This window comes from Devosia sp. XGJD_8, from assembly GCF_046614475.1.
In the GTDB taxonomy this organism is placed as follows: Bacteria; Pseudomonadota; Alphaproteobacteria; order Rhizobiales; family Devosiaceae; genus Devosia.
In genome coordinates this window covers 1-57,206 of the sequence record NZ_JBKJHF010000002.1, presented here as the reverse complement: position 1 = coordinate 57,206, position 57,206 = coordinate 1, and the positions used below count along the sequence as shown (strand labels likewise).

Annotated in this window: 51 protein-coding genes and 1 pseudogene (1 of these 52 running past the window's edge); 17 read left to right on the top strand and 35 right to left on the bottom strand. The window is 65.0% G+C overall.

The annotated features are described in order from the left end of the window. The 3 genes from ACLI1C_RS15735 to ACLI1C_RS15725 all read left to right on the top strand — a co-directional run. Window positions 1–454: the 3' portion of a class I SAM-dependent methyltransferase gene (locus tag ACLI1C_RS15735; protein ID WP_411398428.1), read on the top strand. Its footprint begins 278 nt before the window's first position; only the last 454 of its 732 coding nucleotides appear in the window; the start codon falls outside the window, past its left edge; the stop codon is at window positions 452–454. A gap of 70 nt (window positions 455–524) precedes the next feature. After that, the gene (hisC, locus tag ACLI1C_RS15730; RefSeq protein ID WP_411398427.1) at window positions 525–1,625 is read left to right on the top strand and encodes a histidinol-phosphate transaminase; all 1,101 of its coding nucleotides are present in this window, start codon (window positions 525–527) and stop codon (window positions 1,623–1,625) included. Beyond that, the gene (locus ACLI1C_RS15725; protein WP_411398426.1) at window positions 1,622–2,593 is read left to right on the top strand and encodes a prephenate/arogenate dehydrogenase family protein; all 972 of its coding nucleotides are present in this window, start codon (window positions 1,622–1,624) and stop codon (window positions 2,591–2,593) included. The genes hisC and ACLI1C_RS15725 overlap by 4 nt, the downstream gene beginning before the upstream one ends. Window positions 2,594–2,762: 169 nt before the next feature. Here ACLI1C_RS15725 and ACLI1C_RS15720 read toward each other — a convergent pair whose 3' ends face one another. Further along, window positions 2,763–3,734: a DUF2125 domain-containing protein gene (locus tag ACLI1C_RS15720; protein ID WP_411398425.1), complete on the bottom strand. Its 972-nt coding sequence runs from the start codon at window positions 3,732–3,734 to the stop codon at window positions 2,763–2,765. Window positions 3,735–3,920: 186 nt separating this feature from the next. On the opposite strand from ACLI1C_RS15720, the gene ACLI1C_RS15715 reads away from it, so the two are divergent. Then, window positions 3,921–4,454 (top strand): gamma-glutamylcyclotransferase, encoded by a 534-nt coding sequence (locus ACLI1C_RS15715; RefSeq protein WP_411398424.1) that lies wholly within the window; start codon window positions 3,921–3,923, stop codon window positions 4,452–4,454. On the opposite strand, the gene ACLI1C_RS15710 is transcribed toward ACLI1C_RS15715, so the two are convergent. Further along, window positions 4,451–5,167 carry a transglycosylase domain-containing protein gene (locus ACLI1C_RS15710; RefSeq protein WP_411398422.1) on the bottom strand — a complete coding sequence of 239 codons (717 nt, stop codon included), beginning with the start codon at window positions 5,165–5,167 and terminating at the stop codon, window positions 4,451–4,453. The two genes, ACLI1C_RS15715 and ACLI1C_RS15710, sit on opposite strands and share 4 nt — an antisense overlap. A gap of 79 nt (window positions 5,168–5,246) precedes the next feature. On the opposite strand from ACLI1C_RS15710, the gene ACLI1C_RS15705 reads away from it, so the two are divergent. The 5 genes from ACLI1C_RS15705 to ACLI1C_RS15685 are packed head-to-tail and all read left to right on the top strand — an operon-like array spanning window position 5,247 to window position 8,969. Beyond that, entirely contained in the window at window positions 5,247–6,149 is a 903-nt protein-coding gene (locus tag ACLI1C_RS15705; protein WP_411398420.1) for a polyprenyl synthetase family protein, read from the top strand. A gap of 3 nt (window positions 6,150–6,152) precedes the next feature. Next, on the top strand, window positions 6,153–6,788 hold the full coding sequence (locus ACLI1C_RS15700) for an MOSC domain-containing protein (RefSeq protein WP_411398418.1): 636 nt from the start codon (window positions 6,153–6,155) through the stop codon (window positions 6,786–6,788). Window positions 6,789–6,798: 10 nt separating this feature from the next. Then, a complete protein-coding gene (locus ACLI1C_RS15695) occupies window positions 6,799–7,299 on the top strand; it encodes a YbaK/EbsC family protein (protein WP_411398417.1) in 501 nt (166 codons plus the stop codon). A gap of 58 nt (window positions 7,300–7,357) precedes the next feature. Further along, window positions 7,358–8,536, top strand: coding sequence for a diguanylate cyclase domain-containing protein (locus ACLI1C_RS15690; RefSeq protein ID WP_411398415.1), 1,179 nt, complete (start codon window positions 7,358–7,360; stop codon window positions 8,534–8,536). 4 nt (window positions 8,537–8,540) lie between these two features. After that, window positions 8,541–8,969: an SAM-dependent methyltransferase gene (locus tag ACLI1C_RS15685; protein ID WP_411398413.1), complete on the top strand. Its 429-nt coding sequence runs from the start codon at window positions 8,541–8,543 to the stop codon at window positions 8,967–8,969. 9 nt (window positions 8,970–8,978) lie between these two features. Here ACLI1C_RS15685 and ispG read toward each other — a convergent pair whose 3' ends face one another. Continuing rightward, window positions 8,979–10,220: a flavodoxin-dependent (E)-4-hydroxy-3-methylbut-2-enyl-diphosphate synthase gene (ispG, locus tag ACLI1C_RS15680; RefSeq protein WP_411398412.1), complete on the bottom strand. Its 1,242-nt coding sequence runs from the start codon at window positions 10,218–10,220 to the stop codon at window positions 8,979–8,981. 122 nt (window positions 10,221–10,342) lie between these two features. Here ispG and ACLI1C_RS15675 point away from each other — a divergent pair, with 122 nt between their 5' ends. Together ACLI1C_RS15675 and ACLI1C_RS15670 are read left to right on the top strand one after the other, a co-directional pair. Further along, on the top strand, window positions 10,343–10,552 hold the full coding sequence (locus tag ACLI1C_RS15675) for a DUF4287 domain-containing protein (RefSeq protein WP_411398410.1): 210 nt from the start codon (window positions 10,343–10,345) through the stop codon (window positions 10,550–10,552). A 62-nt stretch (window positions 10,553–10,614) separates the two neighbouring features. Further along, window positions 10,615–10,917 (top strand): YkvA family protein, encoded by a 303-nt coding sequence (locus ACLI1C_RS15670; protein ID WP_411398408.1) that lies wholly within the window; start codon window positions 10,615–10,617, stop codon window positions 10,915–10,917. A gap of 84 nt (window positions 10,918–11,001) precedes the next feature. On the opposite strand, the gene pyc is transcribed toward ACLI1C_RS15670, so the two are convergent. The 7 genes from pyc to ACLI1C_RS15635 all read right to left on the bottom strand — a co-directional run bounded on the left by pyc (window position 11,002) and on the right by ACLI1C_RS15635 (window position 21,141). Continuing rightward, on the bottom strand, window positions 11,002–14,442 hold the full coding sequence (gene pyc / locus ACLI1C_RS15665; protein WP_411398406.1) for a pyruvate carboxylase: 3,441 nt from the start codon (window positions 14,440–14,442) through the stop codon (window positions 11,002–11,004). 100 nt (window positions 14,443–14,542) lie between these two features. After that, window positions 14,543–14,959 carry a TIGR01244 family sulfur transferase gene (locus ACLI1C_RS15660; protein ID WP_411398405.1) on the bottom strand — a complete coding sequence of 139 codons (417 nt, stop codon included), beginning with the start codon at window positions 14,957–14,959 and terminating at the stop codon, window positions 14,543–14,545. 109 nt (window positions 14,960–15,068) lie between these two features. Continuing rightward, a complete protein-coding gene (locus tag ACLI1C_RS15655) occupies window positions 15,069–16,577 on the bottom strand; it encodes a putative bifunctional diguanylate cyclase/phosphodiesterase (protein ID WP_411398403.1) in 1,509 nt (502 codons plus the stop codon). Window positions 16,578–16,779: 202 nt separating this feature from the next. Next, window positions 16,780–17,820 carry a quaternary amine ABC transporter ATP-binding protein gene (locus ACLI1C_RS15650; RefSeq protein WP_411398402.1) on the bottom strand — a complete coding sequence of 347 codons (1,041 nt, stop codon included), beginning with the start codon at window positions 17,818–17,820 and terminating at the stop codon, window positions 16,780–16,782. A gap of 1 nt (window position 17,821) precedes the next feature. Continuing rightward, entirely contained in the window at window positions 17,822–18,691 is an 870-nt protein-coding gene (locus ACLI1C_RS15645; protein ID WP_411398401.1) for an ABC transporter permease, read from the bottom strand. A gap of 125 nt (window positions 18,692–18,816) precedes the next feature. Beyond that, a complete protein-coding gene (locus tag ACLI1C_RS15640; RefSeq protein ID WP_411398400.1) occupies window positions 18,817–19,845 on the bottom strand; it encodes an ABC transporter substrate-binding protein in 1,029 nt (342 codons plus the stop codon). 258 nt (window positions 19,846–20,103) lie between these two features. Next, window positions 20,104–21,141 (bottom strand): glycine betaine ABC transporter substrate-binding protein, encoded by a 1,038-nt coding sequence (locus ACLI1C_RS15635; protein ID WP_411398398.1) that lies wholly within the window; start codon window positions 21,139–21,141, stop codon window positions 20,104–20,106. A 232-nt stretch (window positions 21,142–21,373) separates the two neighbouring features. Between ACLI1C_RS15635 and ACLI1C_RS15630 the strand changes: the two genes are divergently transcribed. The 4 genes from ACLI1C_RS15630 (at window position 21,374) to ACLI1C_RS15615 (ending at window position 24,969) form a co-directional block, all read left to right on the top strand. After that, window positions 21,374–22,579, top strand: coding sequence for an ABC transporter substrate-binding protein (locus ACLI1C_RS15630; RefSeq protein WP_411398396.1), 1,206 nt, complete (start codon window positions 21,374–21,376; stop codon window positions 22,577–22,579). Window positions 22,580–22,844: 265 nt separating this feature from the next. Further along, complete coding sequence (locus ACLI1C_RS15625; RefSeq protein WP_411398394.1) at window positions 22,845–23,318, top strand: class I SAM-dependent methyltransferase; 474 nt, start codon at window positions 22,845–22,847, stop codon at window positions 23,316–23,318. Window positions 23,319–23,376: 58 nt separating this feature from the next. After that, window positions 23,377–24,309 carry an SDR family oxidoreductase gene (locus ACLI1C_RS15620; RefSeq protein WP_411398393.1) on the top strand — a complete coding sequence of 311 codons (933 nt, stop codon included), beginning with the start codon at window positions 23,377–23,379 and terminating at the stop codon, window positions 24,307–24,309. A 9-nt stretch (window positions 24,310–24,318) separates the two neighbouring features. Further along, on the top strand, window positions 24,319–24,969 hold the full coding sequence (locus ACLI1C_RS15615) for a TetR family transcriptional regulator (protein WP_411398391.1): 651 nt from the start codon (window positions 24,319–24,321) through the stop codon (window positions 24,967–24,969). Here the strand turns inward: ACLI1C_RS15615 and ACLI1C_RS15610 are convergent. The 19 genes from ACLI1C_RS15610 to ACLI1C_RS15520 form a co-directional block, all read right to left on the bottom strand. Continuing rightward, on the bottom strand, window positions 24,966–25,664 hold the full coding sequence (locus ACLI1C_RS15610; RefSeq protein WP_411398389.1) for an RES family NAD+ phosphorylase: 699 nt from the start codon (window positions 25,662–25,664) through the stop codon (window positions 24,966–24,968). The two genes, ACLI1C_RS15615 and ACLI1C_RS15610, sit on opposite strands and share 4 nt — an antisense overlap. Further along, window positions 25,661–26,167 carry an MbcA/ParS/Xre antitoxin family protein gene (locus ACLI1C_RS15605; protein ID WP_411398388.1) on the bottom strand — a complete coding sequence of 169 codons (507 nt, stop codon included), beginning with the start codon at window positions 26,165–26,167 and terminating at the stop codon, window positions 25,661–25,663. The genes ACLI1C_RS15610 and ACLI1C_RS15605 overlap by 4 nt, the downstream gene beginning before the upstream one ends. 93 nt (window positions 26,168–26,260) lie before the next feature. Beyond that, window positions 26,261–27,544 (bottom strand): branched-chain amino acid ABC transporter permease, encoded by a 1,284-nt coding sequence (locus ACLI1C_RS15600; protein WP_411398386.1) that lies wholly within the window; start codon window positions 27,542–27,544, stop codon window positions 26,261–26,263. Beyond that, window positions 27,541–28,545, bottom strand: a complete 1,005-nt coding sequence (locus tag ACLI1C_RS15595) for a branched-chain amino acid ABC transporter permease (protein ID WP_411398385.1) — start codon at window positions 28,543–28,545, stop codon at window positions 27,541–27,543. The genes ACLI1C_RS15600 and ACLI1C_RS15595 overlap by 4 nt, the downstream gene beginning before the upstream one ends. Before the next feature lie 3 nt (window positions 28,546–28,548). Further along, on the bottom strand, window positions 28,549–29,253 hold the full coding sequence (locus ACLI1C_RS15590) for an ABC transporter ATP-binding protein (protein ID WP_411398383.1): 705 nt from the start codon (window positions 29,251–29,253) through the stop codon (window positions 28,549–28,551). After that, window positions 29,253–30,023 (bottom strand): ABC transporter ATP-binding protein, encoded by a 771-nt coding sequence (locus tag ACLI1C_RS15585; protein WP_411398381.1) that lies wholly within the window; start codon window positions 30,021–30,023, stop codon window positions 29,253–29,255. The genes ACLI1C_RS15590 and ACLI1C_RS15585 overlap by 1 nt, the downstream gene beginning before the upstream one ends. 99 nt (window positions 30,024–30,122) lie before the next feature. Beyond that, complete coding sequence (locus tag ACLI1C_RS15580; RefSeq protein ID WP_411398380.1) at window positions 30,123–30,515, bottom strand: methylglyoxal synthase; 393 nt, start codon at window positions 30,513–30,515, stop codon at window positions 30,123–30,125. A 25-nt stretch (window positions 30,516–30,540) separates the two neighbouring features. Then, window positions 30,541–30,921 carry a hypothetical protein gene (locus tag ACLI1C_RS15575; protein ID WP_411398378.1) on the bottom strand — a complete coding sequence of 127 codons (381 nt, stop codon included), beginning with the start codon at window positions 30,919–30,921 and terminating at the stop codon, window positions 30,541–30,543. A 72-nt stretch (window positions 30,922–30,993) separates the two neighbouring features. Beyond that, window positions 30,994–32,598 carry a methyl-accepting chemotaxis protein gene (locus ACLI1C_RS15570; protein WP_411398376.1) on the bottom strand — a complete coding sequence of 535 codons (1,605 nt, stop codon included), beginning with the start codon at window positions 32,596–32,598 and terminating at the stop codon, window positions 30,994–30,996. Window positions 32,599–32,742: 144 nt separating this feature from the next. Then, window positions 32,743–35,193 carry a methyl-accepting chemotaxis protein gene (locus ACLI1C_RS15565; protein WP_411398375.1) on the bottom strand — a complete coding sequence of 817 codons (2,451 nt, stop codon included), beginning with the start codon at window positions 35,191–35,193 and terminating at the stop codon, window positions 32,743–32,745. 110 nt (window positions 35,194–35,303) lie between these two features. Further along, window positions 35,304–37,400, bottom strand: a complete 2,097-nt coding sequence (locus ACLI1C_RS15560; protein WP_411398374.1) for a methyl-accepting chemotaxis protein — start codon at window positions 37,398–37,400, stop codon at window positions 35,304–35,306. A 126-nt stretch (window positions 37,401–37,526) separates the two neighbouring features. Further along, window positions 37,527–39,608: a methyl-accepting chemotaxis protein gene (locus ACLI1C_RS15555; protein WP_411398372.1), complete on the bottom strand. Its 2,082-nt coding sequence runs from the start codon at window positions 39,606–39,608 to the stop codon at window positions 37,527–37,529. A 207-nt stretch (window positions 39,609–39,815) separates the two neighbouring features. Further along, window positions 39,816–41,813 carry a methyl-accepting chemotaxis protein gene (locus tag ACLI1C_RS15550; RefSeq protein ID WP_411398371.1) on the bottom strand — a complete coding sequence of 666 codons (1,998 nt, stop codon included), beginning with the start codon at window positions 41,811–41,813 and terminating at the stop codon, window positions 39,816–39,818. Window positions 41,814–42,043: 230 nt separating this feature from the next. Continuing rightward, the gene (locus ACLI1C_RS15545; RefSeq protein ID WP_411398370.1) at window positions 42,044–44,587 is read right to left on the bottom strand and encodes a methyl-accepting chemotaxis protein; all 2,544 of its coding nucleotides are present in this window, start codon (window positions 44,585–44,587) and stop codon (window positions 42,044–42,046) included. Between the two features lie 259 nt (window positions 44,588–44,846). After that, window positions 44,847–45,236, bottom strand: coding sequence for a response regulator (locus ACLI1C_RS15540; protein WP_046140872.1), 390 nt, complete (start codon window positions 45,234–45,236; stop codon window positions 44,847–44,849). A 114-nt stretch (window positions 45,237–45,350) separates the two neighbouring features. Further along, window positions 45,351–46,400 (bottom strand): protein-glutamate methylesterase/protein-glutamine glutaminase, encoded by a 1,050-nt coding sequence (locus tag ACLI1C_RS15535; RefSeq protein WP_411398369.1) that lies wholly within the window; start codon window positions 46,398–46,400, stop codon window positions 45,351–45,353. Continuing rightward, window positions 46,397–47,245, bottom strand: coding sequence for a CheR family methyltransferase (locus ACLI1C_RS15530; protein ID WP_411398367.1), 849 nt, complete (start codon window positions 47,243–47,245; stop codon window positions 46,397–46,399). The genes ACLI1C_RS15535 and ACLI1C_RS15530 overlap by 4 nt, the downstream gene beginning before the upstream one ends. A gap of 41 nt (window positions 47,246–47,286) precedes the next feature. Next, window positions 47,287–48,807: a methyl-accepting chemotaxis protein gene (locus ACLI1C_RS15525; protein WP_411398366.1), complete on the bottom strand. Its 1,521-nt coding sequence runs from the start codon at window positions 48,805–48,807 to the stop codon at window positions 47,287–47,289. 174 nt (window positions 48,808–48,981) lie between these two features. Further along, window positions 48,982–49,572, bottom strand: a complete 591-nt coding sequence (locus ACLI1C_RS15520) for a chemotaxis protein CheD (RefSeq protein WP_411398364.1) — start codon at window positions 49,570–49,572, stop codon at window positions 48,982–48,984. A 271-nt stretch (window positions 49,573–49,843) separates the two neighbouring features. On the opposite strand from ACLI1C_RS15520, the gene ACLI1C_RS15515 reads away from it, so the two are divergent. Next, window positions 49,844–50,092 carry a hypothetical protein gene (locus tag ACLI1C_RS15515; RefSeq protein ID WP_411398363.1) on the top strand — a complete coding sequence of 83 codons (249 nt, stop codon included), beginning with the start codon at window positions 49,844–49,846 and terminating at the stop codon, window positions 50,090–50,092. 70 nt (window positions 50,093–50,162) lie between these two features. On the opposite strand, the gene ACLI1C_RS15510 is transcribed toward ACLI1C_RS15515, so the two are convergent. The 5 genes from ACLI1C_RS15510 to ACLI1C_RS15490 all read right to left on the bottom strand — a co-directional run bounded on the left by ACLI1C_RS15510 (window position 50,163) and on the right by ACLI1C_RS15490 (window position 54,986). Further along, a complete protein-coding gene (locus tag ACLI1C_RS15510; protein ID WP_411398361.1) occupies window positions 50,163–51,203 on the bottom strand; it encodes a L,D-transpeptidase family protein in 1,041 nt (346 codons plus the stop codon). Window positions 51,204–51,395: 192 nt separating this feature from the next. After that, window positions 51,396–51,884 carry a chemotaxis protein CheW gene (locus tag ACLI1C_RS15505; protein WP_411398360.1) on the bottom strand — a complete coding sequence of 163 codons (489 nt, stop codon included), beginning with the start codon at window positions 51,882–51,884 and terminating at the stop codon, window positions 51,396–51,398. Window positions 51,885–51,939: 55 nt separating this feature from the next. After that, a complete protein-coding gene (locus tag ACLI1C_RS15500) occupies window positions 51,940–54,297 on the bottom strand; it encodes a chemotaxis protein CheA (RefSeq protein ID WP_411398358.1) in 2,358 nt (785 codons plus the stop codon). Between the two features lie 33 nt (window positions 54,298–54,330). Beyond that, entirely contained in the window at window positions 54,331–54,699 is a 369-nt protein-coding gene (locus ACLI1C_RS15495; RefSeq protein ID WP_201659489.1) for a response regulator, read from the bottom strand. Continuing rightward, window positions 54,696–54,986, bottom strand: coding sequence for an STAS domain-containing protein (locus ACLI1C_RS15490; protein WP_411398356.1), 291 nt, complete (start codon window positions 54,984–54,986; stop codon window positions 54,696–54,698). The genes ACLI1C_RS15495 and ACLI1C_RS15490 overlap by 4 nt, the downstream gene beginning before the upstream one ends. 223 nt (window positions 54,987–55,209) lie before the next feature. Here ACLI1C_RS15490 and ACLI1C_RS15485 point away from each other — a divergent pair, with 223 nt between their 5' ends. Continuing rightward, window positions 55,210–56,526 carry an NAD(P)H-dependent oxidoreductase gene (locus ACLI1C_RS15485; RefSeq protein ID WP_411398355.1) on the top strand — a complete coding sequence of 439 codons (1,317 nt, stop codon included), beginning with the start codon at window positions 55,210–55,212 and terminating at the stop codon, window positions 56,524–56,526. Here ACLI1C_RS15485 and ACLI1C_RS15480 read toward each other — a convergent pair. Further along, window positions 56,517–56,916, bottom strand: a pseudogene (locus ACLI1C_RS15480) (HPP family protein). The gene ACLI1C_RS15485 and the pseudogene ACLI1C_RS15480 overlap by 10 nt on opposite strands. Window positions 56,917–57,206 lie beyond the last annotated feature (290 nt).

The window sequence follows — 57,206 nt, the reverse complement described above, 5'->3', positions numbered from 1 at the left end:
TGCGGCCGTCGATCTCACCATCGCCATCCATGCCCTCGAACACGTCGCCGATGCGGAGGAGCTGATGCGTGAGCTCTGGCGCATCACCGCGCCCAATGGTCATCTGATCATGGTCGTGCCGCGCCGCCGCGGCATCTGGGCGCAGCGCGACAATACCCCCTTCGGCTCGGGCAACCCCTATTCGGGTGGCCAGCTCGACAAGCTCCTGCGCGACCACAGCTTCGTCCCGGAAGCCTGGCGCGATGGCCTCTTCGTGCCGCCCTTCCAGTCTTCGCTGGTGCTCAAGTCCACCCGCCTCTTCGAGCGGGCCGGCCGGCTGCTCGGCCCGGCCATGAGCGGCGTCATCTGCGTGCGCGCCCGCAAGGAGGCCTTCCCCGCCGTCCCCCGCCGCAAGCGCGAAGAGCGCTTCGTCCGCGTCCCGGGCATGAACACCGCCACGGCACGCCAGGGATAGCGCATTCCGCTTTGCCTTCCGCCCGCGCTTTGACTATGGTCCGCGCGGTTTTTCCGCCCAGATTGGCATCATGTCCGACGACACTATCCGCCCCGTTCCGCAGCCCGGCATTCTCGACATTGCCCCCTACCTGCCCGGCAAGTCCGGCGCGCCGGGCAGCAATGCCGTCAAGCTGTCGGCCAATGAAAGCCCGCTGGGCGCCAGCCCCAGGGCGATGGAGGCCTTCCGCGCGGCCGCCGATCACCTCGACATCTATCCCGAGGGTTCGTCGCGCCTTCTTCGCACCGCTCTGGGCGAAGTGCATGGCATCGATCCCGAGCTGATCGTCTGCGGCAACGGCTCGGACGATCTGCTGCACCTCCTGGCGCAGTGCTATCTGGGTGAGGGCGACGAGGCGGTCATGAGCCGCTACGGCTTTTCGGTCTATCCCATCATCACCCGGGCAACCGGCGCGGCCATCGTCATGGTCGACGAGGATGACTATACCGCCGATGTCGATGCCCTGCTGGCCGCCGTGAGGCCGAAGACCAAGGTCGTCTGGCTGGCCAACCCCAACAACCCCACCGGCACCTACCTGCCCGACGCCGAGATCCGCCGGCTGCATGCCGGCCTGCGCCCCGACATTCTCCTCGTCATCGACAATGCCTATGCCGAATATGTCACGGCCGAGGATTTCACCGTGGCCACCGCCCTGGTGCGCGAGGCGCAGAACGTCGTCATGGTCCGCACCTTCTCCAAGATGGGCCTGGCCGCCGCCCGCATCGGCTGGATGTTTGGCCCGGCACCCATCGTCGACGCCATCCACCGCATTCGCGGCCCCTTCAACGTCAACCTGCCGGCCCAGCTGGCCGGCGCGGCGGCGGCGCGCGATGTCGAATTCACCGCCCGGCTCAAGGCGCATAATGCGCAGTGGCGCGACTGGATCACGGCTGAACTGAACCAGTCCAACCACTTCCGCGTCGTGCCCAGCCAGGCCAATTTCGTCATGGTCATGTTCCCTGACGCCGATCACGCGGCTTTGGCCTTCCAGACCCTGCTGGAGCGCGGCCTCATCGTGCGCGAAATCGGCGCCTCCTACGGCATCCCGGACGGGCTGCGCATTTCCATCGGCTCCGAACAGGCGATGCGCGGCGTCGTCGGCATTCTCAAGGCATTGGTCAAGATCGCATGACTGTTCACTTCCGCAAGCTGGCCCTGATCGGTATCGGGCTTATCGGTTCCTCCATCGCGCTGGCCGCCCGGCGCCAGGGGCTGGTCGAGGTCATCTCCATTGCCACCCGCAAGCAGGAGACGCTGGATGAGGCCCGCGAGCTCGGCCTGGGCGACATCTATACCCTCGACGCCGCCGAGGCGGTGCGCGGCGCCGATCTGGTGATCCTCTGCACGCCCGTGGGTGCCTATGACAGCGTGATCCAGGCCATCGCCCCGGCGCTCGAACCCGGCGCCATCATCTCCGACGTGGGCTCGGTCAAGGGCCATGTGGTCAAGGCACTGGAGCCGCACATCCCCGCCGGCGTCAGCCTGATCCCCGGCCATCCCATTGCCGGAACCGAGCATTCCGGCCCCTCGGCCGGCTTTGCGGAACTGTTTTCCGGCCGCTGGTGCGTGCTGACGCCCGGCCCCGAGGTCGATCCCGCCAACACCGAAAAACTCGCCGGCTTCTGGCGCGCCATGGGCAGCCAGGTCGAGACCATGGATGCCGCCCACCATGACATGGTGCTGGCCATCACCAGCCACATTCCGCATCTTATCGCCTACAATATCGTGGGCACCGTGGCCGATCTCGAGGCCGCCACCCAGTCCGAGGTCATCAAGTTCTCGGCCTCCGGCTTCCGCGACTTCACCCGCATCGCCGCCTCCGACCCTGTGATGTGGCGTGACGTGTTCCTGACCAACCGCGATGCCGTGCTCGAAATGCTGGGCCGCTTTTCCGAGGATCTCAGCGTGCTGCAGCGCTCGGTCCGCCTGGGCGATGGCCCGGCACTCGAAGCCATGTTCACCCGCACCCGCGCCATCCGCCGCTCGATCATCTCGGCCGGGCAGGAAACTGCCGCTCCCGATTTCGGCCGCCCGCACGAGGCCACGCCCGTGCCGGACGTGCCCTTCGTCCGCGAACATGGCGGCGGCGACGACGCTTGAGCGCGACCCGGAGGGGAAAATCGCTCCAGTGGAGCGATTTTAGTGCTCAAGGCCATGAGGGCTGCGCCCGAATGGCCCGAAGGCGCATCGCGCTCTTCGCCGTCTCACCAGCAACTTCAGTAGACCTCATACTGGGCCTGCTGAAGGACGAGGTCGTGGCACCGCACGATCAATAAAGCGGCGGCACCGCTGCGATCGGCACCAGCCCCGAATAGATCCCGCCGGCCCGAAAATTGAGCTGGTTGGTGTGCGAGCCATCGGCTGCCGGCGTGCCCAACACGAGTGTGCGCCAGGGCTCCTCGATCAGCGGCCCGATCCGTTCGGCAACGCCCGTCGAGGTCACCGCGATCTGCCCCTCTGGCGCGCCCTGTGCATCGAGCCGCAGTGCGCCGCTGGCATCGAGCACCGAGCTGGCATCGGTGCCATGGATGGAAACCACCTTGAGTTCGGCCCCCGCCTGCTGCATCGCCGGCAGCAGCATTGGATCGCCCCAGGCGCGCACATCGTCGGGCAGGCCCGACAGTTCGAGTTCGATTTCCGCATTGGTGTCGGCCAGCGTCAGCCCCGGCCAGGCCAGGGCCTGCGCCCGCCCATAGAGCGCCAGCGCTGCCAGCCGCCGCTCGGCATCATGCTGCTCGGGAATGTCGAACAGGTGCAGCTCGACCGCCGGGCTCTGCGCGATTACCGCATCGCCGAACAGGCTGTCGGACCACACCATATCCTTGCCCGACACCGAAGCGCGCGCGATGCGCCAGTTGTCGAGCCGCACGCTGGCCTCCAGCACCGACCAGGCCACCGCGTTGCGCGTACCGGTAAAGCTGTCGGTCAGCTGCAGCGGGCCCAGCGCCGAGGCCAGCATATGAGTGGGCGCATAGACTCGCACGCTGGCGCGGATGCCCGGCACCGCCACGGCGACATCGCCGCTGACAATATTTGCATTGCTGCAATCGACATCGAAGCGGAACGGAAAGCCGCCGATATCGAGCGCCTCGCAGGAAAGGCTCGGCGTCGTGACCCCGTCGGCAGCGGCCAGCGCCTCGATATTCTGCCGCACCATCCCGGCCAGTACCAGCCAGGCGGCGCTCCACAGGACAACCACGGCGACGACGACGCTGCCAACAATGATGATTCGCTTTTTCATGGCGGGCAGTCTTACCTTCCCCGGCTGGCGGACTAAAGTGTCATCGCCGCGGCACGCATTCATTGCCGGTAAATCCGGGTCGTCTTAGGATCGCATGGCTTCTATCCAGAGCCTGCAATTGCCTCGCGCGGCAAGCTTGCCTAGGTTTCTGTTCAGGTTATGGCGATGCAAAGCTCAGATACAACAGTGACCCATTGGGTCTTCGGCTACGGTTCCCTCATCTGGAATCCCGGCTTCGCCCATGTCTCGGCGCAGCAGGGCCTGCTGCGCGGCGCCCATCGCAGCCTCTCCATCGTCTCCCACCATCATCGCGGCACCGTCGAGCAACCCGGCCTGGTCTTCGGGCTCACCCGGGGCGGCTCCTGCCGCGGCATGGTTTTCGAGGTGGCCGACAGCGACTGGCCGGAGGTGCGCGCCTATCTGCAGGCGCGCGAACAGGTCACCGCTGTCTATCGCGACGTGATGCGCCCGGTGCATCTGGCCGATGGCCGCACCGCCAGCGCCCTGGCCTTCCTCGTCGACGAGCGGCACGAGCAGTTTGCCGGCCATCTCAGCATCGAGCAGCAGCTGGCCATGGTCCGTGCCGGCGTCGGCCTGTCCGGCCGCAATGTCGATTATGTGCTCAATACCGCCCGGCATCTCAATGAACTGGGCATCCGCGACCGCCAGCTGATGGCCCTGGCCGAACTGCTGCTGCGCGACGAGGCGGCGGCCGCCTAGAGCGCCAGCCGGCCACCCTCGCCCACGCAATTGGCCCGCGCCCCGAATTCGGCCACCCGCGCCTCGATGATCCCGGCAATGCGCAGCATGCCGGCCGAAGGCCGCCCCGGCTGCCGCAGCATGGGGTTAGGCAGAGCCGTCACCAGCAGGGTCGCCCGCCGCCAGTCGAGATTTTGCGGCTCGACGCCAAAGGCCCGCTGCGCCCCGGCCGCCACGCCGAACTGTCCCTCGGGGCCCCATTCGGCAATATTGAGGTAGATTTCCATGATCCGCCGCTTGGGCAGGACCAGGTCGATATAGATCGCCAGCGGCACTTCGAGCGCCTTGCGCACCACGCTCTGCCCGTTCCAGAGGAAGAGGTTCCGCGCCACCTGCATGGTGATGGTCGAGGCGCCGCGCGCCTCCTCTCCGGCCATGTAGTTCTCGACCTCGTCGCGCAGCGCGCCCAGGTCGACGCCCCAGTGGCGGCAGAACTGCCCATCTTCGGACAGGATCACCGATGCCTTGAGCCGGTCGGAAATCTCGCCCAGGTCGCGCCAGTCGCGCACCACCGGCCGCCCCGTCACATAGCGCTCCAGCATGGGCACCGAAACCGGATCGACAAAGAGATAGAGCGGCGTCAGCAGCGCCGGAATCGCCGCGAGAAGAACGACGACCACCGCAATGGGGCGGAGTATCCGCCAGAAGCCCTTGGGTTTGCTGCGTCGTGCCATAGCGGCTCAATAGCCGACGCGACCGGCACATTCCAGTGCCACCTTGCCCCCGCACGGATGACCGGCTAGCTACAGACCCATGTATGATTTCGCTGCCGACATGACCGATTGCGCCAATGCCGTGGAGACGGCACTGGACCATCGGCTTGCCGTGGCGCGCCTTTCCGGCCCGGGTCCGGCCGCCGAACGGCTTGTCGCCGCCATGCGCCATGGCAGCCTCGCGGGCGGCAAGCGGCTGCGCCCCCTGCTGCTGCGCCAGGCGGCTGCGCTCTTTGCCATTCCGCCGGCCCAGTCACTCGCCGCCGGCCTCGCGGTGGAAATGGTGCACTGCTATTCGCTGATCCACGACGACCTGCCTGCCATGGACGATGACGACCTGCGCCGCGGCCGGCCCACCGTGCACAAGGCCTATGACGACGCCACCGCGATCCTGGCCGGCGACGCCCTGCTCACCCATGCCTTCGGCCTGCTCGCCGATCCGCAATGCCATCCCGATCCCGCTGTGCGCATCGCTCTGGTGGCAGAACTCGTCGCCGGTTCGGGCGCCGGCGGCATGGTGGGTGGCCAGATGCGCGATATCGAGGGCGAGCAGGGCGGCTTTTCGGGCGATGACATCTCGACCATGCAGGCGATGAAGACCGGCGCCCTGATCCGCGCCAGCGTGCGCGTGGGTGCCATTCTCGGCGGCGCCGACGCGCGCGCCCTCTCGGTCCTCACCGCCTATGCCGAGGCGGCCGGTCGCGCCTTCCAGCTCGCCGATGATCTTCTCGACGTCACCGCCACGTCCCAGGCCATGGGCAAGGCCACCGGAAAGGATGCCGGCATGGGCAAGCAGACCCTGGTGGCCCAGCTCGGCGTCGATGCCGCCCGGGAGCGGCTGAACCAGATCGTCGGCGAAGCGTTGTCGGCCCTGCGCACCTTCGGCCCCAGGGCGGATGGCCTGCGCAGCACAGTCCGCTATTTTGCCGCCCGGGAGCACTGACACATGGCCATTCTTCTGAGCGTCAACCGCGGCAAGCCCGAACCCATCCCCGCCAAGTCGGCCGTGACCGGCATCTTCAAGCGGCCCGTCGAGGGCCCGGTTGAGATCGATGCCCAGGGCCTCAAGGACGATGCCATCATCGATCGCCGCCACCATGGTGGGGTCGACCAGGCCGTCTATCTCTATTTTGGCGATGACTATGAGTGGTGGTCGGGCGAGCTGGGCGAAACCATCGCCCCCGGCACCTTCGGGGAAAACCTCACCATTGGCGGCGTCGCCGGGCGCCAGGTCTCGGTAGGCGATCGCTTCACCATCGGCAACGTGGTGCTGGAAGTCACCTCCCACCGCACGCCCTGCATGGTCTTTGCCGCGCGCATGGGCGATCCGGGCTGGGTCAGGCGCTTCCACCGCGCCGGCCGTCCCGGCGCCTATTGCCGGGTGATCGAGCCCGGCAGCGTCGAAGCCGGCAAGCCGGTCAAGTACCAGCTCTTTGAAGGCGAACGCACCAGCGTCGCCGAGCTCATGGCGCAGGACGGGGTGCGCGAGATCGACCCCGAATTCATGCGCCGTGCCCTCACCGCCCCGGTGCATTACAAGATGCGCGCCGATTACCAAAACCGCCTCGCCCGCCTGTTCTGAAAGCGTCCCGATGAGCCTCCAGTCCGTCCAGGCCGACCTCGCCGCCCGTGCCCCCGATCTTGTCGTCGAGGTCACCGCCGATTCCACCGCCACCGTGCAGACCGCCGCTCTGGTACATGGCTGCGAGCCCGGCCAGATCGCCAAGACCCTGTGCATCCGCGTCAATGGCGATGTGCTGCTGCTGGTGACCCGCGGCGATGCCCGGCTCGACAATGCCAAGTCCAAATCCGCCTTTGGCGGCCGTCCGCGCATGCTGGGCGCCGAGGAAGTGGCCGAGCTGACCAGCCACCAGGTCGGCGGCGTCTGCCCCTTCGGCCTGCCCCGCCCGCTGCCGATCTATCTCGATAGCTCGCTCAAGGTCTATGACGAGGTCATCCCCGCCGGCGGGGACACCCATGCATCGGTGCGCCTGAGCGTGGCGCGGCTCGCCGAACTCTGCGGCAATAAATGGGTTGATGCCTGCCAGCCGCCGCAGATTGCCGAACAGTCCTTTACTGCTTTGCAATCGTAAGCAACTAGCTTGGCCGGGCAAGGGCCGCTTTCGGCCGTTGCGCGGAGAAGCATCAACAGTGCTGCACGTAGTGAACAGCGCGATCGATGGCCAGCCACGGCCCCTGGACGAGCCCTATGCCCGCCAGCTGGCGCGGGGCTATCGCGGCTTGCAGTTCGAGCAACCGCTTGAGGCCGAATACCGCGCATTGGTCGATGAAGAGCAGCGCCGCCCAGCCCTGGTCTGCGCCTGGGCCGGCCTGATCATCTGGTCCGGCTTTGCCGCCTTCGACATTTTCCGGCTCAACCTGGCCGGGCGGGAGACCATAGCGCCGGACATCTGGGTGCTGCTGGGCGCGCGCTGGAGCGTGCTGCTCATTCTCGCCGGCTACATATTTCTGCCCCTGCGCAACCGCATCCGGGTCGGCACGGCCGGCTTCCTCATCTATGTCGCCATTGGCCTGGTCGTCGCAATCACCACCGTCATCTTCAAGACCAATGGCCTGCTGGCCGCCGATACGGCGCAGATCGTCGTGGTCATGGCAGCCTTCCTGCCCATTGGCATGACCTTCTATGTCGCCCTGATCGCGTCCCTGTCCCTGGTCCTGGCCACTGCTGTCGCGGGGCTCATCTACCTGCCCGGGCCGCAGTTGGCGGGTCACCTGGGCCTTACCTTGGTCATGGCGATGGCCGTGCCCGTCGCCGCTGTCGGCGGCTATCTGCGCGAGCATGCCCATCGCCGCCAGTTCCTGCTCGGCGCCCTCCTGGCGCGGCAGGCCCAGTTCGATCCACTGACCGACCTGGCCAATCGGCGGCTGTTCCAGCGCCACGCCACCGCCACCATCGCCCATGCCCACCGTGTCGACGAGCCGCTGATGCTGGCCATCCTCGATCTCGACCACTTCAAGCAGGTCAACGACCGGCATGGCCACATGGCCGGCGACCAGGCCCTGCAGCAGGTGGCCGAGGCCATCCGCGACGCTGCGCGCGGACCCATGGACATGGCGGCGCGGCTGGGCGGGGAGGAATTCGCGCTGCTGATCTATGGCTGCGACAGAGAACGGGCCCGCCCCATCCTGGACGCCCTGCGCCAGCGCATTGCCGATCTGCCCATCCTGCCGGGCGGGGAGGCCCTCTCGATCAGCATCGGCGCCAGCATGCTCGGCCCGGACGAAGACCTTACAACCCTTTTCGCCCGCGCCGACCGCCTGCTCTATGCCAGCAAGTCCGACGGCCGCAACCGGCTGAGCCTGGACTAGCAGCGTGGCCCTCTCGCCCCGCCTTGCCGACATTCTCGCCGCCCTGCCCCTCATGCCGGGCATGCGCGTGCTCGAAGTCGGTTGCGGCCCGGGCGCGCTGGCCCGCGCCATGGTTCCGCTGATTGGCAACGGCTTCGTGCTGGGGCTCGATCGATCGGCCACCGCCATCGCCCAGGCCCGCGCCGGTTCACCCGATGAACTGGCCTCCGCCCGGCTGCAATTCCGCGTCGGCGCCATCGAGGATTTCAGCCTCGCTGCCGGAGAAACGCCCTTCGACCTGATCGTGGCCATTCGTGTCGGCGCCCTGGATGGTCGCCATCCCGCAGCCGGCGCCCGCGCCATCCCGCGCCTGCGCGCCGCCTTGCGACCGGGTGGCACGGTGCTGATCGACGGCGGCAACCCGCTGCAGGTCCTGCCGCTGGACCAGGGCTGAGCCCGGCGCCTATTCCGCCGCGGACTTCTGCCCGGCGCCGAACTTGCGCTCGATATAGTCGGCGACCATCACCTTGAACTGGTCCGCCACATCGGCGCCGCGCAAGGTCGCGACCTTCTCCCCATCGACAAAGACCGGCGCCGCGGGAGTCTCGCCCGTGCCGGGCAGCGAAATGCCGATATTGGCATGCTTGCTCTCGCCAGGCCCGTTGACGATGCAGCCCATCACCGCCACGGACAGCGTCTCGACGCCCGGATAGCGCTCGCGCCATTCCGGCATCGAGGCGGAAAGGTGATCCTGGATATCCTTGGCCAGGTGCTGGAACGTGTTGGACGTCGTACGCCCGCAGCCGGGGCACGCCGCCACCACCGGCAGGAACTGGCGGAAGCCCATGGTCTGCAGCAATTCCTGCGCCACCTTGACCTCGGTGGTGCGATCCCCGCCCGGCTCGGGCGTCAGCGAAATGCGGATCGTGTCGCCGATCCCCTGCTGCAAGAGGATGCCCATGGCGGCCGATGAGGCCACCACGCCCTTGGTGCCCATGCCCGCCTCGGTCAGCCCCAGATGCAGCGCATAGTCGCAGCGCGCCGCCAGGTCCTGATAGACTGCGATCAGGTGCTGCACGTCGGAAACCTTGGTGGACAGGATGATCCTGTCGCGCCCCATGCCCAGCTCTTCGGCGCGTCTGGCCGACAGCAGCGCTGACTGGATGATCGCTTCGCGCTGCACCGCAGCGGCCGAAATCGGCGCTGCCGAGGCGGCATTCTCGTCCATCAGCCGGGTGAGCAATTCCTCGTCCAGCGAACCCCAGTTCACCCCGATGCGCACCGGCTTGTTGTAGCGGTTGGCGATCTCGATCAGCGTCGAAAACTGCGTATCGCGCTTGGCCTTGAAGCCCACATTGCCCGGATTGATGCGATATTTTGCTAGCGCCTCGGCACAGGCCGGGTGGTCGGTCAGAAGCTTGTGGCCGATATAGTGGAAATCCCCCACCAGCGGCACGTCATAGCCCATGAAGGCCAGCCGGTCGCGGATGATCGGCACCGCGGCCGCGCTCTCGTCGCGGTCGACGGTGATGCGCACGATCTCCGAGCCGGCGCGCGCCAGCTGCATCACCTGCTTGACCGTCGCATCGATATCGGCGGTATCGGTATTGGTCATCGACTGCACGACGACCGGCGCCCCGCCGCCGACCAGCACGCCGCCGACATCCACACCCACCGATTGCCTGCGCATTGCCGGGCCAGCCATCAAACACCTCTGAACTTCTGAGGGAGAAATAAGCCCGCTAGCCTAGAGACGCAATGTTTCTCCATTGTGTCGAAGCGACGCTGGCCGGATCGTCGACAGAATGACCATGCAAGGAGACCGTCATGAGCTTCCAGGCCTATCTCGACAATATCGAAAAGCAGACCGGCGTCACGCCTGATGAGTTTATCCGGCTGGCGACCGCCAGGGGCTTCACCCGGCCCGGAACCAAGGCCACGCCCATCACCGATTGGCTCAAAGCCGACTATGGCCTCGGCCACGGCCATGCCATGGCTATCGTCAAGCTGCTGCGCGAACGGGGTGGCCTGAGCTGATTGTTGCGATGATGTGATCGCGCCCACCTTGAACCATTGCCGCGCAGGACCATTTAAGGTCCATGTTCAAGATGTTCCTCCCCCGCCTCGTCCTCTTTCGCAAGGAAGTCGTCCAGCTCTGGAAGGCCTTCTTCGCGCCCGAAACCCCGCTCTTTCTGAAGGCGGCAACCCTGTTCGTTGCCTTCTACCTGGTCAATCCGATCGACATCATCCCCGACTTCATCCCGGTTGCGGGCTGGATCGATGATATCGTGCTGGTGCCCATGATGGTGAGCTGGATCGTCAGCCGCCTGCCCATCAAGGTCCGCGCCGACCACCGCGAGCGCAACGGCCAGACCATCGACGGCCGCGCCCGCCGGGTCTAGGCGCCCAGTGATGCCACGACCGCGTCCTGCAATAGGCGTGGCACGATGACCAACAAAAAGGCCCGGATCGCTCCGGGCCTTTTGCTATTCCAGCCGGACCAGCAGGTCCTTGGCGTCGATCTGGTCGCCCGGCTTGATCAGCAGCTCGGCGATCACCCCGTCCACTTCGGCATGGATGGCCGTTTCCATCTTCATGGCCTCGATCGAGCAGATCACGTCGCCGGCGGTGACCGACTGGCCCTGCTTGACCGCCAGCGTCGAGATGACGCCCGGCATGGGCGCACCCACCTGCTTGGCATCGCCCGGCGCGGCCTTGGCCCGCACCTTGATCTCGCCCGCCTTGAGGCGATCGGGCACCACGATGGTACGCGGCTGCCCGTTGAGGTCGAAGAACACCCGCACTTCGCCCTTTTCATTGGTCGGGGCCCGGCCGAGATAGGTCACGACCAGCGTCTTGCCCTTCTCGATATCAACCAGCAGTTCGTCGCCTTCTTCCAGGCCATAGAAATAGACTGGCGTCGGCAGCACTTCGGTCGGCCCATAGCGCTCCTGGGTCTTTTCGAAGTCCGAATAGACCTTGGGATACATCAGGTATGAGGCCAGCCGGAAATCGTCGATCGGATGCCCGACCTCCTCGGCAATCTTCTTGCGCTCGGCTTCGAGATCGACCGGCTTGAGATAGGAGCCCGGCCGCTCGGTCAGCGGCTGCTTGCCCTTGAGCACCTTCTTCTGCAGCGCCTCGGGGAAGCCGCCCGGCGGCTGGCCAAGGTCGCCGGCAAAAAAGCCCACCACTGAATCGGGGAAGGCGATGTCGCGCTTGGGGTCTTCCACATCGGCGCGGGTCAGCCCGGCCGAAACCATGGCCAGTGCCATGTCGCCGACCACCTTGGAGCTCGGCGTCACCTTGACGATATCGCCGAACATCTGGTTGACGTCGGCATAGGTCTGGGCGACCTCGTGCCAGCGCGTTTCCAGCCCCAGCGAGCGTGCCTGCTCCTTGAGATTGGTGAACTGGCCGCCCGGCATTTCATGCAGATAGACTTCCGAGGCCCCGCCCTTGAGATCGCTCTCGAAGGCCCGATACTGCGTGCGCACGGCTTCCCAGTAGAATGAGATCTGCCTGATCGCCTTGGCATCGAGCCCGGGGTCGCGCTCGCCGCCGGCAATGGCTGCGACCAGCGAGCCCAGCGTCGGCTGGCTCGTCGTGCCGCTCAGCGCATCCATGGCCGCATCTACCGCATCGACGCCCGCATCCACCGCCGCCAGCACCGTGGCCGAGGCCGCGCCCGACGTGTCGTGGGTATGGAGGTGTATCGGCAGGTCGGTCTCGTTGCGCAGCGTCGCGATCAGCTTCTTGGCGGCGGCCGGCTTGAGCAGCCCTGCCATGTCCTTGAGCCCGAGCACATGCGCCCCGGCTTTTTCCAGCTCCTGCGCCAGACCGACATAGTATTTGAGGTCATATTTGGCGCGGTCGGGGTCGAACAGGTCGCCGGTATAGCAGATGACGCCCTCGGCCACCTTGCCCTCCTCGATGACCGCATCGAGCGAGACGCGCATGTTCTCGACCCAGTTGAGGCAATCGAATACGCGGAACACGTCGACCCCGCCCTTGGCGGCTTCGCGCACGAAGAACTTGACGACATTGTCGGCATAATTGGTGTAGCCGACGCCATTGCTGCCGCGCAGCAGCATCTGCGTCAGGATATTGGGCGCGCCCTCGCGCACCTTGGCCAGCCGCTCCCACGGATCCTCGTTGAGGAAGCGCATGGCGACGTCGAAGGTCGCCCCGCCCCAGCATTCGAGGCTGAACAGGTTCGGCAGGCCCCGGCTATAGGCCTGGGCAATGCGGGTAATGTCGAAGCTGCGCATGCGCGTCGCGAGCAGGCTCTGATGCGCATCGCGCATGGTGGTGTCCGTGAACAGCACCCGGCTCTGCTTCTTCATCCACTTGGCAAGGCCCGCCGCCCCATCGCGGTCCAGGATCTGCCGGCTGCCCTCGATCACGCTCAGCGCCGGAAATTCCGGCACCACGGGCGCAGCGGCTTCCGCCGGCGGCCGCGGCCGGTCGCGCACTTCGGGATGCCCGTTGACGGTCACATCGGCGATATAGCTCAGGAGCTTGGTCGCGCGGTCCTTGCGCGGCTTGAAGTTGAACAGCTCCGGCGTCGTGTCGATGAAGCGCGTCGTATAGCGGTTCTCGACAAAGTCCGGATGGGTGATGATGTTCTCAAGGAATGCCAGGTTGGTCGCCACGCCGCGAATGCGGAATTCGCGCAGCGCGCGATGCATGCGGGCAATCGCCTCCTCGGCGCTCGGCGCCCAGCAGGTGACCTTTTCCAGCAACGGATCGTAGAACCGCGTGATGACCGCTCCCGCATAGGCCGTGCCGCCATCGAGCCGCACGCCAAAGCCGGTGGCGCCGCGATAGGCGGTGATGCGCCCATAGTCGGGAATGAAATTCTGCTCAGGGTCTTCCGTCGTCACCCGGCACTGGATGGCATTGCCGTTGAGGTGGATATCCTCCTGCAGCGGCACACCCGATTCCGGCGTACCGATCACCGCGCCATCCAGCAGGTGGATCTGCGCCTTGACGATGTCGATGCCGGTCACTTCCTCGGTGACCGTATGCTCCACCTGGATGCGCGGATTGACCTCGATGAAGTAGAACTTGTCGGTATCGGCATCCATCAGGAATTCGACCGTGCCGGCGCCGCGATAATTGGCGGCATTGCCCAGCCGCACGGCAGCGTCGGTCAGTTCCTTGCGCACCGCTTCCGACAGATATGGCGCGGGGGCCCGCTCCACCACCTTCTGGTTGCGCCGCTGGACCGAGCAATCGCGCTCGAACAGATGCACCAGATTGCCGTGGTCGTCACCGATCAGCTGCACCTCGACATGGCGCGCCCGCTCGATCAGCTTTTCGAGATACATCTCGTCCTTGCCGAAGGCCGCCTTGGCTTCGCGCTTGCCCTCGCTGACTTCGTTCAGCAGCGACTTTTCATCCATGATGCGGCGCATGCCGCGCCCGCCGCCGCCCCAGCTGGCCTTGAGCATCAGCGGATAGCCGATCTCGGCCGCCAGCTTCTTGATGGTTTCCGGATCATCCGGCAGCGCCTCGGTGGCCGGCACCACCGGCACATTGGACGCGATCGCCATGTTGCGCGCGGCGACCTTGTTGCCCAGGTCGCGCATGGTCTGCGCCCGCGGCCCGATGAAGATGATGCCGGCATCCTCGCAGGCATCGACGAATTCCGGGCTCTCCGAGAGCAGCCCATAGCCGGGATGGATCGCATCGGCGCCCGAAATGCGGGCAATGCGGATATACTCGTCGATCTGCAGATACGCCTCGACCGGGCCCTTGCCCTTGCCGATCAGATAGGCCTCGTCGGCCTTGAAGCGGTGCAGCGCCAGCTTGTCCTCTTCGGCAAAGGCGGCGACCGTCTTGAGCCCCAGCTCATTGGCGGCGCGGAACACGCGAATGGCGATTTCGCTGCGGTTGGCGACGAGGATTTTCTTGATGGGCATCGATTGCATATCCGAGCAGGAGGGGTTTGGGACCTTGCGGTCCGGCTCAGGTCGTCACGGCGGGATGGGACGGTCGTCCCTCCAACCGTCAGTCTCAAAACTAGTCGCGGCCCAGATGGCCCGCCAGGTGGCTCATGTCGTAGCCGGCTTCCGCCGCCTGCGCGATGATCTCCCCCGCATCCATTTCTCCGGCCTGGCTCAGCGCCCATAGCGTGGTCGAGCGCGTCCCCGAACGGCAGAAGCAGAAGACCGGACCCGCGCTCCCCTCGAGCACGGATTTGGTCTTGGCGACCATGTCGGGGGATACCCCTTCACGGCCCAGGGGAATGGCATGATAGGCAAGCCCGGCCGCCTTGGCCGCGGCCTCGATTTCGGCGCCGGCCGGCTGGTCCGGTGATTCGCCGTCAGGGCGGTTGTTGACGATGGCAACAAAACCGGCGGCTTTGAGCGATGCGACGTCCTCGGGCCTGATCTGACCGGCTACACTGACGTGATCGTTGATCCGCTTCAAATCCAAGTCACTACTCCCGCTGCCACAGTCGGCTTCCCCGGCCCCTTATATCTGCGGGGTCGCTGCCGACGCAACTGCGACGGAAGACTAGCTGTCATGAAGCTGTCATCGCCGCTCAGGCAGCCGCCGCGGCCCGGTGCTTCTGCAGCGGCTGCGGCCGGCCCAGCAGGAAACCCTGGAAACCGGTGCAGCCCGCCAGCCGGAGCTGACGCAGCTGCTCCTCGGTTTCGACGCCCTCGGCCACCACGTCGACCGGCAGCGAGCGGGCGATATCGCAGATCGCCGCGATGATCATGGCGTCGATCCGGTTGGCGCCCAGATTGGCCACATAACTACGGTCGATCTTGATGATGTCGAAGGCAAAGCCGCGCAGATATTGCAGGCTCGCATGGCCCGCGCCGAAGTCGTCGATCGCGATCCGCACGCCGCGCGCCCGCAACGCGGCCAGCGTCGCCAGCTCGATTTTGCCGGCATCGAGCGGCACCGTCTCGGTGATCTCGACGATGAGCAGGTCGGGCCGCGTACCGGTCTGGGCCAGCACCGCCTCGAAGCGGCTGGCAAACTCGGAATCGCGCAATTGCGCCGGTGACACATTGACCGCTACCGGCATGCCCAGCACCGGCAGGTCGGCGCAGACCCGCCGCAGCACCCAGTCGCCCAGCTTTTCGATCAGGTCGCTTTCCTCGGCGATCGGGATGAACTGGGCCGGCGAGATCATGCCGCGCACTGTATGGCGCCAGCGCACCAGCGCCTCGTAGGAGCGGATCGTCATGTCGGCGGCAAAGATCGGCTGGTAGTGCAGCTCCAGCTCGTTCATCATCAGGGCGGCGCGCAATTCACGCTCGATGAAGCGGCGCTGGCGTTCGTCGCCCAGCATGTCCGGGTCGAAGGCGACGACGGCGCGACGGCCGCCCTTCTTGGCCTTGTAGAGCGCCAGGTCGGCCATCGAGATCAATTCGGCCGGGTCGGTGGCGTCCTGCGGCGACAGGGCCACCCCGATGGAGGCCGAGACCCGCACCGGCCGGCCGCCGATCGGCACCGGCCGCTCCAGCTGCCGCAGCAATTCCTCGCCCAGCCGGCGCAAAGCCGGCTTGTTGTCGTGGCCGGGGATCATGATGCCGAATTCGTCCCCACCCAGCCGGCCGACCACGGCGCCGGGAATGACGGACTGGATGACGCGGCTGAGATGGACCAGCGCCGCATCGCCCGCCGCATGCCCCGCGCTGTCATTGAGCTGCTTGAGATTGTCCATGTCGAGCTGCAGGTAGCCCACCGGACGCTCGGAATTGTGAAAGACGTCGGCGCTCAGCTTTTCGAGGAAATAGGCGCGGGTAAAGACGCCGGTCAGCGCGTCCCTGTTGGCGCTGGCGCGCGCTTCGCTCCAGACCCTGGCCAGCACCGTCAGCCGCCGCGACATCCACCGATGCCCGAAGGCCAGGATGGCCAGCAGGACCATGCCGACCAGCAGCGAGCCGGCGGGCAGCGCCTGGACGACCTCTGGCCCGGCAAAGCCAAAAAACACCACGAACCGGACCAGCACCACGCCCATCACCCCGATGGCGATGGCCAGGGCAATTCTGCGATAGCCTACAATGATGTCGCTAAAGTCGGGGTCAGGTCGCATCGTCCGCCGGTCCGCTCAGATTGTTCCATTTAGGGCGCAAGGTCTGAACGAGCCGTAAACGGCACGAAAAGTTGTTTGTTATACAAAAGCTTAGGGCATTTTCGAGGGGGCTGCGCAGGCTAGCTCTGCCATGTGACAGCTCTGCGAACATCCCCCTCTCGCCTGCCTGTCCGGTTAACCGGACGCTAACGGCGTCCCGGGCTTACGACGGCGTATAGCGTGCCAGCGCCCGGATCACCTGCTTGGCCGTCACCCGGCCGATCTGTTGGCCGGCCTCGTCCACCACACCTACCCACTGGTTCTCGGCGAACAGCGGCAGCACGTCCTCGCAGCGCGCATCCTTTGACACGGCCTGTGCACAAATTTCGTGCTCACCCCGCTCCATGATCGAGCGGACGTGAATGGCCCGCGCCTTGTTCACGTCGCGCACGAATTCCTCGATATGCGGCGTGGCCGGGCGAAGCACGATATCCTCGGGCTTGCCCTCCTGCTGCACCGCGCCATCCTTGAGCACGGCGATGCGGTCGCCGATCTTGAGCGCCTCGTCGAAATCGTGGGTGATGAACAGGATGGTCTTGCCCAGCGACTTCTGCAGCTCGATCAGCTGGTCCTGCATGCCCGAGCGGATCAGCGGATCGAGCGCCGAAAAGGCCTCGTCCATCAGGATGATGTCGGTATCCATCGCCAGCGCCCGAGCCAGGCCCACGCGCTGCTGCTGGCCGCCCGAAAGCTGGCGCGGCTGGCTCTGCTCATAGCCGGAAAGGCCGACGATCTCGATCCACTTGGCGGCCTCCTTCAGCCGCTCGTCCTTGCCCACGCCCCGCACTTCGAGGCCATAGGCCACGTTGTCGATCACCGAGCGATGCGGCAGCAGGCCAAACTTCTGGAACACCATGGCGATCTGGGTGCGCCGATAGGTGCGCAACTCATCCAGGCTCATCTTGAGCACATCGGTGCCATTGACCACGATCTCACCGGCCGTCGGCTCGATGAGCCGGTTGACGTGGCGGATCAGCGTCGACTTGCCCGAGCCCGAAAGCCCCATCACCACGAAGATCTGTCCCTTGGCGATGTCGAGCGAGACATTGTCGAGCCCGACCACATGGTTGGTTTCGGCCTGCACATCCGCCTTGGACTTGCCCGACTGCAGCAGCGCCAGCGCGCCCGGTGCATCTTCGCCGAAAATCTTGGTGACGCCCCGCATGGCGATGGCGAGGTCTTGCCGTGTATCGATCGCGTTCATGTCAGCGCGCCTCCGCCAGGCCGATGCGGCCCTGCAATTGTTTGCCAAAGGATTGGGTCACGCGATCGAAGATGATCGCCAGGGCGACAATGCCCAGCCCTGCGAAGAGCCCGCGGCTGACTTCGAGCCGCCCGATGCCCTGCAGCACCTGGTAGCCCAGCCCACCGGCCCCGATCATCGAGGCGATCACCACCATGGACAGCGCCATCATCGTGGTCTGGTTGACGCCGGCCAGGATGGTCGGCAGCGCCAGGGGGATTTGTACCCCCAGCAGGCGCTGATGCGGATTGGTGCCAAAGGCGCGGCTGGCTTCCATCACCGCCGGATCGACCGAGCGCAGGCCCAGATCGGTCAGCCGCACCAAGGGCGGGGAGGCATAGACGATGGTGGCGATCAGCGCCGGGATCTTGCCCGGCCCGAAGATCATCACCGTGGGTATGAGATAGACGAAGCTGGGCAGCGTCTGCATCAGGTCGAGCAGCGGGGTGATGGCTTTGCGCACATTGAGCGAGCGGCTCATCCACACGCCGACCGGAATGGCGATGATGATGGCGGTCAGCGTTGCCGCGATCATCAGCGCCATGGTGGTCATCGCGTCTTCCCACAGGTCCATGACCCCCAGGAACAGCAGCGAGGCCAGCACGATCACCGGCAGCTTCCAGCTGCGGGTCGCCAGCCAGGCGATCGTCACCAGCACGGCCATGATCAGCCACCAGGGCGTGGCAATCAGCAGGTCCTCGATGGCCTTGAGCAGCATCAGCAGCGGATAGGCTGCGGCTTCGAATTCGCCGCCCCAGTTGCGCACGACCCAGTTGAGGCCATCGTCGACGGCGCGGCGCAGCGGGCGGGTATCAATCAGTTCTGGAAACACGCTTTTTCTCTCTCGGAGCTTGGGCGCGCGATGCCGGAAAGCGTTCCTCTGCGCCTTCGGGCATCACGCGGAAAACGGCCGGGTCGCAACCCGGCCGTCCTGATTTGCCACTGTGAGGCAGCACGTTAGCTAAGGCTTGCCTTGACCTTTTCGGCCACCTCGGGCGACACCCAGCCGCTCCACAGGTCTTCCTTGGTCAGAAGGAAGTTTTCGGCCGTGGCTTCGGCATCGGCCTGGTTCTCGTCGCCATAGACCAGCAGTTCACTGATCTCGGCATTGGTCAGGCCGACCTTGGTGAAATACTCGGCGACGGCGGGAGCCTCTTCCTGCAGCCAGGCGGCAGCGCCAACCACGGCGGGCGAACTCGGATAGGCCGTCTTGCCGGCCGGCTCGTCGCAATCGGGATCGGTATTGCAGGCATAGACGGCCTGGTCGGGCTCACCCATGTCGAGCTGCACCGCGTCATACTTGCCCAGGATGGCCGTCGGCCCCCAGTAGTAGAACAGGATCGGCTCTTCGCGCGTGAAGGCGCGGGCGATCGAGGCATCAAGCGCGCCGCCCGAACCTGGCGAGAACAGGTTCCAGGTCTCTTCCATGTCATAGGCTTCGAACAGCGCCGAAGTGGACAATTCGCAGGCCCAGCCCGGCGGGCAGGAGTAGATGCGGCCCTGATCGGCGTCCTCGGGATCGGCAAACAGGTCCGGACGGGCGATGACGGCTTCCGCCGTCGTCAGCTCGGGATTGGCTTCCTGCACATAGCGGGGGATGAACCAGCCTTCCACCGTGCCATCGGTGATGGCGTCGGAGAGCTGGACGACCTCACCGGCCTCGATGCCTTCGGCCCAGGGCTCTTCGATGGCGCTGGTCCACAGCTCCGGCGCCACGGCCGGCGTGCCGCGTGTCAGCATGGACGATGAGGTGGGAACGGTATCGCCGGTCACGATCTCGACGTCGCAGCCAAAGCCGGCTTCGAGAATGGTGGCGTGAATATGGGCCAAGGCGGCCGCGGAGGGCCAGGTCATCTCGGCAATGTCGATGGTGCGGTCGGTGCCGCAGGCAGCGGCGTCGGTGTCCTGGGCCATTGCGGGAAGGCTGTTCGCAGACAAAAGCGCAACGGCCATCGCGGCGGCAATGCCACCGGATTTCAATATCATCAGGTCGTCTCCTGGATTTATGGGATGCCGGACCATAACGGTCACAATGCATCCATGTCAAATCGCCAGATACTTGCTGAATAACTGTTTTCGACATCAATCAAGACTTGATAAATCAAGTCGATATGACTGTTTAGTGATTTGAATGGCTGAAAACTTGCTGTCCCAAATTTCCGCAAGTCGCAATGAAATCAAAGCCGAAGTGAAAAATAATTGACAGCCGTCTTTTTGCCGCAAAAATGCCTGTTTTTCTGCCGCTTAGGGCAAGACGGCATTGACCCAGCCCGCCCACAGATCGCGCCGCTCAGTGACGAAACGCTCCGCCACACCCTCGACCGTCGCGCCCGGCTCGCTGAGCTGGGCCAGCAGGGTGTTCATTTCCGCCAGTGGCAGGCCGGCACGCTGGAAATAGGCCGCAATGGTTGGAATGTCGGTGAATACCCACTCGGCCAGCGCCACCACCACGGTCTCGCTGGCAAAGGCGCTCGCCACCGGTTCGGGACAGGCCAGCTGCGCCAGGCATTTGGCCGCCTCCGCCTCATAGGGCCCCATCTCCAGCGCCACGAAATCGAACTGCGCCAACACCGCATTGGGCTGCCAGTAATAGAACAGCACCGGCTCGCGCCGGCTCACCGCCTCGGCAATCAGCGTATCCATCTCGAACCGGTTGGCCGGCTCGACCAGCTCCACCGCAGCCCCGATGCCCAGCGCCCGGACCAGGTTGCGGTTGATCACCGCACAGGCCCAGTCCACCGGGCAGGAGATGAACCGCACCTTACCCCCCTCGTTGAGCGTCGGCAGGGCCGCCGCCAGCCCGGCAATGCCGGTCAGTTCGGGATGCGCTGTCGCCAGCTGCCCGGGCATGAACCAGCCCTCGAACTGGCTCTCGGCATAGGTGGTGGCTGCCGGGCGCAGCATCTGCGCCTCGATCCCGGCATTCCACACTTCGGCAATGCGTGTGACCCACATTTCCGGCGCCACGGCCGGCTGCCCGGTCGATCCCATTGATGAGGCAGTGGCGGCAAGGTCACCGGGGGTCACGCGTGTTTCGCAGCCATATTCCCGCGCCAGGATCCGCGCATGGATCTCCGCCAGCAGCTCCGCCGAGGGCCAGCTCATGCGCGCAATGCTCAGCGGCTGCAGTCCGCAGGGCGGCGGCGGGGCATCCGGCTCGGCTGCCGGGTCGGCGCCGGCTCCATCCTGGGCCTGGTCGAGCACGGTGATCTGCGCCTGGGCCGGCGTCACCGCCAGCAACGCGGCCAGCAGCAGCATCGCCTGCAATAGCCTTGCTGTCATGACCACTCCATCCCCCGAAAAACTACATTACTCTACGCGAAAACCACCCCCGTTAAGCAACAGCAGCAGTGGCTTGATTTGCCAATCAATACCCGGTGACTCGGGCTTATCAAATGTGCAACAGTCCCTGCCAGCGGGGCGCGGGTTGCGCCCCCTTTATCGCGTCGTTCCGATACGCAAGACTGGCTCACGCAAGAGCCTCTCGGCGGAGCGACCCAGCAGAGGGACGTACATGCTCAATCTCAAGACCAGCCTGACCCTGGCCGTTGCCGCCACGACGCTCGCCGTCGCCGCGCCAGCCATCGCCCAGGATACCGGCGCCACCATCGGCTTCATCGGTGGTTTCACCGGCCCCATCGAATCCCTGACCCCGCCCATCTTTGCCGGCGCCGAGCTGGTGGTGAAGCAGGTCAACGAGCAGGGCGGCATTCTGGGTGGCGAACTGACTCTCATCTCCGCCGACGGCGCCTGCGACGCGACCGCAGCGGCCGCTGCCGCCGACAAGGTGATCAATACCGACAACGTCACGGCCGTGGTCGGCGCGCTCTGCACCGGTGAAACCATCGGCGCCTTCAACGGCTCGGGCCTCAGCGGCAACGTGGTCTTCATCTCCCCCGCCTCTTCGGCCCCGGCTCTGACGACGCTCGAAGACAACGACCTCGTCTACCGCACCACCCCGTCCGACGCACTGCAGGGCGTCAAGCTCGCCGAGCTGCTGCTCGCCAAGGGCGTGCAGGACATTGCCATCACCTATGTCAACAATGACTACGGCAAGGGTTTCGCCGACGCGCTGTCGGCTGCCTACACCGCCGGCGGCGGCACCGTGGCTGCCAATATCGCCCATGAAGAAGGCAAGGCCGACTACCGCGCCGAGCTGGGCAACCTGGTCGCATCGCAGAACCTGGTCATCCTGGCCTATGCCAATGCCTCGGGTAACACCATCCTGCGCCAGGCCGTCGAATCCGGCAACTTCACCCTCTATGTGGGCGGTGACGGCATGGTCGGCGACGACCTGCTCACCGGCATCGACGCAGCCGCTGTCGAAGGTCTGATCGCCACCCGCGCCGGCGCTCCGGAAGGCGAAGCCACCACCACCTATGTGGACCTGGCCACCGCTGCCGGCATCGAAGCCAACGCCACCTATGCACCCCAGGCCTATGACGCCGCTTTCCTCCTGGCTCTCGCCATCGAGAAGAACGGCTCGGCTTCCCGTGACGGCCTCTCGGCCGCCCTGCGCGAAGTGGCCTCCGCTCCCGGCGAGAAGATCCTCCCGGGCGAATGGACCAAGGCTGTCGAGCTGATCAAGGCCGGCACCGACATCGACTATGAAGGCGCCGGCGGCGCGCTCGACTTCGACGAAGTCGGCGACGTGGACGGCATCATCGTCGAGCTCGCCGTCGAAGGCGGCGCCTTCGTCGAAAAGGGCCTGATCCAGTAAGCTTGGCTCTGTCCGGCTCTTGCCGGCAAAACCCTCCAGTGGAGGGTTTTGAGGAGACGAGGCCCGAAGAGCTATGCTCGAAGGGCGGTCGACCCGCATGAATTGGGGCCCGGGATCACTCCCGGGCCTTTTTGTTTGGAGCCACCATGCCCGATCCGGAAACGCTGAAATTCTACGCCGACAACGCTGCCGACTATGTGCAGCATGCCAGCCGGCCCGCGCCCCAGCTCCTCGACTTCATGGCAAGCTGCCCCCTGGCGCCTCCGTGCTCGAACTGGGCACCGGCAATGGTCGTGATGCCGCCGCCATGCTCGCCGCCGGCCTTGCCGTCACCCCGTCCGATGCCTCACCCGAGCTCGCCGCCGAAGCCCAGGTCCGGCTCGGCTGTCCCGTCCGCATCATGGCCTTCCACGAACTCGACGATGTCGCGGCCTATGACGGCGTCTGGGCCAATGCCTGCCTGCTGCATGCGCCCCGCGCCGAGCTGACTGGCGACCTCGCCTTGATCCACCGCGCCCTGCGCCCGGGCGGCCTGCTCACCGCCAGCTTCAAGGCCGGGGGCGGCGAAGGGCGCGACCAGTTCGGCCGCTACTACAATTACCCCGATGCCGCCGGGCTGCACGCCCATCTGCTCGCCGCGGCGCAATGGGCCGATATCGACATCAGCGAGCATGACGGCTCGGGCTATGACAATCGCCCAACCCGCTGGCTCTGGGCATCCGTCCGCAAGGCGCCTTGACAGAAGACCGTCGTTCTCTTAATTAGAGACCAATGGTTTCTTATGAGGACGCGACGTCATGAGCTTTTCCGAACGCGATATCCCCGACCTGGCCGGCAAGACCGCCATCGTCACCGGCGCCACCGGCGGCCTGGGCTATGAGACGGCCCGCATGCTGGCCGAGCATGGCGCCCGCGTCATCCTGGCCGGCCGCAATCAGGCCAAGGGCAGCGAGGCCCTTGCCAATATCCGCGCCACCGCGCCCCATGCCGATAGCGCCTTCGACATGCTCGATCTGGCCAGCCTCGCCTCTGTCGCCGCCTTCGTCGCGCGGCAACAGGCCAGGGCCACGCCTATCGACATCCTGATCAACAATGCCGGCGTGATGACCCCGCCCACCCGCCAGACCACGCTCGACGGCTTCGAGCTGCAGTTTGCCACCAACTATCTCTCCCATTTTGCGCTGACCATGGGGCTGCTGCCGCTGCTGCGGGCGGCGCCTGCCCCGCGTGTCGTTTCGCTGTCCAGCGTCGCGGCGCGGCAGGGACAGATCGACTTTGCCAACCTGCAGTCGGAAAACGGCTACAAGCCGATGGTCGCCTATAGCCAGAGCAAGCTGGCCTGCCTGATGTTCGCCTTCGAGCTGCAGCGCCGCAGCGATGCCCAGGGTTGGGGCCTGACCAGCATCGCCGCCCATCCGGGCATCGCCCGGACCGACCTCATCGTCAATGGCATGGGCGATGCGAGCCCCGCAGCCTTCATCCGGCGCCACCTGACCTTTCTGTTCCAGCCGGTGCCGCAGGCGGCCTTGCCCAGCCTGTTTGCCGCAACCGCATCCGAGGCGACGCCGGGTGGCTATTATGGCCCCAGATGGCTGATGGAAATTCGCGGCCCTGTTGGCGTGGCGGTCACGCCAGGCGCCGCGCTGGACGCCGGCGTCGCCAGCCGCCTGTGGGACAAGTCCGCCGAACTGGCGCGCCTGCCCTTCCCTGACATGGCCGGCGCGGCTTAGAATGGACGCATGAGCGTTGCCACATCATTCCAGCGTGCCCGCAAGCCCGAAGAGATCAGCCAGCGCCGCGAGACCCTGCTCGCGGCCGCGGCGGAGCTTTTCGATGCCGAGGGTCCGGCCGGCGCCGGGCTCAATGCCATCGCGGCCAAGGCCGGCTTCACCAAGTCCAATGTCTATCGCTATTTCGAAAGCCGCGAACAGGTCCTGCTGGAGCTATTCCGCGATGAGTTCGGCAAGCTGGTCGACGCCCTCGAACCCGCCATTGCCGCGCAATCGCCGGGCGATGTCCCCGGCCTCGCCGAGGCGATCACCGGCACCTTCCTGGCCCGTCCGCGCTGCTGCGAACTGATCTCGATCCTGTCGAGCACGCTGGAGCAGAATGTCTCCGAGGAGACAATCGCCAGCACCAAGACCTTCATGACCAGCCAGACCGCTCGCGTCATCGCCGCGCTGGCGGCGCGCCTGCCCGGCGCCTCTGCGGCTGATTGTGGCTGGGCCATTGCCATGATCGGCTCGCTGCTGGCGGGCATGTGGCCCGGCGCCAATCCACCGCCGGCCGCCCGGGCCGTTCTGGCGCGCCCCGAATTCGAGCATCTGCGCATGGTGCCGGCGCGCGACCTCAAGCGCGCATCCATGGCCCTGCTCGCCAGTATCGCCTAGGGACCGACCTGACGCTGCGACGGCGATGGCTCCACGCCCAGCCGCGTCACCGTGATTGTCGCGCTGTCCACCAGCACCGCGATGTCGAAATGTTCCGCCTGCACCACATCGAGCACCTTGCTGGGCCGGTAGGCACAGATGGCCACCCCGTTCTGGTGGCGCAGGCTGTCATAGATCACGCCGTCCTCGCCTGCCGCGCGCAGGGCCTCCCCGAAGGCCTGGCTGGCACCATAGTCGGTCCCATCGTAGAGCCTGGGCTCGTCCAGCCCCCTTATATCGCGATAGCGTCCCAATAGGCGGCAGCCATAGGCCCGGTAGCGCCGCCTGGCCCCAGGCAGCCGGCGGGCAAAGGCCTCGCGCCGCAGGTGATGCGCCACCTCGGCAATCGCCGTCTCGATCCGGTCCGCCGCATACCAGGCGCCCAGGTCAGGGCCGGAAAAGCGCGCGCCATTGACCGGAGCATGCAGGAAGGCCGCCATGACGATGGAGGCATTGGGCCGCCCGAACACCCATTCGGCGCGCGGCAGGCGGGCAAGTCGCTCGGCCACCAGCCGGTCATTGGTCCAGCCCGCCAGCTCCATCACCGCCTCGAGGTCGGCGGCGCGGGCCACCGTGTCGAACAGTCCGATGGGCGGAAATTGGGAGGGGATGAGCCGATGCGCCGGCACCGGCGCTTCGGCATGGACGATGCTCACTGAAAGATAATGTCCCTGTCCGTGCTGGGCGCCAGCCCCGCATCGAGCCCGTTGGGCGCCATATAGAGCCCACCCCGCGCCGCATCGAGAAAGCGCCGCACCTGCAGCAACCCGTCCAGCGTCCCCGCCGTCACCAGCGCCATGGGCGGCTGGCCGCCAAACAGCGGCGCATCATGCGGCTCGGTGAGCCACGCCACGCCTTCCCCCTGCGTCTCGAACAGCACGCCCAGCGCCTGATGAATGCCCAGCAGCGCCGATAGCCGCGTCAGGCTGTCGACGTCGAGCGTGACATCGGCCTGCTCGCGGGCCAGTCGCATCCAGTTGTGATAGGTCGAGCGCGACGGATAGCCCAGCACCAGCCGCCGCTGCTGCTCGTTGAGGCCCCATAGATCGGCAATGGCCGCAAAGCTGCGCAAGGCCGGCCCGCTCAGCCGCCGCCGGTTGGCCGGCTCGAACCGATCCACCCCCAGCGCCTGGCCCGGAGCGAACGATATCTGCGGCATTTCTGCAAATCCCGTCCGCACCATCTGCGCCTCCTCAAAAGCTCAGATCGATACATAGTCCATATCTGGACATACCACAAGGGGAGAGGTGGCCTACCCCTCTCGCCGCACCGCTTCCGGAATCAATCCCTTGGGCGCATAGCGCAGCGCGATGGTGATCACCAGACCCAGCACGAAGACGCGCATCTGCGCCGAGCGCGACTCGATCTCGGGGATAGCCCCCCAGCCCGCATTGCTGGACCAGAAGCTGACATAGTCGAAGATCACCTTGGCCAGGGGCTCCGACACCACCCAGACCAGCCAGATCAGCACCGCCCCGAACACCGCGCCCCAGTTATTGCCGGCGCCGCCCACGATGATCATCACCCAGATCAGGAAGGTGTGGTTGATCGGCTGGTAGCTCGACGGATCGAAGATCTGCGTGAAGCTGACCAGCATGGCGCCGCCAATGCCCATCAGCACAGAGCCGAAGACGAAGATTTCCAGCTGCCGCGCGGTGACATTCTTGCCCATCGAGGCCGCCGCGATGTGGTTGTCGCGGATGGCCCGCATCATGCGGCCCCAGGGGCCGGCATAGGCCCGCGAAATCAGCCACATGGCCGCGCCCAGCACCAGCAGCGCCAGCAGCAGGAAGCCGCCGCGCGCCAGCAGCAGCGAGGAGAACATGTCCGATCCGGTTGCCTGGTAATCCTGCGGCAGCGGCGTCGGCCACGGAATGGGCGACACGGTCAGCGTGCCGCGCGTCAGCCAGTCCATGTTCTTGATCAGCGCGCGGATGATCTCGGAAATGCCGATCGTGGCAATGGCCAGGTAATCCGTGCGCAGCCCCAGGGCAATCTTGCCCACGATGAAGGCAATGCCCGCCGCCAATACGCCGCCGAACAGCCAACCCAGCACCGGATGGGCGCCGAGGCCGCCGACAAAGCCGGCATTGGCCTCGATATAGGCCGCGGCCGGGTCGATCTGGCTGCGATAGACGCAATAGGCCACGAACCACGCCAGCACGGTGACAAAGCCCTTCCACTTGCCGCGAATGCCAATGCGCTCGCTCTTGCGCGCCCCGATCACCAGCAGCGCGCCGGCGGCAAAGGCGATCAGCGCCCGCCCCAGCATCCACGGCCCGTCCGAGCCCCAGAATTGCGGATTGATCGGATAGGATATGAAGGTCACGGCAAAGCCGCCCAGCATCAGGAAACCCATGATGCCGAAGTTGAACAGCCCGCCATAGCCCCACTGGATATTGAGCCCCAGCGCGATCAGGCTATAGGCCGCCGCTTCCACCAGCCGGCTCGAGGTGAAGGGCAGGCCCATGAGCCAGCCGACGACCAGGATCAGCACGAACAGCCCGGCAAACAGGGTAAGCGAACGCTGGATCATGACGAAGCCCCCTTGAAGATACCGGTCGGCCGCACCAGCAGCACGACCACGAGGATGACGAAGGCCACGGTCAGCTTGTATTCTGTCGGCACCAGCGCCAGCGTGGCTGGCAACTGCAGCCATTCGGGCAGCACCGCATTGAGCGGCCGCAGCACCATGGTCCAGTTGAACACGGCCAGCGACTCGGCAAAGCCGATCAGCAGGCCACCGGCAATGGCGCCATAGGCCTGGCCCAGCCCGCCCACGATGGCCGCGGCAAAGATCGGGATGATGATGTTGAAGGCGAGATCCGGCTTGAGCGTCACGTCCAGCGCCAGCATGGTGCCGGCCATGCAGGCCAGCGCCCCGGCCACGATCCAGGTCACCCGCACCACCAGCGCCGTATTGATGCCCGAGACCTGCGCCAGGTCGGCATTGTCCGCCATGGCGCGCATCGCCTTGCCCAGCCGCGACCGGGTCAGGAAGAAATGCAGCGCCAGCACCGAGACCAGCGTCACCACGATCATCAGCAGTTGTGGCTCGGTGATCACCAGCGGCCGGGTCGAGCCGAGAAAGCTCGTATCGATGCGGAACACGTCCTTGGTTTCGGTCTCGAAGAACGAATAGCTGCCGGCGCCGAAGAACAGCCGGATCAGCCCCTGCACCATGAGCGTAACGCCAATCGAGGCGATCAGCAGCACGACCGGCCTGGCGCCCCGCTGGCGCAGCGGCGCATAAAAGCCCTTGTCGATACCCAGCGCGAAAATGGCCGAAAGCACCATGGCCAGCGGCAGCACCACAAAACCCAGCGGGATCGGCGTCACCACGCCCCAGCTGGCAAACAGCGCGGCCAGCAGGAAGGCGAAAAACGCGCCCGAGGTCATCAGCTCGGAATGGGCGAAATGGGCAAAGCGCAATATGCCGAAGATCAGCGTGATGCCGACCGCGCCCAGCGCATAGATGCAGCCCAGCACCGCGCCGGAAATCACCACCTGGTTGATGAAGAAGACGAATTCGGTCACGGCTCAGCCCCCGAGGAAACTTTTGGCGACTTCGGGATCGGCGATGAGCTCGGCGCCCGTGCCGGTGAAACGGTTCTGCCCCTGCGCGAGCACGAAGCCCTTGGAGGCGAAGGCCAGCGCCTGGCGCGCATTCTGCTCGACCATGAGAATGCCCACGCCCTCCTTGTTGACGCGCACGATGGTCTCGAAGATCTCGATCACATAGCGCGGCGACAGGCCCGCCGAGGGCTCGTCGAGCATCAGCAGCTTTGGCTTGCTCATCAGCGCCCGGCCCATGGCTACCATCTGCCGCTGCCCGCCCGACAGTTCACCGGCCGGCTGGCGCCGTTTTTCCGCCAGCACCGGGAACATGGCGTAGACCCAGGCCATGGTTTCGGAAAAATCGTCGCGCCGGGTAAAGGCGCCCATTTCGAGATTTTCCTCGACCGTCATCGAGGTGAAGACGTTCTTTTCCTGCGGCACGAAGCTGAGCCCCTTGGGCACCAGCGTGTCGGGCAGCGAATTGACGACATTCTCGCCCAAAAATTCGATCGTGCCGCCGGTGACCTTGAGCAGGCCGAATATGGCCTTGAGCGTGGTGGACTTGCCCGCCCCGTTCGGTCCGACAATGACGCCGATATCGCTCTGCTCTATGGCCATGTTGACGCCATTGAGGATCGGTGCGCCGCCATAGCCGCCCACCACATGTTTCAGTTCGATCAGAGCCATTACGCCACCTCGACGGGGGTGCCGAAATAGGCTTCGACGATCTGGGGATTGGCGCGGATGTCCGCCATCGGGCCCTCGGCGATCTTTTCGCCCTGCGCCATCACGATGACCGGGTCGCAGAGCCGGCCGATCAGATCCATGTCGTGCTCGATGACGAAGAATGTATAGCCCAGTTCCTTGTTCATGCGCTCGATATTGGCGGCCAGGTCATTGAGCAGCGTCTTGTTGACGCCAGCGGCCACCTCGTCGAGCAGCACCACCTTGGCATCGACCATCATGGTGCGGCCCAGTTCGAGCAGCTTCTTCTGCCCGCCGCTGAGATTGCCCGCCAGTTCGTTGCGCACATGGCCCAGCTTGAGGAAGTCGATGACGTCCAGCGCCTTCTTGCGCACCTCGGTCTCGCGCGACCTGGAAATGCCCGGACGGAACCAGGCATTGCCCAGATGCTCGCCCGGCTGGTCGCCCGGCACCATCATCAGGTTTTCCAGCGCCGTCATGTTGGAGAATTCATGCGCAATCTGGAACGTGCGCAGCATGCCGGTGCGGAACAGCTGATGCGGTTTGAAGCCGGTCACGTCGACGCCGTCGAAGATCACCCGGCCTTCATCGGGCACGATATTGCCCGCCACGATATTGAACAGCGTGGATTTGCCCGCCCCGTTCGGTCCGATCAGCCCGGTAACCGAGCCGCGTCGTACCGACAGCGAGCAGTTGTTCACGGCGGTGAGGCCGCCAAAGCGTTTGCTGACGTTGCGAACGTCAATAACCAAGTCAGAGGACACCCGAACCGTCCCGTTCCCAAAAGCCAGTCATACCCCGTTCATACTCGGGGCTATTTTGGGGCATCTGCTCATAAGGTGACCCAAGGGTCAACCGTGTGGGATCGAACCGAGATAGGCCAACACCGCGTCAGCTGTGGATTTGTTATTGGCGCAGGGCACATCATAGAGCGTGGCCAGCCGCGTCAGCGCCTTCACATCCACGTCATGGGGCTGCGCCGACAGCGGATCGATGAAGAAAATCAGCATGTCCAGCCGGCCTTCGGCGATCATCGCGCCCAACTGCTGGTCCCCCCCCAGCGGGCCGCTCTTGAGCAGGCTGACACTGAGCCCCGTCGCCGCCATCACCCGCCCGCCCGTGGTCCCGGTGCCCCACAGTTCGTGCTGGCCCAGCTTGTGCCGGTGCTGGGCGGCCCAGGCACACAGCTCATCCTTCTTGTCGTCATGCGCCACGAGGCCGATGCGTGCCATGCTGCCCTCCAAAATGCAGGCAACTTACAAGCATGCTTCAGGCAAACAGGGCAATGGCTTCGCTGAGCAGGATGCCGATACGATCCACCGGAATGTCATCGCCCGGAACCAGGCGCAGGTAGCGTCCTTTCTTGAGCCCGTCGCCGGCCAGTAGCCCCTCGCCGTTTTCGAGCAGGCGCCCATGCTCGAAATAGAGCGAGACCCGGTCCGCCTGCGGGAAGACCGAGCAGACATGCCCGGCCGCGCCGTGGCGGAAATTGACCGATTTCCAGCCCGTCATCACCTTGCCCGAAAGGCCGGGATGCGCGGCAACGAGGGCCACCAGCCGCGCCGTCAGCTCCGCAGTGGCGGGCGGCAGCGGCGCCACGAGCTCGGCAAAGGCCCGTGAATAGACAGGATCGACAACGGATGTGAGCATGGCAGGATCCGGCTTTTGACGCCGCACGATCCTGTCATTGCCCCCTGACAGACTCTGTCAGCACCCTTCTGGCTAGAACTCGTTCCAGTCCCGCGCAATGGCCGCATTGCCAACCGAGCGCGGCGCCGGCGCCGCCTTTGGCATCTGCCGCACGGCACGCACCGGCGCCCGCGCCGGGCCCTCGATCGTGAACACGTCGACAATGCCGTCGAGCTCGCTGGCCTGCGCCTCGGTCTGCTCGATCGCGGCATTGGTCTGTTCCACCAGCGCCGCATTGTGCTGGGTCATTTCATCCATGAGCCGCACGGCGACAGCCACCTCTTCGAGCGAAGAGGCCTGCTCCTTGTTGGCCTGGGCAATGGTGTCGATCAGCTTTGCGCTCTCCTGGGCGCCGGCCAGGATATCGAGCAGCGTCTCGGCCGCCTGCCCGACCAGGCCCGTACCGGTCTGCACTTCGCTGGCGCTTGCCTCGACCAGCGCCTTGACCTCGGCTGAGGCATTGGCTGCCGACTGCGCCAGGCGCCGCACTTCCACCGCCACAACGGCAAAGCCCTTGCCCGCATCGCCGGCACGCGCCGCCTCGACCGAGGCATTCAGCGCCAGCAGATTGGTCTGGAAGGCGATGTCGTCGATCAGCCCAATAATGTTGGAAATCTTGGCGGAACTGGTCTGGATGGCCGACATAGCCTCATTGGCCTGCTTCATCACCGCACCGCCCTGCGTTGCGCTCTGCGCCACGACCTGCGCCTTGCCGCTGGCCGTCGCCGTGCGCCGGGCATTTTCTGCCACGGCCAGCGACAGCTGCTCCACCGAGGCCGAGGTTTCCTCGATCGCGGCGGCCTGCTTGGTGGTGCGGTCGGCCAGGTCGTTGGCGCCGGAGAGGATTTCGCTCGTGGCGGTCTTGAGCGACCGCGATGTCTGCCGCAACTGCCCCACAATGCCGGTCAGCCGATCGGCCACCGCATTGGTATCGCTCTTGATCTGCTCGAAGGCCGGCTCGAACTCGGCGGTGATCCGGCGGGTCAGGTTGCCTTCAGCCATGTCCTTGAGCACATCGCCGGTCAGCGACACGGTGCGGGTGATCTTGGCCTGGGCGGCCTCGTCGGCAGCCCGGGTGTCTTCGGTGATCTTGTCGAAATAGGCCGACACGCCGATGTCGATATCAAGCAGCGTCGACTTGATCAGGCTGCCCAGCACGAGCGCCATGTCGTCCGCCGCCGCCATGATCTCGTCGGGCGATGCGGCCTTCTTGCCGAACCGGCCGGGCTTGGGCTGCAGCGCTTCGGTCATCAGGTCATGCACGAGGCCAACGACCAGCGTTTCGATGATCAGGCCATAGCCGCCGATATGCCAGCGCGGCTCGAGCCCGATCTTGGCATGGCGCAACCCGACCTTGCTGCTGGCCTCGAAATAGGCGTCGTCGAAATGCCCCGCCGCAATCGCCTTCCAGTGCCCGACCTGCTTGGACTGGGCGCGGTCCATATGCGGCTTGCCCTCAAAGAAGCGCGCCACGGCAGGCACGGTGGCGAGCTTGGCGTAGAACTTGTCCAGTGCCAGCGACAGATGCTTGTCGATATGGGGCTGAACCTTTGCCTGGCGCTGCCGCGCCGTGTCGTCAAGGCCGATGAAATCGAGACGGGTTTGCAGGTTGTCTTGGGCAGAACTGGGCGACGACATGGGAGTGACACTCGGGAATGGACACGTTGGTATTGACCATGCGCGATTCCCAAACCGTGACCTGGATCAAACTGTGTCGAGCCTATGCCGACATGGTGAACCAGCGGTTAATCGGGCGCTTTGCCTGCCCGCTTTTGTCCCAGATCAGCTCGCCTGCCCCCGCCTGAACGTGGCGCCAACCGCCGACCTCAGACCATCCACGAGGCCGCGCGCGCCCGCCTCGCGCTCGGGCGCCGTGCTGCCAAGGGTGAAGGCGCCGATGACCCGGTCGAGCTCGTTGGCCTGTGCCTCGGTCTGTTCGATGGCGGCATTGGTCTGCTCCACCAGCGCTGCATTGTGCTGGGTCATTTCATCCAGCTGGCGTACCGCGACATTGACCTCGTCGATCGAGGAGGCCTGCTCGCGGCTGGCCCGGGCAATGCTGTCGAGCATGGTCGCATTGCTGCGGATGGCATCCTGCACGCCCACCAGCCGCTCCGCTGCGCTGGCGACGAGACGCGTACCGCCCTGCACCTCATTGGCACTCTGTTCGATCAGCGCCTTGACGTCGGCCGAGGCACTGGCTGCCGATTGGGCCAGCCGGCGCACTTCCACGGCCACCACCGCAAAACCCTTGCCCGCATCGCCCGCGCGGGCGGCTTCGACCGAAGCGTTCAAGGCCAGGAGATTGGTCTGGAAGGCGATATCGTCGATGAGGCCGATAATATTGGAAATCTTGCCGGACGACTGGGTGATCCGATCCATGGCCTCGGTCGCTTCGCCCATCACCGCGCCGCTTGCCTCCGCCTCGGCCGAAACCGACCGCGCCCGCTGGCTGGCATCTTCCGCGTGGGCGGCATTGTCCACCACCGTGCGGCTGAGCTGTTCGATCGCGGCACTGGTCTGCTCGATCGTCGCAGCCTGCCGCGTCGTGCGCTCGGACAGGTCGTTGGCGCCCGAGAGGATTTCCCCGGTCGCCGTCTTGAGGGCACCTGACGTGCCCCGCAATTGCGTGATGATCTGGCCCAGCTGTTCGGCGACACCATTGGTGTCGGTCTTGAGGCGGGCGAAGGCGCCCTTGTAGTCGCCATTCATGCGCTGGCTGAGATCGGCCCGCGCCAGCGCGGCCAGCACGCTGCCCGTTTCCGTCAGCCCGCGATCGACAGTCTCTACCAGGTCGTTGACGCCCTCGGCCAGCCGCCGCAATTCGGGATCGGCCAGTCCGGTGCCGACGCGAAGCGTGAAGTCGCCATCGATGGCGGCGCCCACCACCCTGCCGATATCCTGCTGCAAGCCCTGGATGACGCTGACCTGCTGGCTGCGCTCCTCGGTCATGTCGAGTTCGGCGGCGCGCAGGTCGCGCATCCTCAGCCCATTGCCGCGGAACACTTCCACGGCCTCGGCCATGTAGCCCAGCTCGTCGGCCCGCTCGAGGCCGGGCACGGCGATCTCCAGCCGGTCGGCAGCGATCTCGGCCATGGCATCGGTGAGGCGCGACACCGGCCGGGTGATGGTGCGCGCCACCAGCACGCTCACCACGCTCGCCAGCGCCAGCAGCACCAGCCCGATCATCACCATCGTATTGCGCAGGCCCGTTGCCGGCGCGGTGATGTCGGCCTGGCTTTCGAGCGCCACCACCGCCCAGTTTACGCCGCCAAAGCTCAGCGGCTCTGCCGCCGCGACATAGGCTTCACCACCGTGATGATCGAGCGTTCCCAGCGCCTCAGTGCCACCCAGCGCCGCGTCGATGGCCGCGCCCTGGATCGAGAGCGTCATGGCATCGTCGTCTGCGGTCACGGGCGAATTGTTGCGCGCCAGTCCATCCTGGCCGACGAGGAAGACTTCCCCGCTCGCCCCCAGGCCCTCGGTGCGGTCCAGCACGTCGCTGATGCGGCCGGTCGGCAGCTGGAAGGCAATGACGCCGATCAGGAAGCCCTGGTCATGCACGGGCGCGGCAATGAAGCTGGCCGCAGCCCCGGCACTGGGGCCATAGGGTGCGAAGTCCGAGAGGAACACCTGTCCCTCCTCGGCCGCCATGGCGGCGCGCACCACCTTGCCCAGGTCGCTGTCGGCCCAGGGCCCGCCGCCCTCGGCAAAATTGGTGGCAAAGTCGGCTTCCTTGAACACCGTATAGACATTGTTGAAATCGGTATCGAACAGGAAGATGTCGTAATAGCCCCGCCGCTGCAGCAGGTCGCGGAAATCAGCATGCAGGTTGCGGTGGTGCAGGTCATAGACCGGCAGCTTGTCCGACGTGTCGAGCAGCAGGCGCTCGCCCGCCCCGTGCGGATTTTGCGTGATATAGGCATCCTGCAGCAATTCCGCCGGATCGCCCTGACCCGACAGCGAGCGCATGGCGCCCGAAAACGCGTCGATGGCGGCGGAGATTTCCGACCGGCCCGCGAATACGGCGAGATCCACCGCCACTTCATCGAGATAGGCCGCGATGGCCGAATGCGCGTTGGCGGCGGTGGCGCTGAGACGCTGCTCGGCCTGGCTGCTCACGATGGCATTGCTGGCAATATAGGCCGCGACCGCCAGGCTCGCACCGGTGACCAGCGCAACGGCCACCACCATGGCCGGCAGCTTGAAGGCAAGTTTGAGCTGGGTCTTCATCGGGATTCTTCCGCGGCCATGACGCTTCGAAACCATAGGAAGAATATGGTTAAGGAAGCACTTCCAGGCACTTATCGGCCAGGCACCCGCTTGAAGAGGCCTGCTATTGCCTAGAACTCGCTCCAGTCAGCCGACACCGCCGCATTGCCATGGCTCAGATAGGTCTGGGCCGCCGAGCGCACCTTCTGCACCACATTGCGGACCGGAGCCGGTGCGCGCTGCGGCGGCGCCGAAACCGGCGCGGCATCGAGCTTAAACACCTCAACCACCCGATCCAGCTCGCTGGCCTGCGCCTCGGTCTGCTCGATCGCGGCATTGGTCTGTTCCACCAGCGCCGCATTGTGCTGGGTCATTTCGTCCAGCGTCCGCACCGCCACCGAAACTTCATCGATCGCCGCCGCCTGTTCGCGGCTGGCCTTGGCGATGGACTGCATCAGGCTGGCATTCTGGTTGACCTCGTCCAGCATGGCCGCCAGTTGCTCGGCGGCATTGGAGACGAGCCGCGAGCCGCCCTTGACCTCCGAAGCGCTCTGCTCGATCAGCGCCTTGACGTCCGACGATGCGCTGGCTGCCGACTGCGCCAGCCGCCGCACTTCCACCGCCACCACCGCAAAGCCCTTGCCGGCGTCGCCCGCCCGCGCCGCTTCCACCGACGCGTTCAGCGCCAGGAGGTTGGTCTGGAAGGCGATGTCGTCGATCATGCCGATAATGTTGGAAATCTTGGCCGAACTGGAGGTGATGCGCTCCATGGCCTGGTTGGCCTCGGTCATGGTGACCCCGCTCTGTGCCGCGCTCTGCGACACCGACTGGGCCTTGCCATTGGCATCCTCGGCCATCCGCGCATTGTCCGCCACGGTGGAGGCCAGCTGCTCCATCGCCGCCGAGGTCTCCTCGATCGTGGCCGCCTGCTTGGTGGTCCGTTCGCTGAGGTCGTTCATGCCGCTGAGGATTTCGCCGGTCGCCTGCTTGAGCGAACCTGAAATCTGCTTGGCGCCACCCACGATCTCGGTGAGCTTCTCGCTCACCAGATTGGTATCTTCCTTGAGGCGGGCAAAGGCGCCCTGATAGTCGCCATGCATGCGCTGCGTCAGGTCGGTATCGGCCAGCGCGCCCAGCACCTTGCCGGTTTCGCCAATGCCACGATCCACCGTTTCCACGAGGTTGTTGACGCTTTCCGCCAGCGAGTTGAGCTCGGGATCGGGGAACTGCGCATGCACCCGCTTGGAAAAATCGCCAGCAATGGCGGCATCCACCACCTCGCCGAACGCCGCCTGCAGCGCCACCATCATGTCGGTGCGCTCGATGCGGCGGCGCTGCGAGGCGGCGCGCTCCTCCTCGGTCATTGCGGTCACCTTGAGGCCATTCTCCCGGAAGACTTCGACCGCCCGGGCCATTTCACCCACTTCATTGCCGCGCTCGACAAACGGCACCACCGCCTCATAGTCACCCTCGGCAACCGTCTTCATTGTCTGCGCCAGGCGCGGCACCGGCCCCATCATGACGCGCGACAGCACATAGCCAATGGTGCCAAGCACGCCCAGCGTCACGAGGCCGACGATCAGCAGCAGCTTGAGCGTGTCATAGATCACCGCGTCAACGGCCGACCGGTCGATGCCGACAAACAGGATGCCGACAGCCTTGTCGGTCTGGTCAACGATGGGCTGATAGGCCGTGTAGTAGGGCTTGCCGACGATATTGGCTTCCCCGAAATAGGTCTTGCCTTCCATCACCGTGGCATAGGCCGCGCTGGTCTGGCCCAGCGGCGTGCCCACGATGCGCGCCCCATCGGCCCCGACAATGGTCGTGGTCATGCGCACGAAATCCTGGCTTTCCTCGTCCCAGCCAAAAATGGTCGCGGCTTCGCCGGTGATGCGCGCGATGGAATCGACCAGCTCGTCGTTCAGGAACTGCCGCGGCATGGCCCAGGTCTGGACCTTTTCGATATCGTTGGTCTCCGACCAGATCACCTCCGCTCCCGGCAGGCTGCCCTGCACCACGGTCGCCGCGGTCTTGAGATTGGTAATCTGCTGGGCGAGTGCCACATCGCGCGTCGATGCGCTCAGATTGATATAGATGGCCGCCGTTACCACCGTGACGGCAACAATGATCGCGGAGATCACCAGGCTGGCAATCATCGTGGTCAGTTTGATATTGCCGAAGAATTGGCCGACGCGGTTGAACATGAACAAGCCCCAGAAATCGCGCACGGCAGCAAGTCCGCCCGCGCCCATTATCCGGAAAAATACCAGTCCAGGCTTAATCGAGTGTTTATCATGAAAAACCCCGCATCGCCGGAGCGCTGCGGGGTTCCATTGTCGTACGGACGAAGAAAACTAGAACTCGCTCCAGTCCTGCGCCAGCGCCGCATTCCCATGCGTCTTGAGGTTGGACGACACTGCCGCCAGGCGCTGTTGCAGGCCACGCGCGCCGCCGCTGGGCTCGGCCTCGCGTTCGCTGCGCATCGGCGGCGCTTCCTGCTGCCGGGTGATGCGGAACACCTCTACGATCCGGTCGAGCTCGGTGGCCTGTGCCTCGGTCTGTTCGATGGCGGCGTTGGTTTCCTCGACCAGCGCCGCATTGTGCTGGGTCATCTCGTCCATCGTCCGCACGGCGGTGGTGACTTCCTCGATCGCCGAAGCCTGATCACGACTGTCATTGGCGATCGATTCCAGTAGCCCGTTATTGCCACGCGCCGCTTCCAGCATCGCCTTGAGCTTGCCTGCGGCATCGCCCACCAGCTTGGAGCCGGTATTCACTTCCCCGGCCGATTGCTCGATCAGCACTTTGACTTCGCTCGAAGCCTGCGCCGCCGACTGTGCCAGGCGCCGCACTTCCACGGCCACCACGGCAAAGCCCTTGCCGGCATCGCCCGCCCGCGCCGCTTCCACCGAGGCATTGAGCGCCAGGAGGTTAGTCTGGAAGGCGATGTCGTCGATCATGCCGATGATATTGGAAATCTTGGCCGACGACTGAGTGATGCGCTCCATCGCCGACGTCGCCGCATCCATCACCTGGCCGCCCTCTTCGGCGGTCCGGGTGACCTGCGCGGCATTGGCGCTGGCATCCTTGGCACGCTGCGCATTCTGCAGCACGGTCGAGGCCAGCTGCTCCATCGCCGCCGAGGTCTCCTCGATGGTTGCAGCCTGCTTGGTGGTGCGCTCGGACAGATCGTTCGCGCCGCTGAGGATTTCCCCGGTCGCCGTCTTGAGCGAGCCGGAGGTATGGCGCAGCTGCCCGATTACTTCGGTCAGCTTGTCGGCCACCGCATTGATGTCGGACTTGAGCGTGGCAAAGGCGCCGTCATAGTCGCCTTCCATCCGCTCGGTCAGGTCGGTATTGGCCATGGCCCCAAGCACATGGCCGATCTCGGTCACGCCGCGATTGAAGGTCGAGACCAGGTTGTTGATGCCGCCCGCCAGCGTATTGAGCTCGGGGTCGGGGAATTCTGCCGTCACCTGACGCGAGAAGTCGCCGGCCACCGCAGCGTCCACCACCTCGCCGAAGGCCGACTGCAGCTCGCTCATCATCTTCTGCCGGTTTTCCTGATCGGCAATGATGCGTGCGGCCTCGGCTTCCGTCATCTGGCTCACGCGCAAGCCGTTCTGGCGGAACACCTCGACGGCGCGCGCCATGCCGCCCACTTCATTGCCCAGACCGGTATAGGGCACCTCGGATTCGAAATTGCCTTCGGCAATGGTTTCCATGGCGCCGGCAAGGCGCGGGATCGGTTTGGTGATGAGCCGCGACAGCACAAAGCCCGCCAGGCCGAGCGCTACAACCACCGCGCCGCCCACGACGAGAATCAGGCCGAGAACGCCATTGGCCGCTGCTTCCACCTCGGCCATGGGCGTACCGACGAAAATGGCGCCCATGATTTCTCCGCTCATCTTCTCGATGGGCTGGAAGGCGACGAAGTAGTCCACGCCATTGATCGGTGCCGGACCGACAAAGGCCTCGCCCGCCATCAGCGTGGCATAGGCCGGGCTTGCCGCATCGAGAGTCAGGTCGGCGACGCGTGTTCCATCGGCCGCGGCAATGCTCGTGGTCTTGCCCACCATGGCCTGCGTGGCCGTGTCGAGCACGTAGATCGTTGCGTCCTGCTTGGTGACGCGGGTCACCGAGTCGATGATTTCGGTGTCATAGAAGGGCGGCACGGCCCAGCTCTGGAAGGCATCCATCGTGCCGTCTTCGGTCCAGTTCAGCACCGAGCCGGAAATGCGCCGCTCCAGGATGGTGGCCGCAACCGCCAGATTGGTTTCCTGCTGCACCCGGCTATCGGCGAGCGAGCGGGAATAGAGGTTCATGTAGATCGCGCCCGATACGGCGGCGATGGAGCCAATGATTGAAAACAGGACCAGCACCGCAATCGCGGTTGTCATCCTGATATTGCCAAAGACGGCCAAGAGCTTGCGCATAGGCATATTCCCCCCAAATGTCCGGGAGCAGCGGATAATCGCGCGCGTCCCACGGACCTACTGGTGGCGAAGCCTACGGGACAGCCGTTAACCGAATGTTGTCCACGCCAGCCCGGTATCGTTTCAGGTGGCAGGAATGCGCAATTTGTCGAAAGATTTTCGTTGTTTCTCGCGGCCGGCCACTGCCGGCCGCGCTGATGGGCTTCCCTAGAAGGCGGTCCAGTCGCTATCCAGCGCCGCATTGCCGTGGCTGCGATAGCTCTGCGCGGCCGATTTGAGCCTTTCCTGCAGGCCACGCGCGCCCGCCGGCTTGGGCGCCCGTGCTGCCTCGGCGGGGCGGTTCACTGCAAAGACATCGACAATCCTGTCGAGTTCGGTGGCCTGCGCCTCGGTCTGCTCGATGGCCGCGTTCATTTCCTCGACCAGAGCCGCATTGTGCTGGGTCATCTCGTCCATGGTCCGCACGGCGGTCGATACCTGCTCGATCGAGCCGGCCTGCTCTCGGCTGTCCTTGGCGATCCCCATCATCAATTCGTTCGATGAGCGGGCCGCCCCCAGCATGGCTTCGAGCCGGCTTGCGGCATCCGAGACCAGCCGCGTGCCGCCCTGGACTTCGCTGGCGCTCTGCTCGATCAGCACCTTGACCTCGCTTGAGGCATTGGCCGCCGACTGCGCCAGGCGCCGCACTTCCACCGCCACCACCGCAAAGCCCTTGCCCGCATCGCCGGCGCGCGCGGCTTCCACCGACGCGTTAAGTGCGAGCAGGTTGGTCTGGAAGGCAATATCGTCGATCAGCCCGATAATATTGGAGATCTTGCCCGACGACTGGGTGATGCGTTCCATCGCTTCCGTTGCCTGATGCATCACCTGCCCGCCATCCTCGGCCGCCTTCATGACGGTGGACGCCACCGTGCTGGCCTCGCCCGCCGACTTGGCATTGTGCATCACCGTCTGGGCGAGCTGCTCCATCGCTGCCGAGGTTTCCTCGATGGTCGCCGCCTGCCTTGTTGTGCGTTCGCTGAGATCGTTGGCGCCGCTCAGGATTTCGCTCGTCGCAGTCTTGAGCGTGCCCGAGGTCTCGCGCAATTGCCCGACCACTTCGGCCAGCTTGTCGGCCACCGCATTGACGTCGGCCTTGAGGGTGGCAAAGGCGCCCTCATAGTCTCCATCCATGCGCTGCGTCAGGTCGGTATTGGCCAGGGCACCGAGCACCTGGCCAATGCCTGAGACGCCGCGGTTGAAGGTCGAGACCAGAGAATTGACGCTGGCGGCAAGGCTGTTGAGCTCGGGATCGGGGAACTCCACCTCGACCTGCCGGGTAAAATCGCCCGCCACGGCCGCGTCCACCACCTGCCCGAAGGCCGATTGCAGCTCGGTCATCATCTGCTGCCGGCTGGCCTGGTCGGCAATGATGCGGGCCGCTTCTGCCTCGGTCATCTCGCTGACGCGCAGGCCATTGGCGCGGAACACCTCAACCGCCCGCGCCATGTCGCCCAGCTCGTTGCGCCGTTCGACAAAGGGCACTTCGGTGGCAAAGTCACCGTCGGCTATGGCCTGCATCGCCCCGGCAATGCGCGGAATGGGGCGGGTCAGCTGGCGTGAGACCAGCAGGCAGATGCCCCCCAGCACCAGCAGCAGCACGAGGCCCATGCCCAGCATGCCCGGCAGCGAACCATCGGCGGCCGCCTCGGCCGCGGCCGCATCGCCACCGACGAAGAATGCGCCCAACAGGTTGTTCTTGAGATCGGTGAAGGGCTGGAAGGCGCCGTGATAGCGGACGCCCTGCATGACCACTTCACCATAATAGGGCCTCCCCTCCATCAGGGCCGCATGTTCGGGACTGGCGGGGTCGATGGCAAAGTCCACCGCACGCTCCCCATCGGGCAACTCGAAACTGGTCGATTTGGCCATGAACTGTCCGGTGGCCGCGTCCAGTCCGAAGATGGCTGCGGCCCCCTGGGTGATCCGGGTGACGGAATCGACGGCGGACGTGTCGTGGAAGAACGGCAGGGAATAGGCCTGGAAGGCGGCGATCTCGCCCGTCTCCGCCCAGGTCAGCACCGAGCCCGACAGGCGTTTTTCGAGGATCGTGCCGGCAACCTGCAGGTTGGCGGCCTGCTGGCTGACACTCTGGTTCACCGACTGCCGGCGCAGGTCGACATAGCCACTGACTGTATAGGCCACGATGGTGACAACAATGCTCATGAGCACTAGGCCCGCAATGGCCGTTGTCAGTTTGATATTGCCCCAGAATCCCGTGATGCTTCGTATCATCTGCTCGCGTCCCCCGGCCAAGCCGATAGCTATTTGCGCGAGACTATAAGCACCGGGACCTTAACGACCCATTGATCTTGTATGGTAGGTTTCCGAGCGGTCAAACAATTGGGGCACCCAATGGGCGCCCCGGGAAATCGCATTGATGTGTCGCAGTCCGGCTAGAACTCGCTCCAGTCCTTGTCGACCGCCGCATTGCCGTGGCTGAGATAGGACTTGGCCACCGATTTGAGCTTGTTCTGCAGCCCGCGGGCGCCATCGGCGACCGCCCTGGCCGGCGCGACAGACGGCGCCGCCGCCTGACCCTGGCGCCGCTCGGCCGGCACTTCATCGATGGCGAAGATATCGACGATCCGGTCAAGCTCGGTGGCCTGCGCCTCGGTCTGCTCGATCGCGGCATTCATTTCTTCCACCAGCGCCGCATTGTGCTGGGTCATCTCATCCATGGCGCGCACTGCCGTATTGACCTCGTCGATCGCGCCGGCCTGCTCGCGGCTGTCCTTGGCAATGCCGTTCATCAACTCGTTCGACGAACGGGCAGCCGCCAACATGGCCTCGAGCTTGCTGGCCGCATCCAGCACCAGCTTGGAGCCACCCTTGACCTCGCCGGCCGACTGTTCGATCAGCACCTTTACTTCCGAGGAGGCATTGGCCGCCGACTGCGCCAGGCGCCGCACTTCCACCGCCACCACGGCAAAGCCCTTGCCCGCATCACCGGCCCGCGCTGCTTCCACCGAAGCGTTCAGCGCCAGAAGGTTGGTCTGGAAGGCGATGTCGTCGATCAGCCCGATAATGTTGGAGATCTTGCCCGACGACTGGGTAATCCGCTCCATCGCCTCCGTCGCTTGGTGCATCACCTGCCCACCCTCTTCGGCGGTCCGAGTCACCGTCGAAGCCACGGCGCTCGCTTCCTTGGCGCGTTCGGCATTCTGCAGCACCGTCGAGGCCAGCTGCTCCATGGTTGCAGAGGTTTCCTCTATCGTCGCCGCCTGCTTGGTGGTGCGCTCGGAAAGGTCATTGGCGCCACTCAGGATCTCGCTCGTCGCGGTCTTGAGCGTGCCGGACGTATCCTTGAGCTGGCCCACAATATCGGTCAGCTTGGCAGCGACTGCATTGGTATCGGCCTGCAGCTTGGCAAAGGCGCCGTGATACTGCCCCTCCATGCGCTTGGTCAGGTCGGTATCGGCCAGCGACGCCAGCACGGTGCCGGTCTCGCTGACGCCGCGATCCACGGTCTCCACCAGCGTATTGACCGAGCGGGCCAGCCTGTTGAGCTCGTCATCGGGGAATTCTGCATCCACGCGCCGCGTGAAGTCGCCGGCAATCGCTGCATCCACCACGGCGCCAAAGGCGCGCTGCAGATCCTGCATCATTGCGGCACGCTCGGCCTGGTTGCGGATGATCTGGGCGGCTTCCGCCTCGGTCATCTGCGCGATCCTGAGGCCGTTTTCGCGGAACACTTCGACGGCCCGCGCCATGGCCCCGATCTCGTCCCGGCGCTGCCCGCCACGCACCTCGACATCGAGATCGCCATCGGCCAGCGCTTCCATCGTCGTGGTGAGGCCGCTGATCGGACGGCTGACCGAGCGCGCGAAGAAATAGCCGGCAATGGCGGCAATCGCCAATAGACCCCCGCCGATCGCCAGCATCATGTTGCGGATATCGGTGATCGGGGCGAAGGCTTCCGCCTCGCCAATGGCGGTGACGACGGCCCAGTTGGCGCCGCCAAAGCTCAGCGGCTGGGCCGTGAGCAACATCGGCATCCCGCGATAGTCGGTCGAAGTGCCGATCGCCTTGTTGCCGGCAAGCGCCGCGTCCACCACCGGATTCTGGAAGGTCGTGGTCAGCGAGTCATCGGCTTCGCTGAAGCGGGAATCCGAGCGCATCAGGAAATCGGGACCGACAAAGAAGCTCTCGCCCGTCTCGCCCAGCCCATCGGTATTGCCCATGATGGCATTGACCGACGCGGTCGAGATCGCCACGGCCAACACGCCCACCAGCTTCTGCCGGTTGTCGAATACCGGCGTGGCCATGAAGCTTTCCGGCGCCCCGCCCGCTGCGGTGTAGGTGGAAAAGTCCTGGAACGATACCTGGCCGCCCTCGGTCATCGCCGCGGCCGCCTGGAAGGCCTTGCCCAGGCCGGTTTCCGCGCCGCTGCCGCTCGCCAGGCTGGTGGCGAAGTCGTCGCGCTTCATCACCGAATAGATCAGGTTGCCATTGGGGTCGATCAGCATCAGGTCGGCATAGCCGCGTGCCTGCAGCTGCCGGCGGAAGGCCGGATGGATCTTGGAATGGGTGAAGTCGTAATTGGTGCGCTTGTCGCCGGTGGACACGTCAAGCAGCTCGCGCTGCGCCGGGTCCGGATTGTTGGTGATATAAGCGGTCTGCAGCGCCACGACCGGATCCGTCGCGCCCGATCCGGTGGAGAACTGCCCCCAGGTGATATTGAGGTCGCGCAGCGTGGTCTGGGTCGACTCCGTGGCCGCCGTGATGGCCAGGTCCTTTGAGATCCCCTCGAGATAGGAGCCCAGCTGCGAGGATGCCTGGGTGGCGATCGTCTCGATCTGCCGGCGCGTCAGCGCATCCACGGTGGTCGAGCCGATCATGTAGCTCGCAATCCCCACCCCCAGACTGACCAGCAAGGCCGAACCCACCAGCGCCAGCGGCAGTTTCTGGGCGATCTTCAGCTGCGGCAGAAATCCCATCGAACACTCCAACCCATCCACGGATCGCCGCTGCCATGCATCGTTCTGATGTCATGCAAATACCGCGCCCTTGCGGCGCGGATCGCGGTGATCGTCCTCCATTGGCATCGAACAAAACCGATGCAGTGGAAACGATACATCTGTGCGATTAACCACTTCTTACGCGCAAATACCGGCGCCACAGTTTCCGCCAGCCGGCACCGCAAATAAAAAGGCCACCCGAAGGTGGCCCTGGATTGATTCGAAGCTGTGGCTGGTCTCAGCTGAGCGCGCCGATAACGGCTTCGATGCGCTTCTTCATGGTCGAGGCGTCGAACGGCTTGATGATGTAGTTGTTGACGCCGAAGGAAATGGCTTCCTTGACCTGCTCCTTGTCCGAGCGGCCGGTCGCCATGATGAACGGCATGGCCTGCGTGCGGGGATGCTTGCGGATCACCTTGAGCAGGGTCAGCCCGTCAATGTCTTCCATGTTCCAGTCGGAAATGATCAGGTCGACATTGGCCTTTTCAAGCTTGCCGAGCGCATCGCGCCCGCTCTTGGCCTCGATGATGTCCTTAAATCCGAGCTGGGTCAGGATGTATTTGCAGATACCGCGCATGGACTGCTGATCGTCGACGATGAGAACGCTGACAGCGCTGGCTTTTGGCATGATCGTAATTCACCTTCTGGCGACGGGAGCCCGTGGACTCCGATTTCCCCGAAACACTAGGCAACAAGCGTTACAAATCTCTCAACCTGCAGCTTGGTATTGCGCCTGAACCGGCTAGGCGGCGGACTTGAGGCGCACCAGCGCCTGGGCCAGCCGCGCCGCAATCGCCTCGACCGGCGCCTGCTCCACCACGGCGCCTTCCTCGAAGGCAACGCGCGGCATGCCATAGACCAGCGCCGAGGCCTGGCTCTGCCCCACCGTATAGGCGCCGGCATCGCGCATCAGCTTGAGGCCGCGCGCCCCGTCGCGCCCCATGCCGGTGAGAATGGCGCCCACGGCCATGGCGCCCACGGTCTTGGCCACCGATTCAAACAGCACGTCGACGCTCGGGCGGTGTCCGCTCTCCAGCTCGTCATGCGTCAGCCGGGCCTTGAGCTGGCCCGACGAGCGCTCGACGCGCAGGTGGTAATCGCCCCGCGCCACATAGGCATGACCTGCCAGCAGCGGCATGCGGTCCTCCGCCTCCACCACGGTCAGCCCGCACACTTCATCGAGCCGCGCCGCAAAGCGGCTGGTGAAACCCGGCGGCATATGCTGGGCAATGACGATGGGCGGGCAATCGATCGGCATATTGCTGAGCACGGCGCGGATGGCTTCGACGCCGCCCGTGGAAGCGCCGATGGCGATGAGTGCACCGGACGGCGCCGCCGCGGTCTTGACCGGCACCTTGGGCGCCTCGGCCCGGCCGGTATTGCGGCCACGCACATCCGACTTTGCGGCAGCCCGGATCTTGTCTCGCAGGTTGATGCCGAAGGCGTCGATGCCGCCTTCGAATTCGGCACTTGGCTTGGCCACGAAATCCACCGCGCCCAGTTCCAGGGCCAGCAAGGTCTCGCTGGCCCCCTTCTTGGTCAGTGTCGAAACCATGACCACCGGCGTGGGGCGCAGGCGCATCAGCTTCTCGAGGAACTGCAGCCCGTTCATATTGGGCATTTCGATGTCGAGCGTCACCACGTCAGGGTTGAGCGTCTTGATCTTCTCGCGCGCATCGATGGGGTCGGTGGCCGTGCCCACCACATCGATATCGCCGTCGCGTGACAGCATGCGCGTCAATACTTCGCGGATAAGCGCCGAATCGTCGACGACCAGGACCTTGATGCTCATGCCGCTTCTCGTTTGTTCAATTTCTGCTTGGACTGATAGATGGTCTTGCCGACCAGGCGGAATCCGTCGCCGCCCGATCCGAGATTTTCCGAATGGCCGATATAGAGGAAGCCTTCGGGCGCCAGCAGCTTGCTGAAGCGGCCGAACACTTCGCCCTGCGTCGGCTTGTCGAAATAGATCGCCACATTGCGGCAGAACACCGCGTCGAACGGCCCCTTCATCGGCCAGTTGGGCGCGATGAGGTTGAGCGGCTTGAACGACACCAGTTCGCGCACCGCGGCGGGCACGCGGATCGTGCCGTCACCCACCTTTTCCAGATGCCGCGCCCGTTCGGCGCTGAGCCCGCTCAACTCGTTTTCCGGGTAGAGACCCGCCGCCGCCTTGGCGATGACGGCCGTATCGATATCGGTTGCCAGTATTCTGAAATCCCAGCGCTTGAGCTCGGGAAAGGCCGCCAGCAGGTCCATGCCGATCGTATAGGGTTCCTGCCCGGTCGAGCACCCGGCCGACCAGATGCGCAGCCGGCTGCCGCGGGGCTTTTCGGCAATCAGCGCGCCGACAAAGGACCGCAAATGTTCGAAATGGTGGTCTTCGCGATAAAAGCGCGTCAGGTTGGTCGTCAGCGCATTGACGAAGTCCTGCCCGTCGCTGGCGCTGCCATTGCGCTCCAGGTAGTCGACATAGGCATCAAAGCTGGGCAGGCCCAGCGCCCGCACGATCTTGGACAGCCGTGAGATGACCAATGTTCGTTTTGCATCGCTCAGCGAGATCCCGGCGACCTGATAGACCCGGTTCTTGATCCGCGAAAACTCGCGGTCGCTAAGGGAGATTTCCCCCTGTTCCATGCGTGCACCCCAATCATCCCAACCGGTCCGGGGGCTTGGGATCAGGCGCGCGCCCGTCGTGAAAGGGGGGCTTCATGCCGCTCCGCCGCCTCGCCGAACGACGCCATCCGCCCGGTGAGACGCCGCAGCGCCACTTCACCCTCGTCCAGTGTCGAAGCGATCGTATCGGTTTCATTGCTTAGATTGCGTAAATGAGCCTCAAGGCCGGCAATCATTTTTTGCAGGGCCTGGCTTTCGAGCACGCCGCTCTCCGATTGCCCCCTGCCGCGCTTGACCACGGCGCGGATTTCTCGGGCTGATCGATTGGTGATCTGGGCCAGCTGGCGCACTTCATCGGCCACCACGGCAAAGCCCGCCCCCTTCTCCCCGGCCCGGGCCGCTTCGACCGCGGCATTGAGCGCCAGCAGGTTGGTACGGAACGACACATCCTCGATGGCCTGCACCATCTTGTCGACCTCGCCGGTCATGGCGTCGATGTCATCGACCAGCCCGTGCATGCGGCGCACCGCCAGGTCCAGCTCGCCGGCCAGGTCCTGCACCCCGCGTCCGATGAGCTGCGCCTGGCGCAGCCGTCCGCCCCCATCGGCCAGCACCCTGCCCATGGCTTCGGCATCATCGCGGCTCGCTACATTGAGCGCATCATAGCGCGCCGCCCGCTGCTCGAAAGTCTCGACCAGTTGGCCCACCGCCACCAGCCGCGCTTCCAGCGCGATCCGCAGCTCCCGCTCCTCGTCGCACTGCTCGGCCATCGCACGCGTGAAATCGTCGAGCCGCACCGCCAGGGCGCCCAGCGGCCCGTCCAGCGCGTCGGGCAATTCGCGGCTGCCGGCCACCACGCCCTCGAGCAGGCGCAGTCCCTCGTCAATGCCGGCCATACCCTTGTTGAGCGCCGCCAGCGCCGGCCGTGCCGCTGCAGCGCGCGCCTCGAAGCGAAAGCTGGTCTGTCCGCCCGCCAACGCGCCGGCAAAGGCGCTCAGGTCATCGTCCTCAATATAGCCGCCGGCGGGCAGCAGTTCGAGCAGATACCGCCCGGAGGCGATGGGATGGCGTTGCATGATGAACCGGCTGCCGCCCAGCGTGACCAGGGTTTCTTCGGGCGCCCCGCCTCCGGTCTTGAGGTATCCCGGCCCGAACAGGGCATCGAGCGTGGCGCCCTCGACCGCACCCTTTGCCAGTCGCCCCACACCATGGCTTGCCGCCAGGATCACACCCTGGTCATCCACCACCACGACCGGCTGCTGCAGCGCCGCAATGGCGCCCTTGAAATGGTGCGCTTTTTCCAGCCGTTTGCCCAGTCGACCGACAATGCCGTCAATGGTGGCGACCTCGCCAGGGCGGTCGCAAAGCCCGGCGGCCAGGGCCAGCGCTGCAAGGGTACGATTGTCGTGCCGGTCGTGCAGGATGGCCAGGATCAGGACGCTTGCCAGCGCCAAGAGCATCAGGGTCGCCACGCTGACCAGCCACATCGTCCCGGTACCGAGACTGGGCATCAGGCCGGCCGCCAGCGCCACCGCGCCAAGCCACGGACCGGCCGCGATCAGCGCTAGGCGCAGATTGGGCATGGCGAGCCTGATCTGCAAATCAGCAATAGGGTGTCCAACATGGACAAACCCTAGTCTTACAATGGTTAACCAAGTCTATAGCGCGCCGCCAAAGCGTAATACTTTGCTAAGTCAGTTTGCCGGCCGGTAAAGATCGGTCTCGTTTCGGCACAGTCGCGGCCCGCCAGGCTGCGACTAGAACAGTTCGATATCGTCCACCGGTGCCGGCACGACCACGCGACGCTTGGCAATCGCGGCTTCTTCGCGCGCCACATTGTCCCCCGCATCGCTGTCGAGACGCTTGACGAAGGCCCGGCCGGAACGCGGCTTGAACAGTACGCGGCGGGCATAGGTGCCGCCCAGATCCTCGCTGGTGGCGACATAGCCTTCATCGGCGAGAAACTGGCGGACGAACTCGATATTCTTGCGGCCGACATCGTCCAGCGCCGAATTGATCTTGCCGCCGCCGAACACCTTGATCTCGAGGTTGGATTTCTTGCCGGTGCCCTTGCTCAGCACCTTGTTGATCAACTGCTCCATGGCAAAGGCGCCATAGCGGGCCGAAGCGCCATAGCGGTCCTTGGCAGAGCCGGACTGCTCGGCGAGCAGGAAGTGGTTCATGCCCCCGATATTGGCCACGCGGTCACGCACGCAGGCCGAGATGCACGAACCCAATACGGTCGAGTAGGTCAGGTCCGCGGCATCGGAAACATGACAGTCGCCTTGGTGTACGGTCGTCACCACGCCGCGATCGAATTCGGGTGGCAGGGAATTCGGCAGTGCCATTTATTGTGTTGCAACCTTCAAGCGCCAGTACCGGATCGTAGCGGAAAACTCGTTAGCCAATTGCTAACCACGCTGCACGAGCGCCTGCAGGGGCCCGAATTCGGCAAGAAGAGCTTTAGAAATAGTCGGATAGGGTAACTCGAACGGGGCTAGGATCTGACCATAAATGTCATTGCAGAAACTCGCGAGAGAACTCGATGAGACAGCGCGCCAGACGGCGTCGATGCTAGAAGGCATCACGGATGCGCTACAACTTCTCGCCGAAAGGCCCTTGAATCAGGATCCTTCCGTCCGCGAGGCGATCCAGATGATCGTCACGGCCCTGCAGGGCCAGGATCGCATCGAACAGCGCTGCCACAACATGGCTCTGGCGGTTCGCCAGTTCGCGCTGTTGCCGCCCACGGCACCCGACAGTGTCTATGACGAGATCTGGTCGAGCCTCACGCTCGACGAGCTGCGCGTTCCCGCGCTGTCCGGCATTGCCGCCCATCAGAGTCACGGCGACGCCGAGCTGTTCTAGCCCCCCGGTTCAGCGGGAGACTACAAGGCGCTTCGGCGCCTTTTCCATTTTCGGCGCTCACCCCTGCGGGCTAGAGGAAGTCGACGGTAACGCCGGCAGACACCATGCTGCCCAGCTCTTCGGCATCCCAGTTGGTCAGGCGGACGCAGCCATGCGAGCCGGTCTTGTCGATCTGCGCCGGCTCGGGCGTGCCGTGAATGCCGTAGGTCGGCTTTGACAGGGCAATCCACATGCTGCCCACCGGCCCATTCGGGCCAGGCGGAATGGTCAGCACCTCGGCATTCTCGCCCTGCTGGAAGTTGATCTTGGGATTGTAGGTATAGTTCGGCATGGGCGCGACCACTTCTACGACATAGCTGCCGCTGGGCGAGGGATTGTCCTCGCTGCCGATGGTTGCCGGATAGGCCGCCAGCAGCATGCCGTCGGCATCATAGGCCCGCACCTGCCGCAGCGTCTTGTCCGCCTCGATCCGCGCCACCACGCCGGTACGGTCGGACCCGGTCATGGCCACGGCGATCGTTTCGCCGGCGGCAAATTCCGCCCCCGGATTGAGGGCCATCAGGAAGTCGCGGTCCATGTGGAAGCGCTCGGCCAGCTTCTCGGCAACGCTGGCATAGCCCAGGAATTCCAGCTGGGCCTTTTCCGCATAGTCGGCAGGCGTGGGCCCACTGATCTCGCTCATGTCCTCGACGGTGATTTCATAGGCACCGATGACCGGCAGCCCGGTTTCCAGCAGGTCGATTGTCTGCGCGTCGAGCGTGCCGCTGACCTCGAGCCCCGCCATGGCCTGGAAAGCCATCAGCGCCTTGCGCACATTCTCGCCGTCATAGCCGTCAATCACCCCCGGCGAGGCTCCGAACTGATCGAGCAGGATCTGCGCGCGAACGATTGCCGCACTGGGAACGACCGGCGCGGCCGGCTCCGGCTCGGTTGGCGCAATCTCGGGCTCGGGCGCAAAGATATAGGGCCTGTCCTCGATGACCAGGTCCGTCAGCAGGTTGGCCGCATTGACCGCATTGGCATCCATCGGCGCCGGCGCATCTTGCGCGGCGACGGACGGAACCAGAGCGGCAGTCATGCTGAAGGCAATCAGGCGGGCAAGTGTGTGCATCAAGACCTCATATCTGCATGCACAAGCAGGGGGACGGAGCGAAGGTTCCCGCAATCTTTCGCGCGCGCGCCCGATGCCGCGCACTTTAACGTGCACGCGGCTCCGGCACTCTCGCAAAGCGCTGTCCGATCGATGCCATCCAAACGAAAAGGGCGCCCGCGGCGCCCTTCCTGACGGCTATGCTGGAACCGCCTAGGCGTCCATCTTGGCGCCGCTCACCACGGCATGCAGGTCGATCAGCCCGACCATGCGGCTGTCATGGGTCACGATGCCGTTGAGCAGTTCGGTATCGATCGAATTGCCTTCCGGCACATTGTGGATGTCGTCGCGCGACACGGTCAGGATGTCCGACACGGCGTCGACCAGGATGCCGACCCATTTGTCACCGACGCTCATCACCACCACGACATGGTTCTTGGTGGGCGAAGTCTGGCCGTCGCCGAACCGGGCGCGCAGGTCAAAGATCGGCACGATCGTGCCGCGCAGGTTGATCACCCCGCGCACGAATTCGCGCGTATTGGGGAGCGGCGTCGCACCATTCCAGGCGCGGATCTCGCGCACCGTGGTGATCTCCACGCCATAGGTCTGCTCGCCGATCGAGAAAGCGATCAACTGCAGGGAATTCTGGGCGGCGACGGCAGACTTGTCGCCCATGTCGTCACGCAAACCGAGCGCTTCCATTCTTTATGCCCTTTCTGCCGTCCTTCTGGCCGGCTACGCAAAACTGGTGCCGCCTCTAGGCGGCGTTCTTGTGCACGATAGTGGTCTTGAGCCCCTGCACGTCCACGATCAGCGCGACATTGCCGTCGCCCAGGATCGTACCGCCGGCAATGCCCTCGACACGTTCGAAATTCTCTTCCAGCGACTTGATCACCACCTGCTGCTGGCCGATGATGTCGTCGACGATCAGTGCCACCTTGGCCGAGCCCTCGGCCTCGCACAGCACCACGAAGCGGTTGTCCGCATCGGTATCGGTGACCATTTCGAAGCGCTGGGCCAGGTCGATGACCTGCACATATTCGCCACGCACCTGCAGCACCTGGCCACCGCTCGGCACCCGCTCGAAGCTGGCGCGCGAGCACTGGATGGTCTCCACGATCGAGGACAGCGGCACCACATAGGGGCTGCCCCCCACCTTGACCAGCATGACGTCCAGCACGGCCAGCGTCAGCGGCAGGCGCAGCGTCATGCGCGTACCCTTGCCGGTCCAGGAGCGGACATGCACCGAGCCGCCGATCTTCTTGATATTGGACAGCACCACGTCCATGCCGACGCCGCGGCCGGATAGATCGCTCACTTCGCTCGCCGTCGAAAAGCCGGGCGCGAAGATCAGCTGGTCGATCTGCTCGTCGGTCGGGTTGACGTCGGGCGCCACAACACCCTTGTCGCGTGCGACCTGCAATACGCGTTCGCGGTTGATGCCACCGCCATCGTCCTCGACGATGATCAGGATATTGCCGCCCGCCTGCTCGGCCGACAGCCGGATCGTCCCGGTCTCGGGCTTGCCCCGCGCCAGGCGCTTTTCCGGGCTCTCGATGCCATGATCGGCGGAGTTGCGGACCATATGGGTCAGCGGATCGCTCAGCTGCTCGATCACCGTCTTGTCGATCTCGGTATTCTCGCCGATCGTCTCGAGCTTGATCTTCTTGTTGGTCTTGGTCGCCAGTTCGCGCACCAGGCGCGGCATGCGGGAAAATACCGACTTCACCGGTTGGGCGCGGATCGCCATCACCGAGTCCTGCAGTCCGCGCGTCGTCTGCGCCAGCACTTCGAGCCCGCGCACCAGTTCGGTATAGCGCGCGCGCAGCGTCTCATCCATCTGCTGGGTGAGCATGGACTGGGTGATCACCAGCTCGCCCACCATGTTGACCACGCGATCGACCTTGTCGAGATCGACGCGGATCGACTGCACGCCAACGCTGCGGCCACCGCCGCTGCTTTCCTCGCCCTCGCTGGCCGCCGCGGCCGGGGTAGCGGCCTTGAGGGGCGTCACCGCTGCCGGTGGCTTGGCCACTGGGCTCGGCTGAATGGTTTCGGCCAGCTCGGCAAAGCTGAGCGCCGGAGGTTCCTCGAAACTGTCCTGCACACTCACCGGAGCCGGCTCCGGTTCTGCGGCGAATGCCACCGGCCCGGTATCGAAATCGAGCAGGCTCACCACTTCATCATCGGCCAGCGCCAGCAGGTCGGCCGGTTCGGGCTCCTTGGCCACGGCGCGCGCAACCGGCGCCACCGGTGCGGCAACCGCAATCGGCGCCGCATCGAGCGGCACGCCGGCGCCGAGCTGCGCAATGGCGATATCGCAGTCGCCCTCGACGAATTCGAAGACCTCGCGGATCATCTCTTCGGTCAGCGTCGGGGAAACCAGCGTGATCTCCCACGAGCAGTAGACCGCAAAGGGCTCGAAATCGGCCAGCGGCGGAATCTCTTCCACCAGCGCGCGCACATGCATCTCGCCAAGCACGGCCAGTTCGCGGAACAGCAGCAGCGGATCATTGGCGCGGGCATAGAGCGCCCGGTGCGGTGTGAACCGGATTTCCCAATGGCCCGGCTCGACCTGCATCGGCGGCGTATCGAATGTGTCTTCCACCGCGTCATCGCTTGTGGTGACCGGCGCTTCGGCGTCGAGATTGACCATCACCGGTACGAACTCGATATCGAATTCGTCCAGCGGCTCGCCGCCTTCATCTTCGTCGTCCGAGCCGGCGCGTTCGCCCCGGGCCAGCGCGTCGAAGCGTTCTTTTTCTTCCATGCCATAATCGGCCGGCAGCGGTTCCCCGGTCTGGGCGGCTTTCACATGGTCGGCGACAATGTCATTGGCGCGGATGCACAGCACCACCACGTCATCGACCAGTTCGATCCGCCCGTCGCGGACATAGTCGAGCAGCGTCTCATAGGCATGCGCAAAGCCCACCAGCGCCTGGAACCCGAAGGCCCCGGCGCCGCCCTTGATCGAATGGATGGCGCGGAAGACCGCATTGAGGCGGTCGGCATCACGCTCGCCCGCCTCGATTGCGGCAAACTGCTCTTCGAGTTCGGTCAGAAGCTCGGAACATTCGTCGAAATAGGTGGCTTTGAAATCGTCGAGATCGCTCATGCCGAACGTCCAACCCTTCTGGGTTACTAGAGACTAATGCACCACGCGGTGGATGACCGAGATCAGCTTTTCCGGATCGAAGGGCTTGACAATCCAGCCGGTACCGCCCGCCGCCTTGCCCTGGTCACGCTTGTCCTGGCTGGTCTCGGTGGTCAGGATCAGGATGGGCAGGCTCTGATGGTTGCCCGTTGCCCGCACATTCTTGATAAACTCGATGCCATCCATCACCGGCATGTTGATGTCGGTAATCACCACATCAACCGTCTCGTTCTTGAGCACGTCGAGCCCCTGCTTGCCGTCCTCGGCCTGCAACACTTCGAACCCGGCATTGCTGAGGGTATGGTGCAGCATGGCGAGGATTGTCCTCGAATCGTCCACCGTCAGAACCCGCAAAGTCGTCATCCTCTCATCATTCCCGAAAACTGGGCGTCCAGACCCAGGCGCTCGATCGCGGACGTCAAGGCCACGCTCGGCTGCTCAATAGCAAACTCATAATGATTTCTCCGGGCCGCCTCCGCCGCGCTGATCAGCATGAACAGTGCATTGGTCGACACGCGCTCGACAGCGCTGGCGGTCACGGTAACAGACCCTTCCTCGATCGCATCGATCAGGCCATCGCGAATGCCATCCAGCGAGTCGAGATCGATGATCGCTGGCAAAGCGATTGGTTTCTTGGCCTTGCTGACCATGATGGATGCGTGCCCCCGGAGTTTTCTCCAAGCGCCAGTGTCCACGGGAACGGTTTAAGAAGTGCTAACCTTGATGGACTTGCACAACACTTCCCGCCTGCGCATGCCTCGACATAATCTCGCCGGTCCCCGGCGGCCTCTGCCATGATGTGAAACGTGCCCCCTTGCCGGAAGGGATGGCGGAGGGGTAACCCATGCGCGCAACCTCGATCGGATCTGTTCCATGACCGCCTCAATCGCCCTGACCGGCATCGCCCGCGAACTGGCAGCCCGCGCTGAAACCGGCAAGCCGATCCGCGTCGGCGTCATCGGCTCGGGCGAGATGGGCACCGATCTGGTCACCCAGATGTCGCTCATGACCGGCATCGAGATGGCCGCCATCGCCACGCGGCGCCCCCATACCGCGCTGGCTGCCATGACCATCGCCTATGGCGAGGATTCCAGGGGCAGGGTCGCCGACAGCCCGGCCCAGGCCACCGCCGCCATCGAGGCCGGCAAGATCGCCATCACCAGCGCCGAGACCCTGGTCACCACGCCCAACATCGACGTCGTGATCGACGCCACCGGCAAACCGGGCGTCGCCGCCGATTATGACCTGCTGGCCATGGAACACGGCAAGCATCTGGTGATGATGAATGTCGAGGCCGACGTCACCATCGGCCCCTATCTCAAGGCCCAGGCCGACCGGCTCGGCGTGGTCTATTCGGTCGGCGCCGGCGATGAACCCAGCTCCTGCATGGAGCTGATCGAATTCGTCACCGCGCTCGGCCTGCCCATCGTCGCCGCCGGCAAGGGCAAGAACAATCCGCTCAAGCATGACGCCGTCCCCGACGACTATCGCGAGGAAGCGACACGCCGCAACATGAACCCGCGCATGCTGGTCGAGTTCGTCGATGGCAGCAAGACCATGGTGGAAATGTGCGCCATCGCCAATGCCACCGGGCTTGTCCCCGACGTGCCCGGCATGCATGGCCCCAAGGCCGACCGCGACGACATGGCCAGGGTGCTGATCCCCAAGGCCGACGGCGGCATTCTCAACCGCATGGGCGTGGTGGACTTCACCGTCGGCAAGGGCGTCGCCCCCGGTGTCTTCGTCATCGTCAAGGCCACCCATCCGCGCATCATCGAGCGCCTCGACGACCTCCATATCGGCCACGGCCCCTATTACAGCTTCTTCCGGCCCTATCACCTGACCAGCCTCGAAGTGCCGCTGACCTGCGCGCGCATCATGCTGCATGGCAAGGCGGACATGGTGCCATTGCCCAATCCGGTGGCCGAAGTCTGCGCCGTCGCCAAGCGCGATCTCAAGCCCGGAGAAAGCCTCGATGCCATCGGGGAGACCTGCTACCGCAGCTACACCATGACCGTGGTGGACAGCCGCGCGGCCGGGGCAGTGCCGGTGGGTCTGCTCGAGGGCGGTCGCACCACGGCGGCGATTGCCAAGGGCGAGCTGCTCACCCTGGCCAACTGCACGCCCGACACCACGACCCGGCTTTACGCCCTGCGCCAGGCGCAGGACCGCATGCTGGGCTATTCCTGATCGATTTCCTGGATCAGCGGCAAAGGATACCGCCCTCTGGGCGGCAGCCTGTGCACCACGACGCCCAGCGCGACCAGCAGGGCGCAGGCCGCGAACAGCACGCCGAACAGCACCAGCGGCTCGACCGGTCCTGAATAGGCCAGCAGCGGCACCGCCGCTGCCGGCGGATGCGTGACGCGCAGCACCAGCATGATCAGCATGGCCAGGCCCACGCAGCGTCGCCAGCCACCACGGTTCCGGAACCACGGACATGGCGAGTACGGCCAGTGTCGTGCCGATGAAATAGCCGGCAAAGATGTTGATGGGCTGGGCATTGGTCGACTGCGGCTGGCCGAAGATCACCAGCGCCGTGGGTCCCAGCGGCGCCAGCAGCAATGGCAGTCCCGTCATTGCGGACAACCAGCCGATCAGCGTCACGCTGGCGGCCGTCGCTGCCGCCGACTTGGCATGCACGCGCCAGTCACTGCGGGGTTCGTGCCGGGCGATGAAACGGGCAATCAGTGCAAGCATGACGGCAAGCTAACGGCCAGCCCAGCCCGGGGAAACCCACCCCCACGCATGGCCGCCTCCCTTTCCAGGCCCGCTTGATGCCGCCCCGGGCCTTCGGAATGCATCTCACCCGCCCACAGCGAGTCTGCTGGAATCTCCTGATACCATCCCCCACTTATCCCCCTGGTCGA

Coding starts and splice junctions, on each gene's coding strand:
- ACLI1C_RS15530 (WP_411398367.1), bottom strand. CDS start 47,245: ATGGAACAGGGGGAAATCTCCCTTAGCGACCGCGAGTTTTCGCGGATC.
- ACLI1C_RS15570 (WP_411398376.1), bottom strand. CDS start 32,598: ATGTCGTCGCCCAGTTCTGCCCAAGACAACCTGCAAACCCGTCTCGAT.
- ACLI1C_RS15720 (WP_411398425.1), bottom strand. CDS start 3,734: ATGAAAAAGCGAATCATCATTGTTGGCAGCGTCGTCGTCGCCGTGGTT.
- ACLI1C_RS15670 (WP_411398408.1), top strand. CDS start 10,615: ATGTTCAAGATGTTCCTCCCCCGCCTCGTCCTCTTTCGCAAGGAAGTC.
- ACLI1C_RS15615 (WP_411398391.1), top strand. CDS start 24,319: ATGAGCGTTGCCACATCATTCCAGCGTGCCCGCAAGCCCGAAGAGATC.
- pyc (WP_411398406.1), bottom strand. CDS start 14,442: ATGCCCATCAAGAAAATCCTCGTCGCCAACCGCAGCGAAATCGCCATT.
- ACLI1C_RS15495 (WP_201659489.1), bottom strand. CDS start 54,699: ATGACGACTTTGCGGGTTCTGACGGTGGACGATTCGAGGACAATCCTC.
- ACLI1C_RS15540 (WP_046140872.1), bottom strand. CDS start 45,236: ATGCCAAAAGCCAGCGCTGTCAGCGTTCTCATCGTCGACGATCAGCAG.
- ACLI1C_RS15600 (WP_411398386.1), bottom strand. CDS start 27,544: ATGATCCAGCGTTCGCTTACCCTGTTTGCCGGGCTGTTCGTGCTGATC.
- ACLI1C_RS15485 (WP_411398355.1), top strand. CDS start 55,210: ATGACCGCCTCAATCGCCCTGACCGGCATCGCCCGCGAACTGGCAGCC.
- ACLI1C_RS15725 (WP_411398426.1), top strand. CDS start 1,622: ATGACTGTTCACTTCCGCAAGCTGGCCCTGATCGGTATCGGGCTTATC.
- hisC (WP_411398427.1), top strand. CDS start 525: ATGTCCGACGACACTATCCGCCCCGTTCCGCAGCCCGGCATTCTCGAC.
- ispG (WP_411398412.1), bottom strand. CDS start 10,220: ATGGCTGGCCCGGCAATGCGCAGGCAATCGGTGGGTGTGGATGTCGGC.
- ACLI1C_RS15640 (WP_411398400.1), bottom strand. CDS start 19,845: ATGATATTGAAATCCGGTGGCATTGCCGCCGCGATGGCCGTTGCGCTT.
- ACLI1C_RS15510 (WP_411398361.1), bottom strand. CDS start 51,203: ATGCACACACTTGCCCGCCTGATTGCCTTCAGCATGACTGCCGCTCTG.
- ACLI1C_RS15555 (WP_411398372.1), bottom strand. CDS start 39,608: ATGCGCAAGCTCTTGGCCGTCTTTGGCAATATCAGGATGACAACCGCG.
- ACLI1C_RS15700 (WP_411398418.1), top strand. CDS start 6,153: ATGGCCATTCTTCTGAGCGTCAACCGCGGCAAGCCCGAACCCATCCCC.
- ACLI1C_RS15710 (WP_411398422.1), bottom strand. CDS start 5,167: ATGGCACGACGCAGCAAACCCAAGGGCTTCTGGCGGATACTCCGCCCC.
- ACLI1C_RS15675 (WP_411398410.1), top strand. CDS start 10,343: ATGAGCTTCCAGGCCTATCTCGACAATATCGAAAAGCAGACCGGCGTC.
- ACLI1C_RS15695 (WP_411398417.1), top strand. CDS start 6,799: ATGAGCCTCCAGTCCGTCCAGGCCGACCTCGCCGCCCGTGCCCCCGAT.
- ACLI1C_RS15505 (WP_411398360.1), bottom strand. CDS start 51,884: ATGGAAGCGCTCGGTTTGCGTGACGACATGGGCGACAAGTCTGCCGTC.
- ACLI1C_RS15550 (WP_411398371.1), bottom strand. CDS start 41,813: ATGAGCATTGTTGTCACCATCGTGGCCTATACAGTCAGTGGCTATGTC.
- ACLI1C_RS15620 (WP_411398393.1), top strand. CDS start 23,377: ATGAGCTTTTCCGAACGCGATATCCCCGACCTGGCCGGCAAGACCGCC.
- ACLI1C_RS15635 (WP_411398398.1), bottom strand. CDS start 21,141: ATGACAGCAAGGCTATTGCAGGCGATGCTGCTGCTGGCCGCGTTGCTG.
- ACLI1C_RS15490 (WP_411398356.1), bottom strand. CDS start 54,986: ATGGTCAGCAAGGCCAAGAAACCAATCGCTTTGCCAGCGATCATCGAT.
- ACLI1C_RS15575 (WP_411398378.1), bottom strand. CDS start 30,921: ATGCTCACATCCGTTGTCGATCCTGTCTATTCACGGGCCTTTGCCGAG.
- ACLI1C_RS15605 (WP_411398388.1), bottom strand. CDS start 26,167: ATGCCGCAGATATCGTTCGCTCCGGGCCAGGCGCTGGGGGTGGATCGG.
- ACLI1C_RS15520 (WP_411398364.1), bottom strand. CDS start 49,572: ATGGCACTGCCGAATTCCCTGCCACCCGAATTCGATCGCGGCGTGGTG.
- ACLI1C_RS15500 (WP_411398358.1), bottom strand. CDS start 54,297: ATGAGCGATCTCGACGATTTCAAAGCCACCTATTTCGACGAATGTTCC.
- ACLI1C_RS15655 (WP_411398403.1), bottom strand. CDS start 16,577: ATGCGACCTGACCCCGACTTTAGCGACATCATTGTAGGCTATCGCAGA.
- ACLI1C_RS15525 (WP_411398366.1), bottom strand. CDS start 48,807: ATGCCCAATCTGCGCCTAGCGCTGATCGCGGCCGGTCCGTGGCTTGGC.
- ACLI1C_RS15590 (WP_411398383.1), bottom strand. CDS start 29,253: ATGGCTCTGATCGAACTGAAACATGTGGTGGGCGGCTATGGCGGCGCA.
- ACLI1C_RS15650 (WP_411398402.1), bottom strand. CDS start 17,820: ATGAACGCGATCGATACACGGCAAGACCTCGCCATCGCCATGCGGGGC.
- ACLI1C_RS15545 (WP_411398370.1), bottom strand. CDS start 44,587: ATGGGATTTCTGCCGCAGCTGAAGATCGCCCAGAAACTGCCGCTGGCG.
- ACLI1C_RS15535 (WP_411398369.1), bottom strand. CDS start 46,400: ATGAGCATCAAGGTCCTGGTCGTCGACGATTCGGCGCTTATCCGCGAA.
- ACLI1C_RS15565 (WP_411398375.1), bottom strand. CDS start 35,193: ATGAAGACCCAGCTCAAACTTGCCTTCAAGCTGCCGGCCATGGTGGTG.
- ACLI1C_RS15705 (WP_411398420.1), top strand. CDS start 5,247: ATGTATGATTTCGCTGCCGACATGACCGATTGCGCCAATGCCGTGGAG.
- ACLI1C_RS15630 (WP_411398396.1), top strand. CDS start 21,374: ATGCTCAATCTCAAGACCAGCCTGACCCTGGCCGTTGCCGCCACGACG.